53 protein-coding genes (2 of these 53 cut by a window edge) are annotated in these 56,014 nt (G+C 69.3%); 31 read left to right on the top strand and 22 right to left on the bottom strand.

Features of this window, described 5'->3' with window-relative positions; all coding sequences use genetic code 11:
• Positions 1-475, top strand: the 3' portion of a protein-coding gene (locus I8E28_RS18455; RefSeq protein ID WP_200789674.1) for an SDR family oxidoreductase. 323 nt of this gene lie to the left of the window's left edge; the window shows 475 of its 798 coding nt (coding positions 324-798); the start codon falls outside the window, past its left edge; it ends in the stop codon at positions 473-475.
• A 7-nt stretch (positions 476-482) separates the two neighbouring features.
• Here the strand turns inward: I8E28_RS18455 and I8E28_RS18450 are convergent, their stop codons facing one another.
• The gene (locus tag I8E28_RS18450; protein WP_200789673.1) at positions 483-1,181 is read right to left on the bottom strand and encodes an FCD domain-containing protein; all 699 of its coding nucleotides are present in this window, start codon (positions 1,179-1,181) and stop codon (positions 483-485) included.
• A 142-nt stretch (positions 1,182-1,323) separates the two neighbouring features.
• On the opposite strand from I8E28_RS18450, the gene I8E28_RS20795 reads away from it, so the two are divergent.
• From I8E28_RS20795 to I8E28_RS18415, 7 genes are read left to right on the top strand one after another with little or no spacing between them, the layout of a single operon-like run.
• Positions 1,324-2,133: an ABC transporter permease subunit gene (locus I8E28_RS20795; protein WP_200789672.1), complete on the top strand. Its 810-nt coding sequence runs from the start codon at positions 1,324-1,326 to the stop codon at positions 2,131-2,133.
• Positions 2,130-2,945, top strand: coding sequence for an ABC transporter permease (locus I8E28_RS18440; RefSeq protein WP_200789671.1), 816 nt, complete (start codon positions 2,130-2,132; stop codon positions 2,943-2,945). The genes I8E28_RS20795 and I8E28_RS18440 overlap by 4 nt, the downstream gene beginning before the upstream one ends.
• Complete coding sequence (locus I8E28_RS18435) at positions 2,942-3,700, top strand: ABC transporter ATP-binding protein (RefSeq protein ID WP_200789670.1); 759 nt, start codon at positions 2,942-2,944, stop codon at positions 3,698-3,700. Before I8E28_RS18440 ends, I8E28_RS18435 begins: the two co-directional genes overlap by 4 nt.
• The gene (locus I8E28_RS18430; RefSeq protein ID WP_200789669.1) at positions 3,697-4,035 is read left to right on the top strand and encodes a hypothetical protein; all 339 of its coding nucleotides are present in this window, start codon (positions 3,697-3,699) and stop codon (positions 4,033-4,035) included. Before I8E28_RS18435 ends, I8E28_RS18430 begins: the two co-directional genes overlap by 4 nt.
• Before the next feature lie 2 nt (positions 4,036-4,037).
• On the top strand, positions 4,038-5,090 hold the full coding sequence (locus I8E28_RS18425; RefSeq protein ID WP_200789668.1) for an ABC transporter substrate-binding protein: 1,053 nt from the start codon (positions 4,038-4,040) through the stop codon (positions 5,088-5,090).
• 22 nt (positions 5,091-5,112) lie between these two features.
• Entirely contained in the window at positions 5,113-5,766 is a 654-nt protein-coding gene (locus tag I8E28_RS18420; protein ID WP_200789667.1) for an RraA family protein, read from the top strand.
• Positions 5,767-5,773: 7 nt separating this feature from the next.
• Positions 5,774-6,703 carry a sugar kinase gene (locus tag I8E28_RS18415; RefSeq protein WP_200789666.1) on the top strand — a complete coding sequence of 310 codons (930 nt, stop codon included), beginning with the start codon at positions 5,774-5,776 and terminating at the stop codon, positions 6,701-6,703.
• A gap of 22 nt (positions 6,704-6,725) precedes the next feature.
• On the opposite strand, the gene I8E28_RS18410 is transcribed toward I8E28_RS18415, so the two are convergent.
• The gene (locus I8E28_RS18410; RefSeq protein WP_200789665.1) at positions 6,726-7,625 is read right to left on the bottom strand and encodes a DMT family transporter; all 900 of its coding nucleotides are present in this window, start codon (positions 7,623-7,625) and stop codon (positions 6,726-6,728) included.
• A gap of 98 nt (positions 7,626-7,723) precedes the next feature.
• Here I8E28_RS18410 and I8E28_RS18405 point away from each other — a divergent pair, with 98 nt between their 5' ends.
• The 3 genes from I8E28_RS18405 to I8E28_RS18395 all read left to right on the top strand — a co-directional run bounded on the left by I8E28_RS18405 (position 7,724) and on the right by I8E28_RS18395 (position 10,184).
• Positions 7,724-8,707: a quinone oxidoreductase family protein gene (locus I8E28_RS18405; RefSeq protein WP_200789664.1), complete on the top strand. Its 984-nt coding sequence runs from the start codon at positions 7,724-7,726 to the stop codon at positions 8,705-8,707.
• A gap of 155 nt (positions 8,708-8,862) precedes the next feature.
• On the top strand, positions 8,863-9,249 hold the full coding sequence (locus tag I8E28_RS18400; protein ID WP_200789663.1) for a response regulator: 387 nt from the start codon (positions 8,863-8,865) through the stop codon (positions 9,247-9,249).
• A 77-nt stretch (positions 9,250-9,326) separates the two neighbouring features.
• The gene (locus tag I8E28_RS18395) at positions 9,327-10,184 is read left to right on the top strand and encodes an EamA family transporter (RefSeq protein WP_200789662.1); all 858 of its coding nucleotides are present in this window, start codon (positions 9,327-9,329) and stop codon (positions 10,182-10,184) included.
• Between the two features lie 35 nt (positions 10,185-10,219).
• Here I8E28_RS18395 and I8E28_RS18390 read toward each other — a convergent pair whose 3' ends face one another.
• The 4 genes from I8E28_RS18390 to I8E28_RS18375 all read right to left on the bottom strand — a co-directional run bounded on the left by I8E28_RS18390 (position 10,220) and on the right by I8E28_RS18375 (position 16,413).
• Positions 10,220-11,893: a Na/Pi cotransporter family protein gene (locus I8E28_RS18390; RefSeq protein ID WP_200789661.1), complete on the bottom strand. Its 1,674-nt coding sequence runs from the start codon at positions 11,891-11,893 to the stop codon at positions 10,220-10,222.
• Positions 11,894-11,936: 43 nt separating this feature from the next.
• Entirely contained in the window at positions 11,937-12,440 is a 504-nt protein-coding gene (gene lspA, locus I8E28_RS18385) for a signal peptidase II (RefSeq protein ID WP_200789660.1), read from the bottom strand.
• Entirely contained in the window at positions 12,440-15,292 is a 2,853-nt protein-coding gene (gene ileS / locus I8E28_RS18380; RefSeq protein WP_200789659.1) for an isoleucine--tRNA ligase, read from the bottom strand. Before ileS ends, lspA begins: the two co-directional genes overlap by 1 nt.
• Before the next feature lie 122 nt (positions 15,293-15,414).
• On the bottom strand, positions 15,415-16,413 hold the full coding sequence (locus I8E28_RS18375; protein WP_200789658.1) for a bifunctional riboflavin kinase/FAD synthetase: 999 nt from the start codon (positions 16,411-16,413) through the stop codon (positions 15,415-15,417).
• Positions 16,414-16,550: 137 nt separating this feature from the next.
• Between I8E28_RS18375 and I8E28_RS18370 the strand changes: the two genes are divergently transcribed.
• On the top strand, positions 16,551-17,108 hold the full coding sequence (locus I8E28_RS18370) for an HNH endonuclease (RefSeq protein ID WP_200789657.1): 558 nt from the start codon (positions 16,551-16,553) through the stop codon (positions 17,106-17,108).
• A 161-nt stretch (positions 17,109-17,269) separates the two neighbouring features.
• Here I8E28_RS18370 and I8E28_RS18365 read toward each other — a convergent pair whose 3' ends face one another.
• The 4 genes from I8E28_RS18365 to I8E28_RS18350 all read right to left on the bottom strand — a co-directional run bounded on the left by I8E28_RS18365 (position 17,270) and on the right by I8E28_RS18350 (position 21,748).
• The gene (locus tag I8E28_RS18365) at positions 17,270-18,652 is read right to left on the bottom strand and encodes an alpha/beta fold hydrolase (RefSeq protein ID WP_200789656.1); all 1,383 of its coding nucleotides are present in this window, start codon (positions 18,650-18,652) and stop codon (positions 17,270-17,272) included.
• Between the two features lie 76 nt (positions 18,653-18,728).
• Entirely contained in the window at positions 18,729-19,844 is a 1,116-nt protein-coding gene (locus tag I8E28_RS18360) for an acyl-CoA dehydrogenase family protein (protein ID WP_200789655.1), read from the bottom strand.
• Between the two features lie 16 nt (positions 19,845-19,860).
• Complete coding sequence (locus I8E28_RS18355) at positions 19,861-21,042, bottom strand: acyl-CoA dehydrogenase family protein (RefSeq protein WP_200789654.1); 1,182 nt, start codon at positions 21,040-21,042, stop codon at positions 19,861-19,863.
• Between the two features lie 49 nt (positions 21,043-21,091).
• Positions 21,092-21,748: a YceH family protein gene (locus I8E28_RS18350; protein ID WP_200789653.1), complete on the bottom strand. Its 657-nt coding sequence runs from the start codon at positions 21,746-21,748 to the stop codon at positions 21,092-21,094.
• Positions 21,749-21,775: 27 nt separating this feature from the next.
• On the opposite strand from I8E28_RS18350, the gene purN reads away from it, so the two are divergent.
• The 3 genes from purN (at position 21,776) to I8E28_RS18335 (ending at position 24,973) form a co-directional block, all read left to right on the top strand.
• The gene (purN, locus tag I8E28_RS18345) at positions 21,776-22,354 is read left to right on the top strand and encodes a phosphoribosylglycinamide formyltransferase (RefSeq protein WP_200789652.1); all 579 of its coding nucleotides are present in this window, start codon (positions 21,776-21,778) and stop codon (positions 22,352-22,354) included.
• A gap of 2 nt (positions 22,355-22,356) precedes the next feature.
• Complete coding sequence (locus tag I8E28_RS18340) at positions 22,357-23,625, top strand: RsmB/NOP family class I SAM-dependent RNA methyltransferase (RefSeq protein ID WP_200789651.1); 1,269 nt, start codon at positions 22,357-22,359, stop codon at positions 23,623-23,625.
• 133 nt (positions 23,626-23,758) lie between these two features.
• Positions 23,759-24,973, top strand: coding sequence for a DesA family fatty acid desaturase (locus I8E28_RS18335; protein ID WP_200789650.1), 1,215 nt, complete (start codon positions 23,759-23,761; stop codon positions 24,971-24,973).
• 57 nt (positions 24,974-25,030) lie between these two features.
• Here I8E28_RS18335 and I8E28_RS18330 read toward each other — a convergent pair whose 3' ends face one another.
• The 4 genes from I8E28_RS18330 to rpmB form a co-directional block, all read right to left on the bottom strand.
• The gene (locus tag I8E28_RS18330; RefSeq protein WP_200789649.1) at positions 25,031-25,462 is read right to left on the bottom strand and encodes a DUF3597 domain-containing protein; all 432 of its coding nucleotides are present in this window, start codon (positions 25,460-25,462) and stop codon (positions 25,031-25,033) included.
• Between the two features lie 74 nt (positions 25,463-25,536).
• On the bottom strand, positions 25,537-26,022 hold the full coding sequence (locus I8E28_RS18325) for a RidA family protein (protein ID WP_200789648.1): 486 nt from the start codon (positions 26,020-26,022) through the stop codon (positions 25,537-25,539).
• Between the two features lie 101 nt (positions 26,023-26,123).
• Positions 26,124-26,294: a 50S ribosomal protein L33 gene (gene rpmG / locus I8E28_RS18320; RefSeq protein ID WP_055899695.1), complete on the bottom strand. Its 171-nt coding sequence runs from the start codon at positions 26,292-26,294 to the stop codon at positions 26,124-26,126.
• Positions 26,295-26,306: 12 nt separating this feature from the next.
• On the bottom strand, positions 26,307-26,540 hold the full coding sequence (gene rpmB / locus I8E28_RS18315; RefSeq protein WP_200789647.1) for a 50S ribosomal protein L28: 234 nt from the start codon (positions 26,538-26,540) through the stop codon (positions 26,307-26,309).
• A gap of 256 nt (positions 26,541-26,796) precedes the next feature.
• On the opposite strand from rpmB, the gene I8E28_RS18310 reads away from it, so the two are divergent.
• On the top strand, positions 26,797-27,024 hold the full coding sequence (locus I8E28_RS18310; RefSeq protein ID WP_200789646.1) for a sulfurtransferase TusA family protein: 228 nt from the start codon (positions 26,797-26,799) through the stop codon (positions 27,022-27,024).
• Between the two features lie 35 nt (positions 27,025-27,059).
• Here I8E28_RS18310 and galU read toward each other — a convergent pair whose 3' ends face one another.
• Positions 27,060-27,947, bottom strand: coding sequence for a UTP--glucose-1-phosphate uridylyltransferase GalU (gene galU, locus I8E28_RS18305; protein WP_200789645.1), 888 nt, complete (start codon positions 27,945-27,947; stop codon positions 27,060-27,062).
• A gap of 108 nt (positions 27,948-28,055) precedes the next feature.
• Between galU and I8E28_RS18300 the strand changes: the two genes are divergently transcribed.
• Positions 28,056-29,039, top strand: coding sequence for an NAD(P)-dependent oxidoreductase (locus tag I8E28_RS18300; RefSeq protein ID WP_200789644.1), 984 nt, complete (start codon positions 28,056-28,058; stop codon positions 29,037-29,039).
• A 12-nt stretch (positions 29,040-29,051) separates the two neighbouring features.
• Here the strand turns inward: I8E28_RS18300 and I8E28_RS18295 are convergent, their stop codons facing one another.
• The gene (locus I8E28_RS18295) at positions 29,052-30,098 is read right to left on the bottom strand and encodes a CDP-6-deoxy-delta-3,4-glucoseen reductase (RefSeq protein ID WP_200789643.1); all 1,047 of its coding nucleotides are present in this window, start codon (positions 30,096-30,098) and stop codon (positions 29,052-29,054) included.
• A 50-nt stretch (positions 30,099-30,148) separates the two neighbouring features.
• On the opposite strand from I8E28_RS18295, the gene I8E28_RS18290 reads away from it, so the two are divergent.
• From I8E28_RS18290 to pdeM, 6 genes are all read left to right on the top strand, one after another.
• Positions 30,149-31,117, top strand: coding sequence for an NAD-dependent epimerase/dehydratase family protein (locus I8E28_RS18290; RefSeq protein ID WP_200789642.1), 969 nt, complete (start codon positions 30,149-30,151; stop codon positions 31,115-31,117).
• Positions 31,114-32,004: an acetylglutamate kinase gene (gene argB, locus I8E28_RS18285; RefSeq protein ID WP_200789641.1), complete on the top strand. Its 891-nt coding sequence runs from the start codon at positions 31,114-31,116 to the stop codon at positions 32,002-32,004. The genes I8E28_RS18290 and argB overlap by 4 nt, the downstream gene beginning before the upstream one ends.
• A 40-nt stretch (positions 32,005-32,044) precedes the next feature.
• Entirely contained in the window at positions 32,045-32,746 is a 702-nt protein-coding gene (locus I8E28_RS18280) for a response regulator (RefSeq protein WP_200789640.1), read from the top strand.
• 44 nt (positions 32,747-32,790) lie between these two features.
• Positions 32,791-34,155 carry a sensor histidine kinase gene (locus I8E28_RS18275; protein WP_200790449.1) on the top strand — a complete coding sequence of 455 codons (1,365 nt, stop codon included), beginning with the start codon at positions 32,791-32,793 and terminating at the stop codon, positions 34,153-34,155.
• Positions 34,156-34,291: 136 nt separating this feature from the next.
• Entirely contained in the window at positions 34,292-34,933 is a 642-nt protein-coding gene (gene slmA, locus I8E28_RS18270) for a nucleoid occlusion factor SlmA (RefSeq protein WP_200789639.1), read from the top strand.
• 43 nt (positions 34,934-34,976) lie between these two features.
• Positions 34,977-35,642 (top strand): ligase-associated DNA damage response endonuclease PdeM, encoded by a 666-nt coding sequence (gene pdeM / locus I8E28_RS18265; RefSeq protein WP_200789638.1) that lies wholly within the window; start codon positions 34,977-34,979, stop codon positions 35,640-35,642.
• A 247-nt stretch (positions 35,643-35,889) separates the two neighbouring features.
• On the opposite strand, the gene I8E28_RS18260 is transcribed toward pdeM, so the two are convergent.
• From I8E28_RS18260 to I8E28_RS18235, 6 genes are all read right to left on the bottom strand, one after another.
• Positions 35,890-36,945: a malate/lactate/ureidoglycolate dehydrogenase gene (locus tag I8E28_RS18260; protein ID WP_200789637.1), complete on the bottom strand. Its 1,056-nt coding sequence runs from the start codon at positions 36,943-36,945 to the stop codon at positions 35,890-35,892.
• Between the two features lie 19 nt (positions 36,946-36,964).
• Positions 36,965-38,491, bottom strand: coding sequence for a UxaA family hydrolase (locus tag I8E28_RS18255; protein ID WP_200789636.1), 1,527 nt, complete (start codon positions 38,489-38,491; stop codon positions 36,965-36,967).
• The gene (locus I8E28_RS18250; protein WP_200789635.1) at positions 38,492-39,886 is read right to left on the bottom strand and encodes a TRAP transporter large permease; all 1,395 of its coding nucleotides are present in this window, start codon (positions 39,884-39,886) and stop codon (positions 38,492-38,494) included.
• A 16-nt stretch (positions 39,887-39,902) separates the two neighbouring features.
• A complete protein-coding gene (locus I8E28_RS18245) occupies positions 39,903-40,445 on the bottom strand; it encodes a TRAP transporter small permease (RefSeq protein WP_200790448.1) in 543 nt (180 codons plus the stop codon).
• A 62-nt stretch (positions 40,446-40,507) separates the two neighbouring features.
• The gene (locus I8E28_RS18240; protein ID WP_200789634.1) at positions 40,508-41,485 is read right to left on the bottom strand and encodes a sialic acid TRAP transporter substrate-binding protein SiaP; all 978 of its coding nucleotides are present in this window, start codon (positions 41,483-41,485) and stop codon (positions 40,508-40,510) included.
• Positions 41,486-41,513: 28 nt separating this feature from the next.
• Positions 41,514-42,230, bottom strand: a complete 717-nt coding sequence (locus I8E28_RS18235) for a FadR/GntR family transcriptional regulator (RefSeq protein ID WP_200789633.1) — start codon at positions 42,228-42,230, stop codon at positions 41,514-41,516.
• Between the two features lie 151 nt (positions 42,231-42,381).
• Here I8E28_RS18235 and I8E28_RS18230 point away from each other — a divergent pair, with 151 nt between their 5' ends.
• From I8E28_RS18230 to I8E28_RS18195, 8 genes are all read left to right on the top strand, one after another.
• Positions 42,382-43,116 carry an SDR family oxidoreductase gene (locus I8E28_RS18230; protein ID WP_200789632.1) on the top strand — a complete coding sequence of 245 codons (735 nt, stop codon included), beginning with the start codon at positions 42,382-42,384 and terminating at the stop codon, positions 43,114-43,116.
• Positions 43,113-43,859, top strand: coding sequence for an SDR family NAD(P)-dependent oxidoreductase (locus I8E28_RS18225; protein WP_200789631.1), 747 nt, complete (start codon positions 43,113-43,115; stop codon positions 43,857-43,859). Before I8E28_RS18230 ends, I8E28_RS18225 begins: the two co-directional genes overlap by 4 nt.
• 24 nt (positions 43,860-43,883) lie before the next feature.
• Positions 43,884-44,735 carry a fumarylacetoacetate hydrolase family protein gene (locus I8E28_RS18220; protein WP_200789630.1) on the top strand — a complete coding sequence of 284 codons (852 nt, stop codon included), beginning with the start codon at positions 43,884-43,886 and terminating at the stop codon, positions 44,733-44,735.
• Between the two features lie 299 nt (positions 44,736-45,034).
• Positions 45,035-45,412 (top strand): LexA family protein, encoded by a 378-nt coding sequence (locus I8E28_RS18215; RefSeq protein ID WP_200790447.1) that lies wholly within the window; start codon positions 45,035-45,037, stop codon positions 45,410-45,412.
• 16 nt (positions 45,413-45,428) lie between these two features.
• A complete protein-coding gene (locus I8E28_RS18210) occupies positions 45,429-46,733 on the top strand; it encodes a Y-family DNA polymerase (protein WP_200789629.1) in 1,305 nt (434 codons plus the stop codon).
• A gap of 34 nt (positions 46,734-46,767) precedes the next feature.
• Positions 46,768-48,456 (top strand): FAD-dependent oxidoreductase, encoded by a 1,689-nt coding sequence (locus I8E28_RS18205; RefSeq protein WP_200789628.1) that lies wholly within the window; start codon positions 46,768-46,770, stop codon positions 48,454-48,456.
• Between the two features lie 183 nt (positions 48,457-48,639).
• The gene (locus I8E28_RS18200) at positions 48,640-55,791 is read left to right on the top strand and encodes a HAMP domain-containing protein (protein WP_200789627.1); all 7,152 of its coding nucleotides are present in this window, start codon (positions 48,640-48,642) and stop codon (positions 55,789-55,791) included.
• Between the two features lie 10 nt (positions 55,792-55,801).
• A protein-coding gene (locus I8E28_RS18195) for an ATP-binding response regulator (protein ID WP_200789626.1) crosses the window boundary here: on the top strand, positions 55,802-56,014 show its 5' portion. Its footprint extends 1,521 nt past the window's final position; 213 of the gene's 1,734 nt are visible here — the first part of the coding sequence; it begins with the start codon at positions 55,802-55,804; its stop codon lies off the right edge, out of view.

Genomic DNA, 56,014 nt, shown 5'->3' with positions numbered 1-56,014 from the left:
GTGGATCCAGGCGATCGACGCCAACATGCTGGCGCCGATCGAGTTGATCCGCGCGACCGTCGACGGCATGGCGTCGCGCGGCTTCGGCCGCATCGTGAACATCACCTCGGGCGCGGTGAAGGCGCCGATCGGCACGCTGGGCCTGTCCAACGGCGCGCGCACGGGCCTGACGGGATTCATCGCCGGCGTCGCCCGCGAGCAGAAGCTCGCGTCGGCCAACGTCACAATCAACAACCTGCTGCCCGGTGCGTTCGACACCGACCGCCTGCGCGGCAACATGGAGGGTGCGGCGAAGAAGACCGGGCAGACGTTCGAGGCCGTGATGGACGCGCGCCGCAAGACGGTGCCCGCGCAGCGCTACGGGAACGCCGGGGAGTTCGGCGCGATCTGCGCCTTCCTGTGCAGCCAGCAGGCTTCGTACATCGTCGGCCAGAACATCCTGGCCGACGGCGGCGCGTACCCCGGGACGTTCTGAGCGGCGCTCAGGCCGCGCGCCGCCGGGCGTCCGGCGCCGCGGCCGCACCGTCGACGGCGCTGCGGTAGGAATCCAGCGTGTCGCGGATATGCAGCGCCAGCACCTGCTGCGCTTCGTGGGCCGGCGCCTCGCGGATCAGGCGCACGATCGCCGCGTGGTTCTCCTGGCAGTGCCCCACGCGGTCGTTCTCCTCCGGCAGGCGCGCACGCAGGGCCGCGATCTTCGTGGCGACCAACTCGTAGGCCTGCTTCAGGTACGGATTCGCGCAGTGCTCGATCACGATGCGGTGGAAGGCCTGGTCCAGCACCGGGATCGTGCGCCAGTCACCCGCGTCGTGGGCCTGTGCCATCCGGGCGACGTTCGCTTCCAGGTCCGTGACGAGCGCCTGGCGGTCCGCGGCCATCGCGCTGCCGAGAGCCGCCACCTCGACCCACTCGCGGAACAGGCAGATCTCCTCGACCTCGCGCGGCGACAGGGAGAAGACGAAGGTGCCGCGCTGCGGCTGGATGTCGATCAGGCCGTCCCCGCGCAGCCGCAGCAGGGCCTCGCGCACGGGGGTCTTGCTGATGCCCAGTTCGGCGGCGAGCGCCGCCTCCGAGAGTTGCTCGCCCAGCGCATGGCGGCCTTCGACGATGGCGGCGCGGATCCGTTCCTCCGCGAGGTCGGTCAGCGACTTGGGACGTTCCAGCTTCGGGGCGGGGATCACGGCAAGGAAGGGGGTTCGACGCGGATGTTAACCGCGAAAACCCTGTGGCATACGATATCTGGAATCTGATATCTTAGTTGTTGCCCGATCCAGACAGGGCACACGAACACCATGGAGACAACCCTTCCGACCGGGACCCGGCGTGGCTGAACTCGCCGCCGTCTCCCTCCTCCCGCCGAAATTCCCGCGCCTGCGCGCCGCGGCGGCCTTCGCTGCGCCGTTGCTCGCCGCCGTCGTGCTGTGGGAAGCCCTCGTCCGCGCGCTCGACGTGAACCCGCGCGTCTTCCCGAGCGTGGAAGCGGTGCTGCGCGCCGGCTGGGAAACCATCCTCGATGGCACGCTGGTGCACCACATCGCAGCGAGCCTCGGGCGTGTGGCGGTGGGCACCGGGCTCGCGCTGGCGCTGAGCATCCCGCTGGGTGTCGCCATGGGCCTCAGCCGGGGCGTGTCCGCCTTCTTCACGCCGCTGCTGCGCTTCTTCTCGGTGCTGGCGGGCATCGCCTGGATCCCGATCGCCACGCTGTGGTTCGGCTACGGATTCGGGGCGATCACGTTCGTGATCTTCAACGCGGTCTTCTTCGTCGTCGTCTACAACACGCTGCTGGGCGTCAGCAGCATCCCGATCGCGCTTCGACGCGCCGCTGCGTCGCTGGGTGCCGGGCACTGGGCGACCCTGTGGGAGGTCGTGCTGCCCGGCGCGCTGCCCAACATCGTCACCGGCGTGCGCACCGGCCTCGGGTTCGCCTGGCGCGGCCTGATCGCCGCCGAGATGATCGCCACCAACGTCGGCCTGGGCTACATGCTGTTCACCGCGCGCGACTTCTACCGCACCGAGGTGATCGTCTTCGGGATGATCGTCATCGGCCTGCTCTGGCTGCTGCTGGACCGGCTGCTGCTCGCGCCGCTGGAGCGCGCGACGATCGAACGCTGGGGACTGGTGGTGCGCGCATGACGCAGTCGCTGCAGGCCGCCTGGGGCTGGTATGTGCGCACCACGGCGCGCTGGCCCGCCGTCGCCGCGGTCGTTCCCTTCATCCCGGTGGTCGCGCTGTGGGCTGCCGTGGCGGCTTCCGGCATGTTCCCGGCCGCCTTCCTCCCCGGACCCGCGGACGTGGTCCGTTCCTTCGGGGCTCTCGTCTACAAGGGCGTGCTCACCGAATACCTCGCGGACAGCGTCGTGCGGCTGCTCTGGGGTACGACGGTCGGCATGGCGCTCGGCATCCCGCTGGGGCTGCTGGTCGGCCTGAGCGAGCGGGCCCGCCGCGTCACCTGGCCGCTGCTGCTGTTCTTCCAGGCGATCGGCGACATCGCCTGGCTGCCGATCCTGCTGATCTGGTTCGGCTTCAGCCTCACGACGATGACCGTGGTGATCGTCTACACCGTGCTGTTCCCGGTGGTGCTGAACACGGCGCTCGGCGTGCGCTCGGTGCCGGAGGTGCTGTCGCGCGCGGCGCGCAGCCTGGGCGCCTCGACGCCGCGCGTGATCTGGCACGTGATCCTTCCCGGTGCGCTGCCCAACATCATGACCGGCCTGCGCAACGGGCTCGGATTCGGCTGGCGCGCGCTGATCGCCACCGAGATCGTGGTGGGCACCAGCGGCGTCGGCTTCATGATGTTCGACGCCCGCCGTGCCGGCTCGGTCGTCGAGATCCTGGTGGGCATGGTGGTGCTGGGCCTGCTGTGGTGGGTGGTGGACAGCTGGGTGCTGGCACCGATCGAGAAGGCGACCGGCGAACGCTGGGGACTGGTGAGCGCGCAACGATGAAGAGCCTGAACCTCAATCACGTGTCGAAGACCTACTTCGACCCTTACGCCGGCAAGAACGTCAACGCGCTGCGAGACGTCTCGTTCACGCTCGAGCAGGGCGAGTTCGTCGCCATCGTCGGCCCCTCGGGCTGCGGCAAGACGACGCTGCTGAACATGATCGCCGGCTTCCTGCCGCACACGGGTGGCGACATCCTGCTGGATGGCAAGCCCGTGGACGGCCCCGGGCCGGAGCGCGGCGTGGTGTTCCAGTCGTTCGCGCTGTTCCCGTGGAAGACCGTGCTGGACAACGTCGGCTTCGGGCCGAAGATGCGCGGCCTGCCCAAGGCCGAGTGCGACCGCATCGCGCGCGAGTACCTCGAGCTGGCCGGGCTCGGCCACGCCGCCGAGCGCTACCCGAACGAGCTGTCGGGCGGCATGCAGCAGCGCGTGGGCGTCGTGCGCGCTCTCGCGAACAACCCCGAGGTCCTGCTGATGGACGAGCCCTTCGCCAGCGTCGACGCGCAGACGCGCATGACGCTGCAGGAGGAGCTCACGCGCATCTGGCAGGAGCGCCGCCCGACCATCCTGTTCATCACGCACGACGTGGGCGAGGCCGTGTTCCTCGCCGACCGCGTCATCGTGCTGTCCAAGGGCGCCGTGCTGCAGGAGGTCGCGATCGACCTGCCGCGCCCGCGCCACTGGGACACGCTGATCGACGACGACGCGTTCAAGGCGCAGTCGGCGCAGGTGCTGCAACTGGTGCGTTCCGCATGAAGCTGCTGCGCGCGATCTTCCGCACCCCGCGCGGCCGCATCGTGCTGGCGGTGCTGCTGCTGTCGCTGGCCTGGCAGGGGTGGCTCAGTGCCACGGCGCCGGGCAAGGTGGCGCCCGCGGTGCGGGCCGCCGAGGGGCGCAAGGTCAACGTGCTGGTGACGCTGGCGTTCCCGCCCGAGCGGTTCCACGTGCTGTCGTTCCAGAAATTCGGCCGGGTGACCGGCACGCAGGACAACACCGTGGAGCTGCGCGGTGTCAACAAGGCGGACCTGTCTTCCGTCGCCCGGCCGCACTGGGTGACGAAGGTGGAGCCGCTCCCACCCGAAGGAGCTTAGACATGAAGAAGACTTGGATCACAGGGCTGCTGCTCAGCCTGTCCGCCGCCGTCGCGTTCGCGCAGGCGCCCACCAAGGTCAAGGCCGGCTGGGTTGCCGCGGTCGACCAGATCGCCCTGCCGATCGCCCTGGAGCGCGGCTACTTCGAGAAGGAAGGCCTGGACGTCGAGATCGCGCGCCCGTATGCCACCGGCGTCGACGCGCTCAACGCGCTGCAGGCCGGCGAGACCCAGCTGGTGCAGGTCGGCGTGCCGATGATCGGCGCGGTGCTGCGTGGGATGGACCTCGTCGCCGTGGGCAACTACACCGGCAACGCCGCCAAGTTCGGCTCCGACGGCACGCTCGCGATGGTCGCCGGCAAGGACTCCGGCATCACCAAGGACCTGAAGACGCTCAAGGGCAAGAAGATCGCCGCCTCGTTCGGCACGATCAACCACCTGTACACGCTGGCCGTGCTGGAAAAGGCGGGCCTCACCACGCAGGACGTGACGCTGGTGAACACGCCGCCGCCGGACATGACGGTGGCGCTGCTGTCCAAGGGCATCGACGCCTTCGCCTGCTGGGACCCGGTGCCGATCGTGGCCCTGAAGGACGTGCCCGGTGCGGTCGAGGTCTCGCGCGGCGGCGACCTCATCGCCTCCGTCGGCTACAACGTCGGCACGCGCGACTGGGTCGCGAAGAACGGGGCGACGGTGGAGAAGTTCCTGGCCGCCGTCTCGGCCGCCGACCAGTGGATGCGCGCCAACCCGAAGGCGGCCGCGCAGGTGGCGACCCGCTGGATCCCGGGCCTCAAGCCCGAGGTCGCGGAAACCGCGATGCAGTTCAACGTGCAGCAGTCCGACCGCCGCCTGTCCGCCAACAGCTATCGCGCGCTGCACAGCGCGCAGGACCGCCTGCACAAGGGCGGTTTCATCAAGTCGACCTTCGACGTGAACAAGCACCTGGAGCCGAAGTACATCGTGAACGTGATGCAGAAGCGCCCGGAGCTGTTCAAGGACCTGCCGCCGATCCCGGCCAACGCCGCCATCGGTGCCAACTACACGTTCAAGCCCTGACGCGGGCCAAGGAAGTAAGAGCATGACGCAGCAAGAGCTGGTGGAAGGCTTCCGCTCGGTGGCCACCGCCTCGGTCGCCGATGCCGTGGACAAGGTCTGCGGCAAGCGCGGCTACATGGATTCGACGATCAAGCCGCGCATCAACGAGAAGCGCATCGTCGGCCCGGCCGCTACCGTCCTCGAGGCGGCCACCGACGAATTCCTGCCGCCGCAGCACGCGCTGGACCTGATCGACGAGGCCCCCGAAGGCAGCGTCATCGTCATCGCGATCCAGGGCGGCGAGGCGGACGTCGCCGTGTGGGGCGGGCTGATGACGGCGGGCGCGTTCGCCAACGGGCATGCCGGCGCGGTGCTCGATGGCGGCGTGCGCGACCTGGCCGAGATCCGGCGCGACTACGACTTCCCGGTGTTCGCGCGCTCGGTGAGCCCCGGCACCACGCTGGGCCGCTACAAGACGGTGGCCTCGCAGGTGCCGGTGCAGGTGGGCGACGTCATCGTGCATCCCGGCGACCTCATCGTCGCCGACATCGACGGTGTCGTCGTCGTGCCGCAGGCCCAGGCCGCCGAGGTGCTGGCGATGGCGCGGGAGATCGACGAGCGCGAGCTGGAACAGGCCAAGCTGATCGTGGCGGAGAAGTCGCTGCGCAAGGGGCTCGCCAAGTACGGCCGGATCTGAGACGCCGATGACGGGTGCTGCGGACATCCTCGCGCTCGGCGAGGCGATGCTGGAGTTCAACCAGACCGGCGCCGGCGGCGGCCGCCAGTACCTGCAGGGATTCGGCGGCGATACGTCCAACTTCGCCATCGCCGCGGCGCGGCAGGGAGCCCGCGCGGGCTACCTGTCCGCGCTCGGCGACGACGAGCATGGACGCCTGCTGCGCGCGCTGTGGGACCAGGAGGGCGTGGACCACGGCGGCGTCGCCACCGACGCAAGCGCCTACACGGCCGTCTACTTCGTCAACCACGACGAGCGCGGCCACCATTTCAGCTTCATGCGCGCTGGATCCGCCGCCGCGCGCATGCAGCCTTCGAGCCTGCCGCGCGATCGCATCCGGGCCGCGAAGGTGCTGCACCTGTCGGGCATCAGCCTCGCGATCTCGCCGTCAGCTTGCGACACGGCGTATGCGGCCATCGCGACGGCGCGCGAAGCGGGGGTGCAGGTGTCGTTCGACACCAACCTGCGGCTCAAGCTGTGGCCCGTCGACCGCGCACGTGCCGTCATGACCGACGTCATGCGCCTGTGCGACATCCTGCTGCCCAGCCTCGACGACGTGGCGGCGATCACGGGCATCCGCGACCCCGACGCGCTGGTCGACTGGTGCCTGGGCCTCGGTGCGAAGACCGTGGCGCTGAAGCTCGGAGACCAGGGCGCAGTGGTCGCGACGCCGTCGCAGCGCTGGCGCATCGCGCCGCACCCTTGCCGGATGGTCGACGCCACCGGCGCGGGCGACACGTTCGGCGGTGCGTTCATCGCGCGCCTGCTCGCGGGCGACGACCTGCAGCAGGCCGGCCGCTACGCCGCCGTCGCAGCGGCGTTGTCGACGGAGGGCTACGGCGCCGTCGAACCGATCCCGGCGGCAGGGCGCGTCCGCCAGGCGATGGCGGCCGGGTAGCCCGGTGGCAGGGACTGCGCCGTCAGCGGCGCGACGAGACCACGATCCCGCCGACGATCAGCGCGAAGGCCACCGCGTGGTAAGCGTGCGGGAGTTCGCCGAGGAACGCCGCCGACAACAGCGCCGCGAACAGCGGCGTGAGGTTGGAAAAGAAGCCCGCGATGTTCGGGCCCACGCGCTGCACGCCCAGCCCCCAGCTGCGGTAGGCGAGCACCGCCGGGCCGATCGCGATGTAGGCGAGGGCGGCGACCACCGGCCAGCTCCACGCGATGTGCTGCGGGCCCGCGATCCACTCGCCGGCGGCGAACAACCCGGACCAGCCGAGGCCGAACACCATCTGCGCCAGCAGGAACGCGGCCCAGTCGTTGCGCAATTCGGGCGGGTCGCCCGGTCGCACCAGCAGCCAGCTGTAGACCGACCAGGCAGCGGTCGCGAGCAGCACGAAGAAGTCACCCGGGACGAGGCGCACCTGCAGCAGCACGTCCCAGGCGCCGCGGCTCAGGACCACCAGCACGCCGGCGATGGACATCGTGGCGCCGAGCAGTTGCCGCCCCGTGATGCGCTGCCCGAAGAACAGCGCGCCGAGCCCGAGCATCCACGCCGGCATGCTGGCCGCGACCAGCGTCACGTTGAGCGGCGTCGACGTCTTCAGCGCGAGGTACTGCAGCGCGTTGTAGCAACCGACGCCCAGCAGCCCGAGCACCGCATAGCGCTTCCAGTGCGTCCACAGCGGACTGCCGCTGCGCAGGACCCAGCCGGCGAGCGGCAGCAGCAGGACGAGGGCGATCGCCCAGCGCAGGAAGTTGAGCGTGATCGGCGGCACCAGGCCGGACATCACGCGGCCGACGACCGCATTGCCCGCCCACAGCATCGGCGGCAATGTGAGGAGGCCCGCCGTGCGAAGGGTGAGACGTTGCTGCATCCCGCCACTGTACGTGGATGTGCCTGCAGCCCGGCGCGTGCCTGCTCGAATCATGGCAGGATGCGCGCCTTCCCGAAGCATCACAGAAGGAGACCACGATGAGCCGCGCCATCCAGATCGACCAGCATGGCGGTCCCGAGCAACTGAAGATCGTCGACGTGCAGGTCGGCGAGCCGGGACCCGGGCAGATCCGCATCCGCCACAAGGCGGTGGGCCTGAACTTCATCGACGTCTACCACCGCACGGGCCTGTACAAGCTGGACATGCCGGCGCGCATCGGCATGGAAGCGTCCGGCATCGTCGAAGCGGTGGGCGAGGGCGTGACGCACCTCAAGCCCGGCGACCGCGCGGCGTACGCAAGCCAGCCTCCCGGCAGCTACTGCGAAGTGCGCGTCATGCCCGCCACCACGGTGTGCAAGCTGCCCGACGCGATCGACTTCGACACCGGCGCCGCCATGATGCTCAAGGGCCTCACCGCGCAATACCTGCTGCGCCGCACGCAGCCGCAAGGCGGGCTGAAGGAAGGTGACTTCGTGCTGTTCCACGCGGCGGCCGGTGGCGTCGGCCTGATCGCCTGCCAGTTCGCGCGCGCGATGGGCCTGAAGTTGATCGGCACCGCGGGCTCGGACGCCAAGTGCGAACTGGCGAAGGAGAACGGTGCGACGCACGTCATCAACTACGCCAAGGAAGACTTCCTGCCGCGCGTGAAGGAGATCACCGGCGGCAAGGGCGTGAAGGTCGTGTACGACTCGGTCGGCAAGGACACCTGGGACAAGTCGCTGGACTGCCTGTCGCCGTTCGGCCTGATGGCCAGCTTCGGCAATGCCTCGGGCGCGGTGCCGCCGTTCGCTCCCGGCATCCTGGGCGTGAAGGGCTCGATCTACGTCACGCGCCAGACGCTGTTCACGCACATCGCCACGCGCGAGGCCGCGCAGGAGATGGCCGACGACCTGTTCGGCATGGTCACGAGCGGCAAGGTGAAGATCCACATCGACCAGCGCTACCCGCTGGAGCAGGTGCAGCAGGCGCACCGCGACCTCGAGGCGCGCAAGACCACCGGCTGCACGATCCTCACGCTCTGACGCGGCGGGCGGGCACCGGATGGGTGGTGCCCGCGCTTTCCTACAGGCGCTTGGCGGCGTCGCTTGCACTCGCGTCGAAGGCGCACCGGTAGAGTCCATCGGAACGACTCCCGTACCGGACCGACCGGCGCGGCCTTGATGAACCGATTGCGCCCATGTCCCTGCGTGCCTACATCGTCGAAGACAGCCCGACCATCCGCGAGAACCTGATCGAGACCCTGCACGAGCTCGCCGAGGTCGAGGCCGTGGGCCTCGCGGACACCGAGGCGGAAGCTCGCGCGTGGCTGGTCCAGAACCCGGACGCCTGGGATATCGCCGTGGTCGACTTGTTCCTGCGCCAGGGCAGCGGCTTGCGCGTCGTCGAAGCGGCCCGCCAGCGCCGCCGCGGGCAGAAGGTGATCGTGCTGAGCAACCACGCGACGTCCGACATGCGGCGCCGCTGCGCGCAGCTCGGCGCCGACGCGGTGTTCGACAAGTCCACCGAGATCGACGCGCTGCTGGATTACTGCGTCAAGGCGCGCGGCGAACTCGAACTGGCGTAGGCCCGGGCGGCTGGCGAGCCAGCCCAGCCGTCGCCCTATGATCGGGCGACCATGCGCACGCACGCCGGAGCCCCTGCTTGAGCCTCACCTGGGGCATCGTCGGGGCCGTCCTCATCGGCGCACTGCTGCACGCGAGCTGGAACGCGCTGGTCAAGTCCAGCACCGACAAGGCGCTCGACACCGCCCTCATCCACCTGATCGGCTCGCTGCTGGGGCTGCCCCTGGTCCTGGTGGCCGGCCTGCCGCCGGCCGCGGCATGGCCGTACCTGCTGGCCTCGCTGGTGATCCACATCGGCTACTACACGGCGCTCACCGGGGCATACAAGCACGGCGAGCTCGGGCTGACGTATCCGCTGATGCGCGGGCTCGGGCCCGTGCTGGTCGCGGTCGCGTCAGCCAGCGCGATCGGTGAGCCGCTGTCCGCGGTGGCCTGGTGCGGCGTGCTGGCGGTGTCCGCCGGCGTGCTGCTGCTGGGCCTGTCGCGCCACGCGCTGGACAACCGCAAGGCCGTCGCGTTCGCGCTCGCCAATGCCGTCGTGATCGGCGTCTACACCGTGGTCGACGGGCTCGGCGTGCGCGCGGCGCAGCAAGGCGGCGGCAATGCGTTGCAGTACGTGGCCGTGCTGTTCGCGCTGGACGGCTGGCCGTTCGGGCTGCTGGTGCTGCGGCGGCGCGGCTTCGCGACCGCCTGGCCCTATGCGCGGGCGCGTGCGCCGTTGGCGACGCTCGGCGCCGCCGCGTCGCTGGGCTCGTACGGCATCGCGCTGTGGGCGATGACGCGGGCACCCGTCGCCGTGGTGGCCGCGCTGCGTGAGACCTCGGTGCTGTTCGCTGCGTTGCTCGGCACGCTGGTCCTGAAGGAGACCTTCACCTGGCGCCGCGCGGCTGGCACGACGGTGATCGTCGGCGGGGTGATGGCGCTGCGGCTGGCCTAGCGTTCGTGCGCGGCGCGCCAGCGCCGCGCACGAAGTCAGTCCGAAGCGTCGGAGTCGACGGTCGCCAGCACGTCGCTGCGCAGGCGGCTGGGCGCCAGCGCGCCGGCCGATTCGAGGATCGGGTAGGCGATCGAGCAGATGTGCGAGTTGATGCGCTTGAGCTCGCTGATCAGGTCGATGTGCAACGAACTGGTCTCGATGCTCTGCACCGTGTTGCCGGACAGCCGCTCCAGGTGCGTGGCGGCATACGCGTGCTCCAGGTCGCGGAAGCGCGCCTTCTCCTCCAGCAGCCGCTGCGCGTCGCGCACCGAGCCGTTGAGGAACACGCTCATGCCCAGGCGCAGGTTGTCGATCAGGCGTGCGTGCAGCTCGGCGATCTCGGCCATGCCGGCGTCCGAGAAGCTGCGGCCCTTGCGGATCTTCTTGTCCTCGATGTCGATCAGGATGCGCTCGATCGTGTCGCCGATCTGCTCCATGTTGATCGTGAAGCTGATGATGTCGGTCCAGCGCCGGCTCTCTTCCTCGCCCAGCGCCTCGCGCGAGATCTTGGTGAGGTAGTACTTGATGGCCGAGTAGAGCTCGTCGACGGTGTCGTCCAGCTTGCGCAACTCCTCGGCGAGCCGCAGGTCGTTGGTGCGGATCACGGTGAGGATGCCCTGCAGCATGGTCTCGACGATGTCGGCCTGGTGCAGCGCCTCGCGCGCGGCGCACGAGATGGCCAGCGAAGGCGTGGCCAGGGCCGAAGGATCGAGGTGGCGCGGGCGGCTGCCGACCGGGTTGCGCGCCGGCCGCGGCAGCACGGCCAGCACCAGCCGCGCGACCGGGCGCAGGAAGCCGAGGAACAGCAGGGCCATCGCGATGTTGAAGGCCAGGTGGAACAGCACCACGCCGCCGGCGTCGTTGACCAGGTGCGGGCGCGCGTACTGCAGCCACAACGGGATGAACGGCACCGCCGCCGCCACCCCGAGCAGCTTGAACACCAGGTTGCCCAGTGGCACGTGCCGCACTTCGACGCTGGCACGGGCGGTGGTCAGCACGCTCAGCAGGCCGCTGCCCAGGTTGGCGCCCAGCACCAGGCCCAGGGCCATGTCGGGCGCGACGACGCCGGTGGCGGTGAGCGCCGCGACCAGCAGCACGATGGCCAGGCTGGAGTACGAGAGCAGCGCGAGGCCCGCGCCGACCAGGATCTCGAGCGGCCGCTCGCTGTTGATGGAGGCGAGCAGGGCCTGGACGACCGGCGAGCGCACCATGATCTGGGTCGACTCGGAAATCAGGCGCAGCGCCAGCAGCATCAGCCCAAGGCCGATCAGCACGCGGCCGAAGCGGCCGATGTTGGTGGCGGGGCGCGAGATGAACAGCACGACGCCCAGGAAGATCAGCAGCGGCGACAGCCAGGACAGGTCGAACGAGAACACGACCGCCATCAGGCTGGTGCCGACGTCGGCGCCCAGCATCACGGCCAGCGCGAGCGGCAGGGTGATCAGGCCCTGGCCGACGAACGACGAGACGATGAGGGCCGTGGCCGTGCTGGATTGCAGCAGGGCGGTGACGCCGATGCCGGACAGGGCCGCGGTGAACCGGTTGCCGAGGCTCCGGGCCAGGACGTGGCGCAGGTTGGCGCCGAAGACGCGGAGGATGCCGGCCCGGACGAGGTGGGTGCCCCAGACCAGCAACGCGACGGCCGCCAGCAGGTTGAGCAGGTGCTTCATGCTTGAGGCACCCGATGATAGTCCTGCTGAGCCCCCGTGCGTGTCAGCGTGCGCGCCGCACGCGCAGGAGCTCGTCGAGGATCAGGCCGGCGGCCCCGATCGTGATGGCGGCGTCGGCGACGTTGAAGGCCGGGAAGTACCAGCCGCCATAGTGGACCTGCAGGAAGTCCACCACGTAGCCGTGCAGCAGCCGGTCGACCAGGTTGCCGATGGCGCCGCCCAGGATGCAGGCCAGCGAGAAGCAGAACAGCCGCTGCCCCGCGTGGCTGCGCAGCAGCCACAGGATGAAGATGACCGCGGCGACCGCGATGCCGGTGAACAGCCAGCGTTGCCAGCCCGACGCCGCCGCCAGGAACGAGAACGCGGCGCCGGTGTTGTGGGCGCGCACGATGTTGAAGAAGCTGGTGACGTAGGTCGAGTCGCCCAGGTGGTAGTAGCCCAGGATCAGGACCTTGGTGAACTGGTCGGCGATGACCAGGATGAGGGCGATGCCCAGCCAGGGCAGCAGCCCGGTGGACATCGCGTTGCCGCCGAGAGCGCGGGCCATCAGGCGTGCACCCGGAGCTCGCCCGCGCCGAACAGGTTGCTGACGCAGCGGCCGCAGATCTCCGGATGCGCGGGATCGCTGCCGACGTCGGCGCGCCAGTGCCAGCAGCGGTCGCACTTGGCGTCCTGCGAGGGCACGGCCTGCACCTTCAGGTCCTCGCCCGCGCGCAGGTCGACGGCGGACGCGATGAAGACGAACTTGAGATCGTCGCCCAGGCTGGCGAGCAGCGCGTGGTCGTCGGCGGGCGCCGTGATCACCAGGTTGGCCTGCAGCGAGGAGCCGAGCTTGCCGTCGGCGCGCACGGCCTCGATCTCCTTGTTGGCCAGGTCGCGGATCTCGCGGATGCGGTTCCACCGGGACAGCAGCGCGGTATCGGGGCCACCGATCTCGGCGTATTCCTCCAGGAAGATCGACTCGGAGGTGCCGAACACCTTCCACGCCTCTTCCGCCGTGAACGACAGGAACGGCGCCATCCAGCGCAGCATTGCGTGCGTGATCTGGTACAGCGCGGTCTGCGCGCTGCGGCGCGCCAGCGACTTCGGCGCCGTCGTGTACAGGCGGTCCTTGAGGATGTCCAGGTAGAACGCGCCCAGGTCCTCCGAGCAGTAAACCTGCAGCTTGGCGACCACCGGGTGGAACTCGAACACCTCGTAATGCGCCAGCACCTCCTGCTGGAACTGCGCCGCGCGGCTCATCGCGTAGCGGTCGATCTCCAGCATTTCCGCCGGTGCGACCGACTCCTTGGCGGGATCGAAGTCGCTGACGTTGGCCAGCAGGAAGCGCAGCGTGTTGCGGATGCGGCGGTAGCCGTCGACCACCCGCGCCAGGATCCTGTCGTCGCCTGCGATGTCGCCCGAGTAGTCGGACGAAGCCACCCAGAGCCGGATGATCTCGGCGCCCAGCTTGTCCCAGGTCTGCTGCGGCTCGATGCCGTTGCCCAGCGACTTGCTCATCTTGCGGCCCTGGCTGTCGACCGTGAAGCCGTGCGTGAGCAGCGCGCGGTAGGGCGCGCGGCCGTACATCGCGCAGGCGGTCAGCAGCGAGGAGTGGAACCAGCCGCGGTGCTGGTCGTGGCCCTCAAGGTACAAGTCGGCCTCGGGCCCGTTCTCGTGCGCGGCGCCCGCGTGCGAGCCCTTGAGGACGGTGGTGTGCGTGGTGCCGGAGTCGAACCACACCTCCAGGATGTCGGTGCTCTTGGCGTACTGCGGCGCGTCGGCGGCGGCGCCCACGCGCGCGAGGATCTCCTCGGGGCCGGCCTTGCTCCACGCCTCGATGCCGCCGGCCTGGACCATGTCGGCGGCGATGTCGAGGATCTCCATCGTCTTCGGGTGCAGCTCGTGCGAGTCCTTGTGCAGCAGGAAGGGCAGGGGCACGCCCCAGCTGCGCTGGCGCGAGATGCACCAGTCGGGCCTGCCGGCGATCATGTCGTGCAGTCGCGCCTTGCCGTTGGCCGGGAAGAAGTTGGTCTGCTCGATGGCGGCCAGCGCCATCTGCCGCAGCGTCGCGGGCGCCTTGTCCTTGGTGAACACGCCTTCGCCTTCGTCCATGCGGATGAACCACTGCGCGGCGGCGCGGTAGATCACCGGCGTCTTGTGGCGCCAGCAGTGCGGGTAGCTGTGCTCGATGCCCTGCGTGGCGAACAGGCGCCCGGCCTTCTCCAGCGTCTCGATGATCGGCGTGACCGCCTTCCAGATGTTCTGCCCGCCGAACAGCGCGAAGTCCGGCGCATAGCTGCCGTTGCCCTGCACGGGGTTGAGGATCTCGTCGTACTGCATGCCATGGGCGACGCAGCTGTTGAAGTCGTCCAGGCCGTACGCAGGCGACGAGTGCACGATGCCGGTGCCGTCCTCGGCCGTCGCGTATTCGGCCAGGTAGACCGGCGACAGGCGCTTGAACGCCTCGTGCACGTCGTACAGCGGATGGCGGAACTGCAGGCCATCCAGCTGCTCGCCCTTCACGGTGGCCAGCACGCGCCCGCCGTGCAGGTGGTAGCGCTCCAGGCACTTCTCGACGAGCGACGCGGCGAGCAGAAGCACGCCGCGGTCGGTGTCGACCAGCGAGTACTCCAGCTCGGGGTTCAGGTTCAGCGCCTGGTTGGCCGGGATGGTCCACGCCGTCGTGGTCCAGATGACGACGAAGGCGTCCTTGCCCGCGGGCAGCTGCTGCAGGCCGAAGGCCTTGGCGAGCGCCTGCGGGTCGTCGGCCCGGAAGCCGACGTCCAGCGTCTGCGACTTCTTGTCGGCGTACTCGATCTCGAACTCGGCCAGCGAGGAGCCGCAGTCGAAGCACCAGTACACGGGCTTGAGGCCGCGGTAGACGAAACCGCGCTCGATGACGCGCTTGAACGCGCGGATCTCGTTCGCCTCGGTGGCGAACTCCATCGTCTTGTAGGGATGGTCCCAGTCGCCCAGCACGCCCAGGCGCTTGAAGCCGGCCATCTGGATGGCGATCTGCTCGGAGGCGTAGGCGCGGCTCCTGGCCTGCATCTCGTCGCGCGACAGGTTGCGGCCGAACTTCTTCTCGATCGCGTTCTCGATCGGCAGGCCGTGGCAGTCCCAGCCCGGGATGTACGCGGCGTCCAGGCCCTTGAGCTGGCGCGCCTTGACGATCATGTCCTTGAGGACCTTGTTGACCGCGTGCCCCAGGTGGATGGCTGCGTTGGCATACGGCGGGCCGTCGTGCAGGATGAACTTCTCGCGGCCGCGGCGCGCGACGCGCAGGCGCTTGTACAGGCCCTCGTCTTCCCACTCCTTGACCCACTTGGGCTCGCGCTTGGGCAGGTCCCCGCGCATCGGGAACGGCGTGTCGGGCAGGTTGAGGGTCGCGCGGTAGTCGGTCTTGGAATCAGGCATCGCAAAGCTCGCAGGGCTTGACAGGCTCAGCCCGGACGGAGCGCGCTCCAGGGGGCGATCAGCGGCAGCGGGATCCGTTCGCCCTGAGCTTGTCGAGGGGCAGCGAGCGGAAGCTCCCGCTTCTAAATTCGGTCGCGCGTGGTCTGGCGGCGGGTGGACGCGAAGTACGCGCGGCCGGCGTCGCCGTCGCGCGCGATGCCGGCACGCAGCGCTTCCAGGCTGTCGTACTTCAGCTCGTCGTGCAGTTTGTGCAGCAGGTCCACCTGGATGATTTTACCGTAGCCCCCCTGCTGGCCCAGCGTTGCGGGCCAGTCCAGGCAATGCGTCTCCAGCAGCACGCGCCCGCCGTTGACGTCGTCGGGGTCCAGCGAGGGGCGGATCCCCAGGTTGGCCACGCCGGGGAGCGGCTCGTCCGACAGGCCATGGACCTGCACGACGAAGATGCCGCTGGCCGCCGGCTTCCAGTGCGAGAAGCGCAGGTTCAGCGTCGGGAAGCCCAGGTCGCGGCCGAGCTTGCGGCCATGGACCACGTGACCACTGATCGCATAGTGCCGGCCCAGCAGTGCGTCGACGGTCTCCAGGTCGCCGCGGCCCAGCGCTTCGCGCACCGCCGAACTGGACACGCGCAGGTTGCGCACCTCGTAGCTGTTCATGCGCGCGACGTCGAAGCCCTTGGCCTGGCCGGCCGCATCGAGCATCGCGTAGTCGCCGGCGCGGCGCGCGCCGAAGCGGAAGTCGTCGCCCACCAGCACGTACCTGGCGCCGAGCCCGCGCACCAGCACCTCGTCGATGAAGGCGTCGGGTCCCTGGCTGGACAGGCGTCCATCGAACGGGAGCACGACGCACTGGTCCACGCCGCAGGTGGCCAGTTCCGACAGCTTGTCGCGCAGCGTCGCGATGCGCGCCGGCGCCAATTCGGGCTTGCGCGCCACGCGGGCGAAATAGTCGCGCGGATGGGGCTCGAAGGTCAGCACGCAGCTGGGGACGCCCCGGTGGCGCGCCTCGCTGTTCAGCAGCGCCAGCATGGCCTGGTGGCCGCGGTGCACGCCGTCGAAGTTGCCGATCGTCAGCGCACAGGCCTTGGCGATGCCTGGGTGGTGGAAGCCGCGGAAGATCTGCATGCGGGCGCGTTGGTATTGTTTTGATAGCGGGCCGGCGCGCCGCAACGTGCGCCGCGCGGCCAACCGCCACCCAATCAGGGTATATTGTGCTTGCTGTTCCGTTCCCCGTTGGTCGCGTGTCGATGAAGGAGCGTTCGTTGAAGGTCTTGAAGCTGTCCGCCCAGGGATTGCCGCAATCGTGGATCTCTCTCGAGCAGGCCGTGCTGCACTACGCCGCCGATGAGGTGCGCTGGGAGGCCGGGGCGGAGATCGCCGTGTTCCGCGGCGGGCACAACGCGGTCACGGGGCGCCAGTCCTGCATCACGGTCAGCAGCATCATCGGCACCAAGGGCGTGCCGAACATCAACCCGTTCGACCTCAAGCCCGGCCTCACCAACGGCAAGCTCTTCGCGCGCGACCGCAACGTCTGCGCGTACTGCGGCGACCACTTCGCCGAGCACGAGCTCACGCGCGAGCACATCATCCCGTTCGCGCAGAACGGCAAGGACCACTGGATGAACGTGGTCACGGCGTGCCGGGCCTGCAACCACCGCAAGAGCAACCGCACGCCCGAGCAGGCGCACATGCCGCTCGTGTACGCGCCGTACGTGCCCAGCCTGTGGGAAGACTTCATCCTGAGGAACCGCCGGATCCTGGCGGACCAGATGGAATTCCTCATGGCTCATTTGCCGAAGACGTCTCGGCTTCACTCGTGAAGCCGAGACTCCTTCCGCTCATGTAGCAACACTCTCCTCACGAACCCCCTCGCCCCAGCCCTCTCCCCCGAGGGGGAGAGGGAGCGGATCATTGCTCATGGGTCTTGCGCCAGCTGCGGCGGCCGTGCAGGCCGTCGAGGGGGCCGCGCCGCTGCACGCGATCAGTAGTGCAGTTCCAGCACGCTCACGTGGCCTTCGGCCAGCGGCCAGGTCCGGCCGACGACGCGCTCGCCGTTGAACTCGGCGACGATGGGGCGCGGCAGGCCGGTGGGCTTCAGGCGCGAGGACGCGACGCCCGCACCGGGCACCGCGCCGGGGGGCGGCGACTGGCCATCGAACGCCATCTTGTCGCGGCCCGGGTCGAGGTAGCCGCGCGGGCGGCTCATGATGGCGAGCGCCGGCGCGTTCCTGTCCGCCTCGGGCACGCGCTCGGGGCGCATGTTGACGATGGTGCTGGAGCGCGGGAACGGGCTGCGGTAGATGTGCGTCGTCGCGTAGCCCGGCGCGCTGAGCACGAACTCGTAGCGCGATTGCGGATCCGCGTTGAAAGGGCCCCACTGGCCGTCCGCGCCCACGACCTGTGTGTGCACGGCGGCGCCGCGGCGCTCGCCCTGCACCGGGTCGATGGCGAACACTTCCAGCTTCGCGCCGGGCAAGGGCAGGTTGTTGGCGTAGTTGCCGCTGGCCGGGTTGGTCGACGACAGGCCGAGCCCGCTTACCTTGCCCGAGAGCACGACCCTGTGCTCCGGCACGATGGCCGTCGTCGCAGGTGCCTTTCCCGTGATGAAGCGGTGCATGGCCTCGAACGCGGCCGGCGAGAACGCGGTCTCGCGGTGGTCGATGCGCGGGATCACCACGTTCTCGGCGCCCTTGAGCGCGGGCCCTTCGTGGGTGACGTTCGTGGGTTGGCCACGGCGGCCGATCCACTGGCCGTCGGGCTGCGCGAACTTGTCGTTCTTGTCCGAGCGGATCGTCATCCACTTCACCGGACCCGTGACCTCGTTCCCGGCCGCGTCCTTGGGCGCGTTCAGCGCGGTGAGGAACGGACCTGCCCCGTTGAACTCGCTGCGGGGCGAGAACGCCGGATCGGCCCACACGCCGTGGTTGGGCGTACCGCCGAGGATGGCGTGGCTCACGAACGGCGCGCCGCCCCCGTTCTGGATGTAGTTGCGCACCGCGGCGCCGCCGCGCGAGTTGGCGACCAGGACGACCTGCTTCGCGCCGGTGCGCGCGAGGACCTTGTCGACTTCCGCCTTGAGGTAGGCCATGTGTTCCGCGCTCGACGTGCGGCCGGGTTGCGCGACGGTGTCGTCGTCGCGCGCGAGCGGGTAGGGCACGTCGATGGCATGCAGGCGGTCGCGCGGCCAGCCGTTCGACTCGAAGCGCCACAGCGTCGTCGTCCAGATCGACGCGCTGTCGCCGTTGCCGTGCACGAACACGATCGGCGGCAGGTCGGCGCGCGTGGCGGTCGATGGGTTGGAAGCGCAGGCGGCGAGCGCGGCGGCGGCCGTGATCGCCAGCAGGGCGTGGCGGCGGGTGGTCATCGATGTCTCCTTGTCGTTCTTCGGGGCAAAAAAATGCCCGCGGGGTGCGCGGGCATTGTGCAGGAGCGGCTCGCCTTCAGGCGAACACGCCCGCGGTGTCCTGCATGCGGGCCGACACCTCGCCCAGGTGGTGCAGCGTGTCGCCGAAGGTCAGTTCCAGCTGCGTCAGCTTCTTGAAGTAGTGGCTGCCCACGTATTCGTCGGTCACGCCGATGCCGCCGTGCAGCTGCACCGAGTTCTGGCCGACGAAGCGCATCGCCACGCCCAGCTGGTACTTGGCTCGCGCCAATGCACGACGGCGTTCGTCCGCCGGCGCATTGAGCTTCAGGCTCGCGTAGTAGCTCATGGAGCGGGCCAGCTCCTGCTGCATCTTCATGTCCGCCATGCGGTGGCGCAGCGCCTGGAAGCTGGCGATCGGCACGCCGAATTGCTTGCGCGTGTTCATGTACTCCGCGGTCAGCGCCATCGTCTTGTCGATCGCGCCGACGCCCTCGGCGCACACCGCGGCGATGCCGACGTCGACCGCATGTTCCAGCGCCGTCAGGCCGTCGTTGGTCACCAGCGTCGCCGGCGCGCCGTCGAACTTCACTTCCGCCGCGCGGCTGCCGTCCAGGCAGACGTAGCCGTTGGCCGTCACGCCCTTGCCGGCACGCTCGACGAGGAACAACGCGATCTTGCCGTTCGCCTTCGCGGGCACGAGGAAGGCATCCGCCTGGTCACCCGCCGGCACGAGGCTCTTGGTGCCCGTGACGGACCACGAGCCGCCTTGTTGCGTGGCCTGCGCTTCGCAGGCGTCGAGGCGGTAGCGGCCCTTGCGCTCCACGTGCGCGAGCACCACCAGCGCTTCGCCGCTGCCGATCTTCGCCAGCCAGGCCGACTTCACGTCGTCGCCGCCGTAGCCACTGACCACGGCACCGGCGATGAGCGCCTGCGCGACCGGCTCCAGCACGATGCCCCGGCCGAGTTCCTCCATCACCACCATGCCTTCGACCGGGCCCATGCCCATGCCGCCGTGGTCCTCGGGGATGTACAGGCCGGTCAGGCCCAGCTCGGCGAGCTCGCCGTAGGTCTTGCGGTCGAAGCCGCCGGCGCGCACGGCCGCACGGCGGCGCTCGAAGTCGTAGCTGCGGTCCACCCACTTGCGCACCGCATCGCGCAGCTGTTCCTGGTCGTCGGAGAAATCGAAATCCATGTCTTTGCTCCCGAGGTCAGCCGAGGACGGTCTGCGCGATGATGTTGCGCTGGACCTCGTTGGACCCGCCGTAGATCGTGGTCTTGCGCATGTTGAGGTAGGTGGCCGCCAGCGGCGCCAGGCCGAGCGCGCCGCCGGGGAAGTCGCCCTGCCAGCCGGCTTCCATCGCTTCGCGGATGAAGGGCACGCTGAACGGGCCGCCCGCCAGCATCATCAGCTCGGTGTAGCGCTGCTGGATCTCGCTGCCCTTGATCTTCAGCAGGCCCGCGATGTCGAGCGCGTTCTTGCCCGACTTCTCGGCCGACAGCACGCGCAGCACCAGCATCTCGAGGGCGACGACGTCGACTTCCAGCCGCGCGATCTCGTCGCGGAAGCGCATGTCGTCGTACACGCCCTCGGCCTTCGCGATGCGCTTGAGCCGCTCGAGCTCGCGCTTGGCGCGGTTGACGTCGGCGATGTTGGTGCGCTCGTGCGACAGCAGGTGCTTGGCGTAGGTCCAGCCCTTGTTCTCCTCGCCGATCAGGTTTTCCGCGGGCACTTCGACGTTGTCGAAGAACACCTCGTTCACCTCGTGGCCGCCGTCCATCATGATGATCGGTCGCACCGTGACACCCGGCGTCTTCATGTCCAGGAGCAGGAAGGAGATGCCGGTCTGCGGCTTGCCCTCGGTGCTGGTGCGCACCAGGTTGAACATCCAGTCGCCGTACTGGCCGAGCGTGGTCCAGGTCTTCTGGCCATTGACGATGTACTTGTCGCCCTTGCGCTCGGCGCGGGTCTTCAGCGACGCGAGGTCCGAGCCCGAGCCCGGCTCGCTGTAGCCCTGGCTCCACCAGACTTCGCCGCTGGCGATGCCGGGCAGGAAGCGCTTCTGCTGCTCGGGGCTGCCGAAGGCCATGATCACCGGCGCCACCATCACCGGGCCGAACGGCACGATGCGTGGCGCGCCCGCCAGCGCGGTCTCTTCCTCGAACAGGTGCTTCTGCACCGCGTTCCAGCCGGGGCCGCCGAACTGCTTGGGCCAGCCGTAGCCCAGCCAGCCCTTCTTGCCCAGGATCTTCGCCCAGCGCTGCATGTCGTCGCGCGTGAGGTGCAGGCTGTTGTGCACCTTGTGCGCGATGTCCTGCGGCAGGTTCTCGCGCACCCAGGCGCGGATCTCTTCCCGGAACTTCTGTTCCTCGGGCGTGAAGGCCAAATCCATGGTGGATGTCTCCGTGTTCGGTGCAGCCGGCAGTTTTAGCACGCGCGTGCTAGCCGTCCTGTCCAGGCCGTGACAAGCCGAGGTGGTCGCGCAGTGCCTGCAGTTCTTCACGCAGCTGCGCGGCCTCGGCTTCCAGCAGCGCGACGCGTGCTTCCAGTCCGTCCGACGGCGCTGCCGCGGCCGGCGCCGGCGCCGCGGCGAACTCGACCGGGCCGGCGAGCAGGTGGGCCCAGCGCTGTTCGCGCGCTCCCGGCGCCCGGGGCAGGCGGACAACCAGCGGGCCGCCCTTGGCCTCCGCCCGCTCTTCCAGCTCGACCAGGAAGGCCTCGACGGAGGAGATGTCCGCGAAGCGGTGCCAGCGCTCGGTGTTGATGCGCAGTTCGCCGGCCGTCTGCGGCCCGCGCAGCAGCAACAGGCCGATGAGCGCGGCGGACTGGTCGGGGATGCCCAGCACCCGCGGCACGTTGTGCTCGTAGCGCGTCACGCGGCTGCCGCTGCTTTCCATCACCAGCGACAGGTGCCGCAGCGCGTCGAGCGCCTCCTGCGCCTGCGGCTCGGCCACGTTCATCACGGGCTCGCGGCTGCTTTTCTGGTTGCAGCCGGAGACCACGGCGTTGAGCGACAGCGGATAGCTGTCCGGCACCGTCCTGGCCTTTTCCATGAGGGTGCCCAGCACGCGGGCTTCGATGTCGGTCAGGGGACGCATGGGCGGGATGGGACAATCGGTCCTGGCATGAAGAACATCGTGATTCTGATCTCCGGCGGCGGCTCCAACATGGCCGCGATCGTGCGCGCGTCGCGGCGCGGCGATTGGCTGCAGCGCTTCGGCGCACGCGTGTCCGCCGTTGTCAGCAACCGGGCAGACGCCGGCGGCCTGGCGTTCGCACGCGAGCAGGGCATCGCGACGGCGGTCGTCGACCACAAGGCCTATGCGTCGCGCGAAGCCTTCGATGCTGCGCTCGCCGCCGAGATCGACCGCCATGAGCCCGTGCTCGTGGCGCTGGCCGGCTTCATGCGCATCCTCACGCCGCAGTTCGTCGAGCGCTACGCCGGCCGGCTGCTGAACATCCATCCCTCGCTGCTGCCCGCATTTCCGGGCCTGCACACGCACCGCCGCGCCATCGAGGCGGGTTGCAAGGTCGCCGGTGCCACCGTGCACCAGGTGACCGCCGAACTCGATCACGGACCGATCCTCGAGCAGGCCGTCGTACCCGTTCTCGAAGGCGACACCGAGGCGACGCTGGCCGCGCGCGTGCTGACGCAGGAACACCAGATCTACCCGCGCGCGATCGAACGCGTCCTGCGCGCCTGACCATGCACCCCAAAGCCTTGCTGGACGCGTGCGCCGACCTGCTGGAGCAGGTGCTGCGCCTGGACCATCCCGCCGACGCCGTCGTGTCGCGCTTCTTCCGCGAGCACCGCTCGCTGGGGCCGCGCGAGCGCGCGACGCTGGCCGAGACCACGTACGAGGCACTGCGCCGCAAGCTGTACTACGACCACCTGGCGCCATCGGGGCGGGGGCCGAAGGCGCGCCGCATCGCGATCCTGGCGTTCCAGGGGCCGCGCGACTTCCTGAAGTCGGCGCTCGACGAGCAGGAGCGGCGCTGGGTCGACGAATGCGACGCGATCGACCCGAAGGACCTGCTCGAACGCCATCGCCACAACCTGCCGGAATGGCTGGTCGACCCGCTCAAGGCGCAACTGGGTGACGAGTTCTGGGCGCTGTCGGACGCGATGCTGCAACCCGCACCGCTGGACCTGCGAGTGAATGCGCTGACCGACAAGCGCGAGGACGTAGTGCACGAATTGAAGCTGGCCGGCATCAAGGGCAACCCCACGCCGTACTCGCCCTGGGGCATCCGGCTCGCGGACAAGCCTGCGCTGACGAAGCTGGACGCGTTCGCGCGCGGCGCGATCGAGGTGCAGGACGAGGGCTCGCAACTGCTCGCGCTGCTGCTCGAGGCGCGGCGCGGCGAGATGGTGGTGGACTTCTGCGCCGGCGCCGGCGGCAAGACGCTGGCCATCGGCGCGGCGATGCGCAACACGGGGCGGCTGTATGCCTTCGACGTGTCCGCGCACCGCCTGGACGCGCTCAAGCCGCGCCTGGCCCGCAGCAAGCTGAGCAACGTGCACCCGGCGGCGATCGCGCACGAGCGCGACGATCGCGTCAAGCGGCTGGCCGGCAAGATCGATCGCGTGATCGTCGACGCGCCGTGCTCGGGGCTCGGGACGCTGCGGCGCAACCCGGACCTGAAGTGGCGCCAGTCGCCCGAGGCCGTGACGGAGATGACCGCCAAGCAGGACGCGATCCTTGGCAGCGCCGCGCGCCTGGTCAAGCCGGGCGGCCGGCTGGTCTACGCCACCTGCAGCCTGCTGCCGCCGGAGAACGAGACCATCGCGCAAGCGTTCAGTTCGGCGCACCCGGACTTCGAGCAGTTGCCAGTCGCCGACATCCTCGACGGCCTCAAGCTCGGCAGTTCGGGCTTGACCACCGGTGGGGAAGATGGCCGCAGTTACCTGCGGTTGTGGCCCCACAGGCACCACACGGACGGCTTTTTCGCCGCCGTTTGGCGCAAGCGTTGAGCCAGGTCAAGGCACCGATCGCCCCGATAGCACGAAAGTTACCCCTCTCGGGAACCCCGGGCTTTAAAATCTATCCGATGGGTTGCGGTGCCGCTCCGGGGCCGCGCCCGAACGAGAGAGAACCCCCTTTTCCATGATGCTTCCCGACTGGCCCGTGCTGAACGCGGCGATCGACTGGCTGGCCCACGGCCTGTGGGACCTGTCCTGGTGGCAGGTCGTGCTGTACACGCTGGCCACCACCCACGTCACCATCGCGGCGGTCACCATCTTCCTGCACCGCACCCAGGCGCACCGCGCCATGGACCTCGGCCCGATTCCTTCGCACTTCTTCCGCTTCTGGCTGTGGCTGGGCACCGGCATGGTGACCAAGGAGTGGGTCGCCATCCACCGCAAGCACCACGCCAAGTGCGAGACCGTGGACGACCCGCACAGCCCGCAGACGCGCGGCATCGACACGGTGCTTTGGCGCGGCGCCGAGCTGTACCGCACCGAAGCGAAGAACCAGGAGACCATCTCCAAGTTCGGCCACGGCACGCCCAATGACTGGATCGAGCGCAACCTGTACACGCGCTACTCCTGGCAGGGCGTTGGCCTGATGCTGATCCTGAACCTGGCGCTGTTCGGCGGCCTGGGCGCCACCGTGTGGGCCGTGCAGATGCTGTGGATCCCGATCACCGCGGCCGGCATCATCAACGGCATCGGCCACTACTGGGGCTACCGCAACTTCGAGGCGCCCGACGCCAGCACCAACATCTCGCCCTGGGGCGTGATCATCGGCGGCGAGGAACTGCACAACAACCACCACACGTACCCCACCTCGGCCAAGTTCTCGGTCAAGAAGTACGAGTTCGACATCGGCTGGGTCTACATCCGCGCCATGGAGGCCATCGGCTGGGCCAAGGTCAAGAAGGTTCCGCCGAAGCTGCGCCTGGGCGCTGTCCGGCCGGTCGCCGACGAGAAGACACTGGAGGCGGTCATCGCCCACCGCTACGAGGTGATGGCGGGTTACGCGCGCGAGATGCGCCGCGTCGCCAGGTCCGAGATGGCGCAGCTCAAGGCCAAGGGCGCCGACTTCTCGCCGCTGCAGGGCGCCAAGCGCTGGCTGCACCGCGACGACGACAAGCTGCCGGCGGCGGCCCGTGCCAAGGTGCAGCAGGCGCGCGACGCGCACCCGGTGCTGGACCAGATGCTCACCATGCGCGAGGAACTGCGCCAGATGTGGCTGAACACCTCGCACTCGCGCGAGCAGCTCGCCAGCGACCTGCAGGCCTGGTGCCTGCGCGCCGAGCAGAGCGGCATCGAGGCGCTGCAGCGCTTCTCCATGAAGCTGCGCGCCGCGCACGCCTGATCGCCAGGCGCCGCAACGACAAAGGGCCCCATCGGGGCCCTTTTCTCTTGGTGCCGCTCAATCCTTCAGGTCGGCGGGCACCTTGCCACCGTTGGCGGCCAGCTTCTGCATCACCTGCTTGTGCAGCCAGATGTTCATGCTGGCCGAGTCGTTCTTGTCGCCGGTGTAGTGCAGTTCGTCCGCCAGCTGCTTGCGCGCCTGCAGGCTGCTGTCCAGGTCCAGCAGCTTCATCAGGTCGACGATCGAGGTGCGCCAGTTCAGCTTCTGCGGGTTGTCCTTCGCCATGCCGTTCAGCACCGCCTCGACGTCGACCTGCGACATGGCGGGGGCGGGGGCAGGTGCGGTGGGTGGCACGGCGCCGGTGACGGACGCCGGCCCGGCCTGGGCGGTGACGTCCCGGGGCGGCGGATTGGTCGCCGTCGGTGCTGCGGCCGGCGCATCACCGCCGCGGTGAAGGATCTTGTTGAAGATGGACGTGAGGATGCTCATGGCGTGCTCCAGGATTGCAGGTGCCCTGCATCCTCGGCAGTGCGCCGCGCTCACGCTGTCGGAGAAGCGCGCGTTCAGCCAGCGGCTGGGCGCGTACGCACGACCAGTTCGACTTCGACCGCGGCGTTCTTGGGTAGCTGGTACACGCCCACCGACGTGCGCGTGTGGGCACCGTCGTCGCCCAGCACGGACTTGAGCAGCGCCGACGCCGCGTCGGCCACTTCGCTTTGCTGCGTGAAGGCTGCCGCGGATTGCACGTAGACGCCCACGCGCAGCACGCGCGCGATGCGGTCCAGCGAGCCGAGCTGCGCCTCCAGGAGGAGCAGGGCGCGGATCGCGCAGATGCAGGCGGCCTTCTGCGCATCGGCCAGCGACGTCGCTTCGCCGACGCGGCCCGTGACCACCACCTCCTTGCCCACGCGCGGCACCTGGCCGCTCACGTACGCGACGTCGCCGTCGTGGACGACGGGCACGTAGTCACCGCCCGCGAGGATCGGCCCGTCGAACGAGTGGCCGGTGGCGGCGATGGCTTGCTGGAGGAGGGCGGTGCGGGTGGTCATGGCAAGAGCATGCCAAAAGCGAAAGGCCCGCTAGTGCGGGCCTTCATGGATCCCGGCCTTCGCCGGGATGAAATGACGTGGCGCGCGACTGCGCGCCGATGTCATTTCAGCTTCGTTTCCTTGTACTCGACGTGCTTGCGAGCCTTCGGGTCGAACTTCATGATCGACATCTTCTCGGGCATCGTCTTCTTGTTCTTGCTCGTCGTGTAGAAGTGGCCGGTGCCCGCGGTGGACTCCAGCTTGATCTTCTCGCGGCCGCCTTTGCTTGCCATGGTCGGTGCTCCTTAAGCCTGGCCGCGGGCCCGGAGGTCCGCCAGCACGCTGTCGATGCCCTTCTTGTCGATTAGGCGCAGGCCGGCATTGGAAATGCGCAGGCGCACCCAGCGGTTCTCGCTCTCGACCCAGAAACGGCGGTATTGCAGGTTCACTTCGAACCGGCGCTTGGTCTTGTTGTTGGCGTGGGACACGTTGTTCCCCACCATCGGGCCCTTGCCCGTCACTTCGCACACGCGTGACATGGAGCTCTCCAGTCGTCATTCACGGCGGTCACTGGCGGCACCTCCTGGGTGCCTCGCGATCCGCCTCACCTCGCCAAGTCGGGTGGCGGTAGCCCTGGGCACCAGGCGGCGCCCCTTCGGAACTGCCGCGATCGACCTTCCCAGGCCAGTCGCAGCAAAGCCCGAGATTCTACCGCACCGGGCAGGGCCGGGTCACCCCGCCCAGACGGGGCCCTGGAGTGGCGCGCCTAGAATCGGGCCGCTCCCACGGAACGCCATGCAGATCGACAAGGAAATCGACACCCGCGGACTGAATTGCCCGCTGCCCATCCTGCGCGCCAAGAAGGCGCTCACGGACATGGCCAGCGGCCAGCTGCTCAAGGTGGTGGCGACGGACCCGGGCTCGCTGCGCGACTTCCAGGCCTTCGCCCGCCAGACGGGCAACGAGCTGGTCGACCAGCAGCAGGCCGGGGACGAGATCATCCACGTGCTGCGCCGCCGCTGAGCCGCGGGAAAGGGGCGCCGGCCGGCGCCCCGGCCTCAGATCTTCAGAGCCTTCAGGTACTCGCGGAACGCGGGGCCGACCTGCTGGTGCTTCAGCGCGAAGTCGACGGTGGCTTCGAGGAAGCCTTCCTTGCTGCCGCAGTCGTAGCGGCGGCCTTCGTACTCGTAGGCGTGCACGCCCTCGGTGTCCATCAGCCGGGCGATGCCATCGGTGAGCTGGATCTCGCCGCCGGCGCCGCGCGGGTTGCCGCGGATCATGTCGAAGACAGCCGGCGTGAGGATGTAGCGGCCGGCGACGCCCATGCGCGACGGCGCGCTCTCGGGGTTCGGCTTCTCGACCATGGCCGTGACCTTGGTCAGGCGCTCGCCGACCCGTTCGCCGGCGATGATGCCGTAGCGCTTGACGTGCTCGCGCGGCACCTCCTGCACGGCCAGGATGGAGGTCGGCGTCTTCTCGAACTGCTGGACCATCTGGCCCAGCACGGAGGCCTTGCCGTCCGGGCCGCACATCAGGTCGTCGGCCAGCAGCACGGCGAACGGGTCGCCGTTCACCAGCGGCGCGGCGCACAGCACGGCGTGGCCCAGGCCCAGCGCGCGCGGCTGGCGGACGAAGGAGCAGAACATGTCGTCCGGCGCGACGGAGCGCGCCAGGTCCAGCAGCTCCTTCTTGCCCTGGGTTTCCAGCTCGTGCTCGAGCTCGAAATTGGTGTCGAAGTGGTCCTCGATCGCGCGCTTGTTCCGCCCCGTGACGAAGATCATGTGGCGGATGCCCGCCCCGTATGCCTCCTCGACCGCGTACTGGATCAGCGGCTTGTCGACCACCGGCAGCATTTCCTTGGGCGACGCCTTGGTCGCCGGCAGGAAGCGCGTGCCCATCCCGGCGACGGGGAACACGGCTTTGTTGATCTTGGTGACAGTTCTCATCGACTGGAGAGGAGGTTGTGGTTAAAGTGCGGGCAGTTTTTCACGCCGTGCTGTCTCATCCTGGGCCCGCCGGCTGAACTTCTTGTCGGACAACGGCGCAATCAAGTCTTGGACATCTTACTGGTCGAGCAGCTGGTCCCCGAAGCCCGGGCGTGGCTGGAGGAGAGGCACACCGTGCAGGTGCGGCCCGACCTCGCGGCCGACCCGAGCGCGCTGCGCAAGGCCATCTACAACACGCAAGCCGTCCTGCTGCCGCGCAAGGCGGTCGTCACGCAGGAATTCCTCGACTTCGCCCCGCGGCTGAAGGCCGTGGCCCGCATCCACGTCGGCACGGACAACACGGACCTGGAAGCCTGCCGCGAGCGCGGCGTGCGCGTCATCCACGCCAGCACCGCCAACGTGCGCTCCAACGCCGAGTACCTGCTGGCCAGCATGCTGCTGCTGTTCCGCCGCGGCATCGGCGCGGCCATGGCCGGTGACCGCCATGCAGAAGTGAGGCTGGGCCGCGAACTGCACGGCAGCATCATCGGCATCCTCGGCCTGGCCCCCACGGCGCATGCCCTGGCGGTGATGCTGCATTCGCTGGGCGCGCGACTGGTCGGCTACGACCCGGCCGTGCACCACACGGCCCCGATCTGGAGCCGGCTGAACATCCAGCCGGTCACGGCGCAGGAGCTGGTCTCCACCGCCGAGGCGGTGTCGGTCCAGGTGATCTACGGCTCGCGCTACCAGGGCTTCATCAACGACAAGCTGCTCGCGCACTGCAAGCCGGGCCAGGTGTGGGTTGGCATCAGCCGCTCGCACCTGTTCGACATCGGTGCGTTCGCCCGTGCGCTGAGCGACGGCCGCATCGAGGCGGCGGTGCTCGACGGCGCGGAATCGGGCTTTGCCTCCAAGGGCTCGCCGCTGCACGAGTGCGGCAACCTGTTCCTCACGCCGCGCCTGGGTTCGTACACGCGTGAATCGCGGCTGCGCGCCAGCTGGTACGTCGCGCACCGCATCCACGAAACGCTGAGCGCGCCGACGCACGGGGCTTTCGAACCGGTGCCCACCGGCATGATGGACCTCGAAGGCGGCCGCCGCGCCGCCTGACGCCGCCCGGGTTCAGGTGCCCGGGTCCTTGTGTTTATCCGCTTCCGTCGTGAAGGCGTCCGCGTAGAACTCCTCCGGCGGCAGCCTGGCGACGGCGCTGTACTCGTCGCGCGCGGAATCCACCACGATCGGCGCGCCGCAGGCATAGACCTGGTGTCCCGACAGGTCGGGTAAATCTTCCAGCACCGCCTTGTGCACGAAGCCCGTGCGGCCGGTCCAGTTGTCCTCGGGCAGCGCATTGCTGATGACGGGCACGTACGTCAGCCAGCCCAGCTCCGCGCAGCGTTCCCGGACCCAGTCGTCGAGGTACAGGTCCTCCGGCCGGCGGCCGCCCCAGTACAGCGTCGCCGGGCGCGAGATGCCCTTGAACTGCAGGTGCTCGATGAGCGCCTTGATCGGCGCGAAGCCGGTGCCCGACGCCAGCAGCACCATCGGCTTGTCCGAGTCCTCGCGCAGGAAGAAGCTGCCGTACGGGCCTTCCACGCGCAGGATCTCCTTTTCCTTCATCGCGCCGAACACGTGGTCGGTGAACTTGCCGCCCGGCATGTGGCGGATGTGCAGCTCGACGCCCGGGCCCTGGTGCGGCGCGTTGGCCATCGAGTAGCTGCGGCGCGAGCCGTCGCGCAGGATGAACTCGACGTACTGGCCCGCGTGGTAGCGCAACTGGTCGTTGGCCGGCAGCTGCAGCTTGACGATCATCACGTCGCGCGACTTCTTCTCCAGCGACAGCACGCGCGCCGGCATCTTGCGGATGGGGAACGCGCTCTCGTCGGTGACCTGGCGCGACTCGAGCACCACGTCCGTCAGCGCCGTCGCGCTGCACGTGAGCACGTAGCCGTCGGCCTCTTCCTCGGCCGACAGCGCCTTGCTCTGGTGGGCCCGGTGCACGACCTCGCCTTCGAGCTTCCGGCACTTGCACGAGCCGCACGCGCCGTCCTTGCAGCCATAGGGCAGGCCGATCCCCTGGCGGATCGCCGCGGCGAGCAGCGCCTCGTCCGCGTTCGCGGAGAAGGTGCGGCCGCTGGGCTGCACGGTGACCTGGAAGGGGCCTGCACTCATGGTTTGGATATCCTCGGCGGCTGTCGTCGACCGTTGCGAAAGAGGGGATTTTGCCTTCAAACCAGTCGCCACTCGGCGCGCGGCCGGCCCGCTTCCGGCGCGAGCGCGTGCTCATCGTCGGCTGCGGTGACGTCGGCCTGCGCGTCGCGCGCCAGGCGGGCGCGAACGTGCGCGTGCTGGCGTTGACATCGTCGCGCGAGCGCGTGCCGTCGCTGCGCGCCGCGGGCCTCGTGCCGCTGGTGGGGAATCTGGACCAGCCCGCGACGCTCGCTCGTCTGGCGGGCATCGCGACGCGCGTCGTGCATCTCGCGCCACCTCCCGGGGGCGAGCCGCCCGCGACCTGGTGGCGCGATCCGCGCACGGGCGCGCTGCTGCGCGCGCTGCGCCTGCGCACGCCGCCCGCTTCGCTCGTGTATGCGTCCACCACCGGTGTCTACGGCGATTGCGCAGGCGAGCGCGTCGCCGAGACGCGGCCCATCGCGCCGGCAACGCCACGCGCGCAGCGCCGGGCCGATGCCGAAGCCGCGGTGCGCCACTTCGGCCGCGCGGCGCACGTGCGCACCAGCATCCTGCGCATCCCCGGCATCTACGCGGCCGACCGGGAAGGCGGCACGCCGCGCGAGCGCCTGCTGCGCGGAACGCCGGTGCTGCGCGCCGAGGACGACGTCTACACGAACCACGTGCACGCCGACGACCTCGCGCGGGCCGTCGTCCTGGCGCTCTGGCGCGGCAAGCCGCAGCGCGTGTTCAACGCCAGCGACGACAGCGAACTGAAGATGGGCGACTACTTCGACCTCGCGGCGGATCTCTATGGATTGCCGCGGCCAGCGCGCGTGGCGCGTGACGTCGCCCGCGACCAGTTGCCGCTGGTGCTCCTGAGCTTCATGGGCGAATCGCGCCGCCTGGACAACACGCGCCTGAAGCGCGAGCTGCGGCTGCGGCTGGGGTATCCGACGGTGCACCAGGGCCTGCGCGCGGGGGTCGGGGATAATTCGCCCTCCAGCCCCGCCCCTCCATGACCGACACCTCCCAGATCGCGCCGCGCGAGAAGGCCGAGATCCTCGCCCAGGCGCTCCCGTACATCCGCAAGTTCCACGGCAAGACGATCGTCGTCAAGTACGGCGGCAACGCCATGACCGACCCCGAGCTGCAGGCCGACTTCGCCGAGGACGTCGTGCTGCTCAAGCTGGTCGGCATGAACCCGGTCGTGGTGCACGGCGGCGGCCCGCAGATCGAGCAGGCCCTCAACCGCCTGGGCAAGAAGGGCGAGTTCATCCAGGGCATGCGCGTCACCGACGCCGAGACGATGGAAGTCGTCGAATGGGTGCTCGCGGGCGAGGTGCAGCAGGACATCGTCGGCTTCATCCACAAGGCCGGCGGCCAGGCCGTGGGCCTCACCGGGCGCGACGGCGGCCTGATCCGCGCGCGCAAGCTGCGGATGGTCGACAACAAGGACCCGAACAAGGAGCACGACGTCGGCCAGGTGGGCGACATCGTCGAGATCCATCCCGGCGTCGTGCGCGCGCTGCTGGAGGACAACTTCATCCCGGTCGTCAGCCCGATCGGCTTCGGCGAGGAGAACGAGAGCTACAACATCAACGCCGACGTCGTCGCGAGCAAGCTGGCGACCACGCTGAAGGCCGAGAAGCTGGTGCTGCTGACCAACACGCCGGGCGTGCTGGACAAGACCGGCAAGCTGCTGACGGACCTGACCGCGCGCGAGATCGACGCGCTGTTCGCGGACGGCACCATCTCCGGCGGCATGCTGCCCAAGATCAGCGGCGCGCTCGACGCGGCGCGCAGCGGCGTCAATTCGGTCCACATCATCGACGGGCGCGTGCCGCATTCGATGCTGCTCGAGATCCTCACCGAGCAGGCCTACGGCACGATGATCCGGTCGTCCTGAAGCGCGCGGCCACTGCCGCGCCGAGAGCTGTCCCTTTTCCATGCGCCTCCTCCTGGTCGAAGACGACGTGATGCTGGCCAGCGGCATCAAGCTGGGCCTCACCGGCGCCGGCCACGCCGTCGACTGGGTCGGCAGCGGCGAGCGCGCCGAGGAAGTGCTGCGCACCGAGAGCTTCGACGCCGCGATCATCGACATCGGCCTGCCGCACATGGACGGCCTGGAGCTCACGCGCCGCCTGCGCCGGCCCGACATGGCCAGCAGCAACATGCCGGTGCTGATCCTCACCGCGCGCGACGCGTTGCAGGACCGCGTGCAGGGGCTGGACCTCGGCGCCGACGACTACATGGTCAAGCCGTTCGAGCTGCCGGAACTGCTCGCGCGGCTGCGCGCGCTGCTGCGCCGGTCGCAGGCGGCCACCAGCGCGGTGCTGTCGTTCGGGCCCATCGAGCTCGACACGGCCAACCGCCAGGCCAGCGCCGTCAAGGACGGCCAGCGCATCCCGATCGATCTCGGCCCGCGCGAGTGGACGGTGATGGAATACCTGCTGATGCACGCGCCCAAGCCGGCCAGCAAGGAGAAGCTGCTGCAGGCGCTGACCGGCTGGGACAAGGAGATCACGCCGAACGCGGTGGAGGTCTACGTGTCGCGGCTGCGCGGCAAGATCGAGGCGCACGGGGTCGCGCTGCGCTCCATCCGCGGTTTCGGCTACCGGCTGGAACTGCAGGACGCGCCCGCGCCATGATGCATTTCGTGCCGGCGCGCCGGCGCGCCCCCGCAGCCGGCCGCATGCTCTCCGGGCTGCGCCGCCGGCTGCTGGTCATGCTGCTGCTGCCGCTGCTGTCACTGGCGCTGCTCAACGCCTGGTTCGACTACCAATCGGCCGGCGACGTCGCGCAGCAGCAGGAGCGCCACCTGGTCGCCCTGATGCCGCTGTTCGCCGATTCGGTGATCGGCGAGGCGGGCGATGGCACGCCCATGCTGCTGCTCGCGCCGCCCGTGGCCGAGTTCCTGAAGGACCGGCCGATCAGCACCGCCTTCGCGCTCACCGACCCGGACGGCCGGCTGCTGTACGGCGATGACTGGCTGGCGGGCACGGTGCCGCCGGGGCCGGAGCCGGAATTCCACGCCGAGGAGCATGGCGGCAGCACCTGGCGCATCGTCCGCCAGCGGCAGCAGACCGTGCTGGGCGAGCTCGTGGTGTCGGCGGCCGATGCCGGCGACCCGCGCCAGCAATGGCTGCGGTCGATCCTGCTCAAGGTGCTGCTGCCCAACCTGGTGCTGATCGTGGCGGCGGCGTTCGCGGTCGGCTGGGCGGTCGAGCGTGCGCTCAAGCCCTTGCTGGCTCTGAAGGACGCGGTCGAGCGCCGCTCGCCGCGCGACCTGAGCACCTTCGACGAAGGGGCGTCCCCGGAAGAAGTGCGGCCGCTGGTGCAGTCGCTGAACCGCCTGTTCGAGCTGGTGAACGCGCAGGCCGAAAGCCAGCGGCGCTTCGTCGCCGATGCCGCGCACCAGCTGCGCACGCCGCTGGCCGGCCTGCAGTCGCAGGTCGAGGCCTGGGCGCAGGCCGCCAATGCGGAAGGGGGGCCAGGCACCCTGGTGCTGGACGCCGAGGAAGTGAACAAGCTGCGCAATGCCGCCCGCCGCACGTCGCAGCTGGCGAACCAGCTGCTTGCCTTGTCGCGCGCGGACGCCCGGACGGTGCAGGCGCACTCACGGCGGCCGGTCGAGCTGAAGGCGCTGTGCGAGGACATGCTGTCCACGCACCTGGACGCCGCGGCGGCGCGCCGCATCGACCTCGGCCTCGACGCCGAGCCGGCCCTGGTGCTGGGCCATGATTGGCTCCTGCGCGAATTGCTGTCCAACCTGGTCGACAACGCCGTGCGCTACACGCCCGAAGGCGGCACGGTCACGATCCGCTGCCGGTCGCTGGCCGACCGCGCGCTGCTGGAGGTCGAAGACGACGGTCCCGGCGTGCCGGAAGAGCAGCGCACGCTGGTCCTCGAACGCTTCTACCGCGTGCCGGGCACCCATGGCGAAGGCAACGGCCTCGGCCTGGCCATCGCGCGCGAGATCGCCCGCGTGCACCACGGCGACCTGGTCCTCGGTCCGGGCACCGGCGGGCGCGGATTGCGCGCTTCCGTGTCGCTCTGAAGCCACCGAAGCGTCGCGGCCGCGCCACGTTGTAAGTGCGCACTTGACCGCTGGCCCGCATGTCACCGTGGGCGCCTGCGGAAGGGCTCATCCGGCCATGTGCGAGAATGGCCGCAACCCATCCATTGCCTAGCCCATGTCCGACGCCGAGCTGAGCCCCGTTGCCACGACCGCCGAAGCCGCCGCCACGCCGGTGCGCAAACGGCCCAAGCCCGGCGAGCGCCGGGTGCAGATCCTGCAGGCGCTGGCGATGATGCTGGAGCAGCCGGGCGCCGAGCGCATCACCACCGCCGCGCTGGCCGCCCGCCTGGACGTCAGCGAAGCGGCGCTGTACCGCCACTTCGCCAGCAAGGCCCAGATGTTCGAAGGCCTGATCGAGTTCATCGAGCAGAGCGTCTTCACCCTGGTCAACCAGATCCTCGAGCGCGAGGACGCTGCCGACGGCGCCGGCCAGCGGCAGGCCGCCCGCATCGCGGCGATGCTGGTGCAGTTCGCCGAGAAGAACCCGGGCATGACCCGCGTGATGGTCGGCGACGCGCTGGTCTACGAGAACGAGCGCCTGCAGCAGCGCATGAACCAGTTCTTCGACAAGATCGAATCGACGCTCAAGCAGTGCCTGCGCGCCGCCGACGCATCCGCGACGCCGACCGCCGATGCGCAGGTGCGGGCGTCGATGCTCACCTCCTTCCTGGTCGGCCGCCTGCAGCGCTTCGCGCGCTCGGGCTTCCGCCGCAGCCCCTCCGAGCACCTGGACGCCAGCCTGGCCTGCATGCTCTGAAGCGGCGCGGCCGCACGGCCGCCCTCCGGGGTCCCCTGACGTGATGCGCATCTCCCTCGCGGGTGACGAAGCACTGCTGCTGGGCAGCGGCGCCATGTACCTGCCTGGGCACCGCACGCTGCTGGTGGCCGACGCGCACTTCGGCAAGGCCGTCAGCTTCCGCCGCCTGGGCGTGCCCGTCCCGGAAGCGACGACGGGCGCCACGCTCGCCGGCCTCGACGCCGGCCTGCGCGACACCGGCGCCCAGCGCATCGTGTTCCTCGGCGACTTCCTGCATTCGGCCCGCGCCCGGGCCCGCGCCACGATGGACTCGCTGCATGCCTGGCGCGAGGCGCATCCCGGCGTCGCGATGACGCTGGTGCGCGGCAACCACGACGAACGCGCCGGCGACCCGCCTGCTTCGTTGCGGATCGACGTCGTCGACGAACCGCTGCAACTGGGCCCGTTCGCGCTGCGCCACCACCCGCTGGCCGTGTCGAACGCCTACGTCCTCGCCGGCCACTGGCACCCCTGCGTGCACCTGCGCGGCCGTGCGTTCTCGAGGCTGCGGTTGCCGTGCTTCTGGTTCGGTGGCGAGCGCGGAGCCCGCCCGGTAGGCGTGCTGCCCGCATTCGGCAGCTTCACCGGCATGCATCCCATCGATGCGGGCGAGGGCGACCGGATCTACCCCGTGGCCGACGGGCACGTGCGCGCGCTGCCTGCTGCCTGAAGATGCGCGGCTGACGCCGCTGGCAGCACCTCCGAACGCAGAGGACGCAGAGCAAGCGCAGAGGACACAGAGGATTCGAGATGGTTCGGTGGCCGCTCAGGCGCCGCGCCAGTCCAGGGCACTTTGGCCGCGGCGCCTCCCCAACCTTTCATTTCTCTGCGTTCTCTGCGTTCTCTGCGCTTGCTCTGCGTCCTCTGCGTTAGGGAGTCCGCCAGCGGCGCGACGGCGCCGCGCATCGATCTGATGGTCAGGCCGCGACGCCCACCTTCCGCCCCGCCGCGGTGATCTCGGCCCAGGTGGTGTCGTCGACGACGATGCCGGACTTGGCGCGTTCGGCACGGGCTTGCCGCTCGGGTTCGCCGGCGAGGCGGACGCCGTCGGTGCCGGGAGCCGGCTTGCCTTCGCGCAGCCAGTCGACGAAGGCGAGCGCCTCCTGGGCGAAAGCGTCGGCGGTGCCGAGCTTGCGCGGGTCGATGACGATCGCGAGCATGCCGTTGTAGACCGAGCGCTTGTGGTCGGGCGCGCGATGCCAGGTGCCGCCACCGGTCAGCGCGCCGCCCAGCAGCTCGCAGGCGATCGCGAGGCCGGATCCCTTGTGCTCACCGAACGCGCGCAGCGCGCCGTAGCCGCCCTTGGATTGCGCGACGACGACCACGCCCGGGTCGTTGGTCGGGCGGCCGTCCTCGTCGATCAGCGTGCCGGGCTCGGCCTGCTTGCCCTCGTTGTGCGCGACGCGCATTTTCCCTTGCGCCACCCGGCTGGTCGCGAAGTCGAGCACGAAGGGCTCGCGGCCTTCCAGCGGCACGCCGATGCAGCAAGGGTTGGTGCCGAAGCGGCCGTCGCCGCCGTGCCATGCGGCCACGACCGGACGCGAGAGCACGTTGACGAAGTGGATGGACACCAGGCCCTGCGCGACGGCCATCTCGGCGAAGTGGCCGATGCGGCCCAGGTGGTGCGAGCGTGACAGCGACAGCACGCAGCTGCCCAAATCCTTGGCCTTGCCGATCGCGCGCTCCATCGCCTGGGCGCCGACGACCTGGCCATAGCCGCGGTTGCCGTCCATGGCGAGCAGCGAGCCGGCGTCGAGCGAGACGCTGGCGGCGGTGTTGGGAACGAGCCCGCCTTCGAGCACCGCGTCGATGTAGCGCGGCACCATGCCCACGCCGTGTGAATCGTGGCCGGAGAGGTTGGCCAGGACGAGGTTCGACGCCACCGCTTCGGCTTCGGCGGGGGAGCTGCCGGCTGCGTGCAGGATGGTGGCGACGCGGGACTGGAGGTCTTGGGGAGAGAGTGTGGTTGGCATATCGGCCAAATCGCCGGGATTACATGACGGCCCCGATCTGCCACGGCACGAACTCGTTCTGTCCGTAGCCGTGCTTCTCGCTCTTGCTCGGTTCGCCCGACGCGGTGGCGAGCACGAGGCGGAAGATGCGCTCGCCCATCTCCTGCACGGACGCCCGGCCGTCGATGATCTCGCCGCAGTTGATGTCCATGTCCTCTTCCTGCCGCTGCCACAGCGCCGTGTTGGTCGCGAGCTTGAGCGAAGGCGAGGGCGCGCAGCCGTAGGCCGAGCCGCGGCCGGTGGTGAAGCAGATCATGTTGGCGCCGCCGGCCACCTGGCCGGTCGCGCTCACCGGGTCGTAGCCGGGCGTGTCCATGTAGACGAAGCCGTGCGCGGTCACCGGCTCGGCGTATTCGTACACGGCCTGCAGGTTGGTGGTGCCGCCCTTGGCGACGGCGCCCAGCGACTTCTCGAGGATGGTGGTCAGCCCGCCGGCCTTGTTGCCGGGCGAGGGGTTGTTGTTCATCTCGCCGTCGTTCGCCTTGGTGTACTGCTCCCACCAGTGGATGCGGGACACCAGCTTCTCGCCGATGTCGCGCCGCACGGCGCGCCGCGTGAGCAGGTGCTCGGCGCCGTAGATCTCCGGCGTCTCGGAAAGGATGGCGGTGCCGCCGTGCGCGACCAGCAGGTCGACCGCGGCGCCCAGCGCCGGGTTGGCGCTGATGCCCGAATAGCCGTCGGACCCGCCGCATTGCAGGCCGATGGTGATGTGCTCGGCACCGCAGGGTTCGCGCTTCACGCAGTTGGCCTGCGGCAGCATCTCCTGCACCAGCGCGATGCCGCGTTCCACCGTCTTGCGGGTGCCGCCCGTGTCCTGGATGTTGAACACGCGCAGCGTCTCGCCCTCGCGCAGGCTCGAGTGCGCGAGCCAGGCGTTGATCTGGTTGGCCTCGCAGCCGAGGCCGACGACCAGCACGCCCCAGAAGTTGGCGTGCGTGGCGTAGCCGGCCAGCGTGCGCTCGAGGATGCGCATGCCCAGGCCTTCGGTGTCCATGCCGCAGCCCGTGCCGTGCGTGAGCGCGACGACGCCGTCGACATGGGGAAAGTCCGCGAGCGCCGACGGATTGGTCAGGCGCGAGAAGTGGTCGGCGATGGCGCGCGCGGCGGTGGCCGAGCAGTTCACGCTGGACAGGATGCCGATGTAGTTGCGCGTCGCCACGCGGCCGTCCGCGCGCTGGATGCCCATGAACGTGGCATCGCGCCGCGGTGCCTCGGCCTTCACGTCCGCGCCGAACGCGTAGTCGCGCTCGAACGCGCCACCCTCCGGTCCCATCCAGAGGTTGTGCGTGTGCACGTGCTCGCCGGGTTCGATCGGCTTGCTGGCGAAGCCGATGATCTGGTTGTAGCGGCGCACGGGCTGGCCCGGCGCGATGGCGCGCACGGCTACCTTGTGGCCGGCCGGCACGAGGCCGCGCACGGCCACGCCATCAACGGTCGCACCGCCGACCAGCTGCGAGCGCGCGATCAGGACGTCGTCCTGCGGATGGAGTCGGATGAAGGGGGTCATTCAGAAGAACTGCTTGGGCAGCCACAGCACGAGCTGGGGGAAGTAGGTGATGACGCCGAGCGACAGCAGCAGCGGCACCAGCCACGGCAGGATGGCGATCGTCGTGCGTTCCACCGACAGCTTCGCGACCCGCGCCAGCACGAACAGCACCATGCCCATCGGCGGGTGCAGCAGGCCGATCATCAGGTTCAGCACCATCACGAGGCCGAAGTGGACCAGGTCGATGCCCAGCTTCTGGCAGATCGGCACCAGGATGGGCACGAGGATGGTGATGGCCGCGGTCGGCTCGAGGAAGCAGCCGACGAACAGCATCAGCATGTTGGCGAGCAACAGGAACACCCACGGGTTCTGGGTGAAGGCCAGCACCCATTCGGAGATGGCGGCCGTCACGCCGGTGGCGGTGAGCATCCAGCCGAAGATGCTGGCGGCCGCCACGATGAACAGCACCGTGGCCGTGGTCTCGACGGTGTCGAGGCACACCTTGACGAACAGCGTCCAGCTCATGGTGCGGTACCAGGCCAGGCCCAGCACCATCGCCCACAGGCAGGCGGCGATGGCGCCTTCGGTGGGCGTGAACAGGCCCGTGGTCATGCCGCCGATCAGCAGCACGGGCGTCATGATGGGCAGCACCGCCTGGAAGCGGAACATCTTGTCCGCGGCGAACAGCAGCACCAGGCCGGTCAGGACCGTGGGCTGCGCGGGCAGCCCGGCCTTGTCCACCAGCAGCCACAGCGCGGTCGGCCAGCCGATCACCACCGCCAGCTCGCCCAGCGCCTTGAGCACGCGGGCCCACTCGAACTTGATGTCGGCGCCCCAGTGGTTCTTGTGGGCGTAGTAAGCGACGGTCAGCATCATCAGGATCGCCATCAGCGCGCCCGGCAGGATGCCGGCGAGGAACAGCGCGCCCACGCTCACGTTGGCCATCATCCCGTAGATCACGAAAGGCAGCGATGGCGGGATGATCGGCCCGAGCGTCGCCGACGCGGCGGTGACGCCGACCGCGAATTCGGTCGCGTAGCCATGGTCCTTCATGGCCTTGATCTCGATCGTGCCCAGCCCGGCGGCGTCGGCGATCGCCGCGCCGCTCATGCCGGCGAACACCACGGAGCCCAGCACGTTCACGTGCCCCAGCCCGCCCTTGAGCCATCCCACCAGCGCCAGCGCGAAGTTGTAGATGCGGTTGGTGATGCCGGCGTTGTTCATCAGGTTGCCGGCCAGGATGAAGAACGGGACGGCCAGCAGCGGGAAGCTGTCGATGCCGCTGACCATCCGGTGGATGACCACGAACGGCGGCGTCGTCTGCATCCACAGCAGGTAGATGAGCGACGACCCCGCCATGGCGATGGCGACCGGCAGCCCGCCGGCCATGAGGAACAGGAAGATGACTTTGAGCAAGGGGGTCACACCGGGCTCAGGCCCGGTCCTCCATCGTGGTCTCGGGGCGCTCCAGCACGGTGAAGCCGCGCTGCAGGTGCAGGCGCATCACCCAGACCGACCGCGCGAGCATCGCTGCGAAGCCGAACAGGCAGACTCCGTACACGATGTTCATCGGCAGGTCGATGATGGTCATGCGCGTGTTGCTGCCCAGGCGCAGCATCATCTGGGCCGTGAGGAACACCGCGGCGGCGAAGAACGCGATGCGCAGGACGTCCACCAGGCGCGCCAGCCAGCGGCCCAGCCCGGCCGGCATGTGCTTGTAGAAGAAGTCGACCTGGATGTGGTTGTTCTTCGCCACGCCGACTGCGGCGCCGATGAAGACGGTCGCGATCAGCAGGTACCGTGCGATCTCCTCGGTCCACGAGGCGGAGTCGTTCATCACGTAGCGGGTGAAGAACTGGTAGAAGACCGTCAACCCCAGGATCCAGAAGAATCCCAGCGCGAGCCAGGCCTCCCACGTCGTGCCGGAGAGGTCCACCGCCTCGTCCTGGGCGTGGAACTCCCCGTCGTCCCCCATCACCTTGGGCCCCGCGAACGGGTCGCCGGCGATGTCGGCGCTGGTCGTGGTGCCGGGCGTGCTCACTTGATGTTCACGATCTTGTCGTAGTCGGCCTGACGGTAGCCCTGGTCCGTGGGCTTGGTGGTCTTGAGCACCGCCTCGCGGAACGCGTTCTTGTCGACGGTGATGATGTTGATGCCCTTCTTCTTGAACTCCTCGGTCAGCCGCACCTCGGACGCCGCGATCTCCTTGCTCGCCTTCTCGGCGGCCTCGACCATCACGTCGGTGAAGGTCTTCTTGTCGGCGTCGGACAGCTTGCCCCAGGTGGAGCCCGACACCACGGTCAGCAGCGAGTCGACGATGTGGCCCGTCAGCGAGATGTTCTTCTGCACTTCATAGAACTTCTTGGCCTCGATGGTGGGCAGCGGGTTCTCCTGCGCTTCCACGGTGCCGTTCTGCAGCGCCAGGTAGACCTCGGCGAAGGCGATCGGCGTCGGGTTGGCACCCAGCGATTTCGGGAACGCGAGGTAGGCCGGCGCGTCGGGCACTCGGATCTTCAGGCCCTTCATGTCCTCGGGCTTCGCGATCGGCCGGTTCGACGTCACGTGGCGGGCGCCGTAGTACGTCATCGCGGTGATGTGGTTGCCGCTGGCCTTGTCGTAGCCGCCTGCGAGGTCCTTGAACACGTCGCTCTTGGCGTACTTGAACTGGTGCTCGGCGTCGCGGAAGATGAACGGGAAGTACGAGATGGCCAGCGGCTGGTAGCTGCGGGCGGCGAAGCTGGCGCCGGTGAGGACGATGTCCACCGTCCCCAGTTGCAGGCCCTGGTTGATGTCCGCTTCCTTGCCCAGCGTCGAGGCCGGGAACACCTTCACCTCGTAGCGGCCGTTGGTGCGCTTCTTGATCTCGTCGCCGGCCCACACCGACCACTTGTGGTACGGCTCGGACGTCTCGTACACGTGGGCCCACTTCAGCTGGGTCTGGGCCATCGCGGGCGCGGCCGCCGCGGCCGCCAGCGCGCAGGCGGCGATCAGTTTCAGGGTCAGGCGCTTGGTCATCGTTGTCTCCTAGGGTGGTCTTCTGGCGTCAGGAACTGTGGGCGCGGCGCCAGCTCGCGCTGTATCGGTTGTAGGCCCGCTGCAGGTGGTGGTGCATCGCGGTGCGCGCGGCGGTGCCGTCGCGGTCGCGGATGGCGTCCAGCACCGCGTCGTGTTCTTGCAGGGCGGCGTTCCACGACGCGGGACTCTCGAAGTAGTCGCCCAGCCGCGTGGACAGCGGCCCGCTGCGCGCATGCCAGTAGCCACGCACCGTGTCGCTCAGCACCTCGTTGCCGCAGGCGAGGGCGATGGCGTTGTGGAACGCCTCGTCGCCTTCACGCGGCACGACGCCGGCTTGCGCCTCCTCGCGCATGCGGTCGAGCGCGGACGCCATCGCGGCGACCTGCGCCTTGCGCGCATGGCGCGCCGCCAGGGCGGCAACTTCGCCTTCGACCAGTTCGCGCGCACGCATCAGTTCCAGCGGCCCCCAGTCGTTGGCGGCGGCGCGGGCTCGCGCCGGCCTCGTTGCGCCATCCCGCGTGCGCACGTAGATGCCGGACCCGAGCCGCACTTCGACCAGGCCCTCGACCTCCAGCGCGATCAGCGCCTCGCGCACCGACGGCCGGCTCACGCCGAGGTGGCGTGCTAGGTCCCGTTCCGCGGGCAACCGTGAGCCCGCCGCGAACTCGCCACCCGCGATGAGCGCGCGCACCTGTTCGGCGATCTGCCGGTACAGGCGCTGCGAGCCGACGGTCTGCAAGGACATGGGTCTTTGGGGGTAGGGGCTTGTGCGGATGGGACAACTGGTCAGGCCAATTACTATCTGCCGCAGTCGTGCAGCCGGCATCGGGCAAAACCCGCCCGCCGCGCTCATCCGCATCTCCCGGGCCGCTTGGCCCACGCGAAGGAACACCCACGTGCGACTGCAGAACAAGACCGCCCTGGTCACCGCCGCCGGCCAGGGCATCGGCCGCGCCAGCGCGCTGGCGCTCGCCGCCGAAGGCGCGCAGGTGTGGGCCACCGACGTCGACGAGCGCCTGCTCGCCGGCTACGAAGGCGTCGCCAACGTGCGCGCCGTGCGCCTCGATGTGCTGGACAAGCCGTCGATCCAGCGCGTCATCGGCGACATGCCGGCGCTGGACGTGCTGTTCAACTGCGCCGGCTACGTGCATTCGGGCACCGTGCTGCAGGCCACCGACGACGAATGGGCCTTCGCGCTGGACCTGAACGTGCGCGCGCAGTTCTGGGCCATCCAGGCCGCGCTGCCGAAGATGCTCGCGCGCGGCGGCGGCAGCATCATCAACATGGCCAGCGTGTGCAGCAGCATCAAGGGCCTGCCGAACCGTTTCATCTACGGCACCACCAAGGCGGCGGTGATCGGCCTGACCAAGAGCGTGGCGGCGGACTACGTCGGCGACGGCATCCGCTGCAATGCGATCTGCCCCGGCACGGTCGATACGCCGTCGCTGCAGGGGCGCATCAACGCGAATGCCGACCCGGTCGCCGCGCGGCAGGCGTTCGTCGCGCGCCAGCCCATGGGCCGGCTCGCGAAGGCGGAAGAGATCGCGCCGCTGGTGGTGTTCCTCGCCAGCGACGAATCGGCATTCGTCACGGGGCAGGCGTACGCGGTCGACGGAGGCATCACGGTATGAACCAACTCGATTTCCAGGGCCGCCATGCGGTGATCACCGGCGGCGCCACGGGCCTCGGCTATGCGATCGCCGAACGGCTGGTGCATTCCGGCGGCAGCGTGACGCTGTGGGACCTCGACGAGGCCGGTGCGCAGCAGGCGGCGATGAAGCTCGGCCCGCGCGCCGCGGCGGTCGCGGTCGACGTGGCCGACTACGCGTCGGTGCTGCAGGCGGTCAAGCGCACCACCGCGCAGTCGCCACGCATCGACGCGCTCGTCAACAGCGCCGGCATCACGGGACCGAACACGAAGTTGTGCGACTACCCGCCCGAGGCCTGGCGCCAGGTGTACGACGTCAACGTGCACGGCACCTTCCACTGCTGCCGCGAGATCGGCGCGCTGATGCGCCAGCAGGGCTACGGCCGCATCGTCAACATCGCGTCCGTCGCCGGCAAGGACGGCAACCCGAACGCCAGCGCGTACAGCTCCAGCAAGGCGGCGGTCATCGGCTTGACCAAGTCGCTGGGCAAGGAGTTGGCCGACGTCGACGTGCGCGTCAACTGCGTGACGCCGGCGGCGGTGAAGACGGCGATCTTCGACCAGATGACGCCCGAGCACATCCAGTTCATGCTGAGCAAGATCCCGATGAACCGCTTCGGCAGGCCCGAGGAAGTCGCCGCGCTGGTCGGCTGGCTGTGCACCGAGGAATGCTCGTTCTCCACCGGCGCGGTGTTCGACCTGTCGGGCGGACGCGCGACCTACTGATTCCACGAACAACGAAAGGACCCCATGAAACTCGTTCGCTATGGCAACCCGGGCAAGGAGAAGCCGGGCGTGATCGGCGAGGACGGCAAGCTGCGTGACCTGTCGGGCGTGGTGCCCGACATCGGCCCGGCGCAACTCGCGCCGGCCGTGCTCGCGAAGATCCGCAAGGCCGTCGCCAAGGCGCCGGTCGTGCGCGGCACGCCGCGCATGGGCTGCCCGGTCGCCAACGTGGGCAAGTTCGTCGCCATCGGCCTGAACTACACCGACCACGCCGCCGAAGCCGGCATGCCGATCCCGAAGGAGCCGATCGTCTTCATGAAGGCGACCTCGTGCATCCAGGGCCCGGACGACGACGTGATGCTGCCCAAGGGCTCGGTGAAGGGCGACTGGGAAGTGGAGCTGGGCATCGTCATCGGCCAGACCGCACGCTATGTCTCGCGCAAGGACGCGCTGTCGTACGTCGCCGGCTACTGCGTCGTCAACGACGTCAGCGAGCGCGAGTACCAGCTCGAGCGCGGCTCGCAGTGGGACAAGGGCAAGGGCTGCGACACCTTCGGCCCGGTCGGCCCCTGGCTCGTGACGACCGACGAGATCCCGAACCCGCAGCGCTTGGCGATGTGGCTGGACCTGAACGGCGAGCGCATGCAGACCGGCAACACCAAGACCATGATCTTCGGCGCCGCCGAGATCGTGAGCTACTGCAGCAAGTTCATGACGCTGCTGCCCGGCGACATCATCACCACCGGCACGCCCCCGGGCGTCGGCCTCGGCATGAAGCCGCAACGCTTCCTGAAGCGCGGCGACGTCATGACGCTGGGCATCGAGGGCCTGGGCGAGCAGCGGCAGAAGGTGGTCGCGTACAAGGCGGTTCGCTAGCGCGAGCGGTTCGTTACCGCGAGCGGTTCGCTACCGCTCACCTGGTCTTCAACGCAGAGGACGCAGAAGGCAGACAGAAGCCACGGAAGATCCATCAAAGGGTGTTGTCCCTTCGGTCTTCCTTCTGGCTGCTTTCTGCGTCTCTGCGTTGAGGCCTCCCGGAGTGCGCAAGCACGATGGGTGGCAGGCGTCAAGCCGTTGCCCCAAGCGGCTCGCGAGGCTACACTGGATGCGTGAACAGTAGTATCGCTCACGCCGGCGGCTGGCCGTTCGTGCCGGGGCCGCCACTGCCGCTGCCGATGGCGCAGGGGACGGTGCGGGCCGGGTTTCCGTCGCCTGCCGATGACTTTGCCGCCAAGCGGCAGGACCTCAACGACCTCCTCATCACGCACCCCACCGCCACGTTCTTCTGGCGCGTGCGCGGCACGTCGATGCAGGGCGCGGGCATCGCGGACGGCGACATCCTGGTGGTCAACCGCGCGCTCGCGCCGAGGCACGGGGACGTGGTCGTCGCGGAGGTCGACAACGACTTCACGGTCAAGTACCTCTTCCAGCGCAACGGCCGCGTGAAGCTGCAGGCGGCGGACCCGACCTTTCCCGACATCGTCTTCGAGCGGGACGGCCAGCGGCTGGCCATCGTCGGCGTGGTCACCTGCACCATCAAGCGGTTCCGCTGAAGCGCAGCGGGGTGGCATGTACGCGCTGGTCGACGGCAACAACTTCTACGTCAGCTGCGAGCGGGTGTTCCGCCCCAGCCTGCGCGGGCGGCCGGTCGTCGTGCTGTCCAACAACGACGGCTGCGCCATCGCGCGCAGCAACGAGGCGAAGGCGCTGGGCATCGCGATGGCCGAGCCCTGGCACCTGATCCGCGCGCGCCTGCCCGACGCCGGCGTGCTCGCGCTGTCGGCGAACTTCACGCTGTACGGCGACATGAGCGACCGCATGATGGCGATCGCCGCGCGCTACGGGCCGGCGCAGGAGGTCTATTCGATCGACGAGTGCTTCGTCGACGTACGCGGCATCCCGGGCGACCTCGTCGCGGCGGGACATCGCCTGCGCGAGCGCATGGAGCGCTGGATCGGCATCCCGTGCGGCATCGGCATCGGCGGCACCAAGACGCTGGCCAAGCTGGCCAACCACGTGGCGAAGGAAGCGGACCGCCGCCCCGGCGCGCCGTACCCGGCATCGTTCGGGCGCGTGTTCCATCTCGAGGCGTTGCCGCCATCGGACCGCGACGCCGTGCTCGCGGCGACGCCGGTCGGCGAGGTGTGGGGCATCGGCCGGCGCCTGTCGGCGCACCTCGAAGCCGACGGCGTGCGCACCGTGCTCGACCTGGCGCGGATGGACGCGGCGGTGGCGCGCCGGCGCTGGAGCGTCGTCGTCGAGCGCACCGTGCGCGAACTCCAGGGCGTGCCGTGCATCGCGCTGGACGACGTGCCGTCCGCGCGCAAGGAGGTCTCGTGCACGCGCGCGTTCGGCGATCCGGTGTCGACGCTGCCGCCGCTGGTCGAGGCCGTGAGCGAGTACGCCAGCCGCGCGGCCTTCAAGCTGCGCGAGGACGGCAGCCATGCCGCGCAGGTGCTCACGTTCGTGCACACGAACCCGTTCCGCAAGTGGGAGCGCCAGTACTCGCGCTCGGCAACTGTGCCCCTGCGGCGGCCGACGGCGGACACGGCGCCGATCGTGCAGGCGGCGCTGCGGGGCTTGCGGCAGGTCTTCCGCGAGGGATTCAAGTTCCACAAGGCGGGCGTCATCCTGCTGGACCTGCAACCGGCGACGCGCGTGCAGGGCGAGCTCGCGCTCGACGAGGAGCCGGCGCCGAAGCAGGGCCGGCTCGCGGCCGCGATGGACCGCATCAACGACCGCTACGGCCGCGGCACCTTGCACACCGCCAGCGCGGGCACGGGCGGCGATGCGCGGGCGTGGACCATGAAGCAGGAGTGGCTCACGCCGCAGTACACGACCAACTGGGCACACCTGCCGACGGCGCGCGCTTGAGCGGCGTATCCTGCGCGCACCAGCCGGAGCCGCCATGCCCAGCGCGCCGAACGACGCCCCCCCTTCGCCGGTCGAGACCAGCCGGCATGAGCAGGCGTTCCCGCTGCTCGCCACGGCCGAGATCGCGCGCATCCAGCGTTTCGGCCTGCCGATGGGATTCCGCAAGGGCGACCGCCTGTACGTCGCCGGCGAACCGAGCCCGGGCATGTTCGTCATCCTCAAGGGCCGAGTCGCGGCCGTCCAACGCGACGGTGTCGGCGTGCACGGCGCCATCACGCAGCACGGACCGGGGCAATTCACCGGCGAGGTCGGCCAGCTGTCGGGCGGGCCGGCGCTCGTCGACGGCGTCGCCGAGGAGGACGTCGAGGCGCTGCTGGTCCCGCCCGAGCAGTTGCGCGCGCTGCTGGTCGCGGAAGCGGACCTGGGCGAGCGCATCGTCCGCGCGCTGATCCTGCGGCGCGTGGCGCTGCTGCAGCGCGGCGCCAGCGGCGTGGTCCTGATCGGCAACCCGCGCGCACCGGCGGTGCTGCGGCTCGAGTCCTTCCTGAATCGCAACGGCTTCCCGCACCACGTGCTGGACATCGGGCAGGACCGCCATGCGGCCGAACTGCACCTGCAGGCCGGCGCCGCGCCCGACGAGGTGCTGGCGGTCTGCGCCGACGGCACCGTGCTGCGCGATCCGGCCGAAGCGGAACTGGCGCGCTGCATCGGCATGGTGGATGCCGCGCCGCACGACGAGCTGTTCGACGTCGTCATCGTCGGTGCCGGGCCGGCGGGCCTGGCGACCGCGGTGTATGCCGCGTCCGAAGGGCTGAAGGTGATCGTGGTCGATTCGCGGGCCTTCGGCGGCCAGGCCGGCGCCAGCGCGCGCATCGAGAACTACCTGGGCTTTCCCACCGGCATCTCCGGCCAGGCGTTGACCGCGCGGGCCTATGTGCAGGCGCAGAAGTTCGGCGCGCACTTCCTGATCCCGGCGCATGCCGAGGCGCTGGACTGCGCGTCGCAAGCGGAGACGGGCGAGCTCGCCGTGCGGCTCGGGGATGGCCGTCGCTTGCGGGCGCGCGCGGTGGTCGTCGCATCGGGGGCGCGCTACAAGCGGCCGGGCGTGCCGCGGCTGGAGGAATTCGAAGGCCGCGGCGTCTGGTACTGGGCCTCGGCGCTGGAGGCGCAGACCTGCGCGGGCGCCGAGATCGCGCTGGTCGGCGGCGGCAACTCCGCCGGCCAGGCCGCCGTCATGCTCTCGGGCCACGCCAGCCGGGTGCACATGCTCGTGCGCGGCCCGGGCCTGGCGGCGAGCATGTCGCGCTACCTGATCGACCGCATCGCCTCGCAGCCGAACGTCTCGGTGCTGACCAACACCCAGCTCACCGCGTTGCATGGCGACGCGCTGCAGGGACTGACCGGCGTGCGCTGGCGGCGGGACGGCCGCGAGGAAGAGATGGCCTTGCGCAGCCTGTTCCTGTTCATCGGGGCCGAGCCGGCGACCGAATGGCTGCGCGGCTGCGTCGACCTGGACGCGCTGGGCTTCGTGCGGACCGGCGACGCGGCGGGTCCGTCGCCAGGCCGCACGCGCGGGTCGCTGGAAGCCAGCGTGCCCGGCGTGTTCGCCGTCGGCGATGCGCGCAGCGGGTCCGTCAAGCGTGTCGGCGGGGCGATCGGCGAAGGCGCCGCCGCGGTCGCCATGCTGCACCAGTTTCTGGCGAACGACCCCACTCGCACCTGACCCGTGGCGCGGATGCTGCGGCGGGGCGGCCATTAGCACCGTTTGCGCGTCCCTGTGCCGCCTGCAACGCATGTGTCGGCGCCGTCCTACGCACAAGATGGGTGCGCCTCGACACACTGGCGCGCCTGCTGAGCCAACGTAACGGCTGGTTCTCGGGCCCACAAGAACGACGCCAGGACGCCCATGGACCCCCTCGTGACGCCGCGCAGCCGCGGCAAGACTCGCACTGCCTCCTCAAGCGGCGTTCCGCCGGCCGAGGTCCCCGCCATCCGGACGCGACAGAAGCAGGCGGACCTGCAGTCCCGGCAGGTCCTGGCCGCACTCCATGCGTTCAGCCGCGGGGACTTCTCCACCCGGCTGCCCGCGACCTGGGAAGGCGTCGAAGGCCAGATCGCGGAAGCGTTCAACCAGTGCATCGCGCAGGCGGAGCAGGTGACCAGCGAAGCGGCGCGCCTGTCCCGCACGGTGGGCAAGGAAGGGCGCCTGTCGCAGCGCATCGGCATTCCTGCGGCGCAGGGCGGCTGGGCGGCGCAGGTGACCTCGTTCAACACGCTGATCGACGACCTCGTGCGGCCGACCACCGACATCGCGCGCACCATCGGCGCGGTCGCCAAGGGGGATCTGGGCCAGTCGATGGACCTGCAGGTCGATGGCCGTCCGCTGAAGGGCGAATTCCTGCGCTCGGCCAAGCTCGTGAACACCATGATCGAGCAGCTGTCGGTGTTCACTTCCGAGGTGACGCGGGTGGCGCGCGAAGTGGGAACGGAGGGCAAGCTCGGGGGCCAGGCCCAGGTCAAGGGCGTGTCGGGGGTGTGGAAGGACCTGACCGACTCGGTGAACCAGATGGCCGGCAACCTGACGGCCCAGGTGCGCAACATCGCCGAAGTGACGATCGCGGTGGCCAACGGCGACCTGTCCAAGAAGATCACGGTGGACGTGCGCGGAGAAATTCTCCAGCTGAAGGAAGCCACCAACACCATGGTGGACCAGCTGCGTTCGTTCGCGTCCGAAGTGACGCGCGTCGCGCGCGAGGTCGGCACCGACGGTCGCCTGGGCGGCCAGGCCGTGGTGCCGGGCGTGGCGGGCACGTGGAAGGACCTGACGGACTCGGTCAACTCCATGGCCAACAACCTCACCTCGCAGGTGCGCAACATCGCGACGGTGACGACGGCCGTGGCACGCGGCGACCTGTCGCGCAAGATCACGGTGGAAGTGAAGGGCGAGATCCTGGAGCTCAAGGAAACCATCAACACGATGGTCGACCAGCTCAACGCCTTCGCCTCGGAAGTGACGCGCGTCGCGCGCGAGGTCGGCACGGAAGGCAAGCTGGGTGGCCAGGCCCAGGTGTCGGGCATCGCCGGGACGTGGAAGGACCTGACCGACTCCGTCAACTCGATGGCGTCCAACCTCACGGGCCAGGTGCGCAACATCGCCGACGTGGCGACCGCCATCGCCAGAGGCGACCTCTCGCGCAAGATCACGGTGGAAGTGAAGGGCGAGATCCTGCAGCTGAAGCAGACCATCAACACCATGGTCGACCAGCTGAACGGCTTTGCCGGCGAGGTGTCGCGCGTGGCCCGCGAAGTGGGCACCGAAGGCAAGCTGGGTGGCCAGGCCGTCGTGGAAGGCGTGGCGGGCACCTGGAAGGACCTGACGGACAACGTGAACTTCATGGCGAACAACCTCACCGGCCAGGTGCGGAACATCGCCGAAGTGACGACCGCCGTGGCCAACGGCGACCTGTCCAAGAAGATCACGGTGGACGTGCGCGGCGAGGTGCTGGAGCTGAAGAACACCATCAACACGATGGTCGACCAGCTGAACGGCTTCGCCTCGGAAGTGACGCGCGTGGCGCGTGAGGTCGGCACCGAAGGCAAGCTCGGTGGCCAGGCGCAGGTGCCCGGCGTGGCCGGCACCTGGAAGGACCTGACCGACTCGGTGAACTTCATGGCCGGCAACCTGACGGCCCAGGTGCGCAACATCGCCGAGGTGACCACCGCCGTGGCGCGTGGCGACCTGTCCAAGAAGATCACCGTGGACGTCCGCGGCGAAATTCTCGAGCTGAAGAACACCATCAACACGATGGTCGACCAGCTGAACGGCTTCGCGGGCGAGGTGTCCCGCGTCGCGCGCGAGGTGGGGTCGGAAGGCAAGCTGGGTGGCCAGGCGCAGGTGCCGGGCGTCGCCGGGACCTGGAAGGACCTGACCGACAACGTCAACTCGATGGCGTCCAACCTCACGGCGCAGGTGCGCAACATCGCGGACGTCGCGACCGCGGTGGCCAGCGGCGACCTGTCCAAGAAGATCACGGTGGACGTGAAGGGCGAGATCCTGGAGCTGAAGAACACCCTCAACACGATGGTGGACCAGCTCAACTCCTTCGCTTCGGAAGTGACGCGCGTGGCGCGCGAGGTGGGCACCGACGGCAAGCTGGGCGGCCAGGCCGTCGTGCGCGGTGTCGCCGGCACGTGGAAGGACCTCACGGACAACGTGAACTCCATGGCCAACAACCTCACGGGCCAGGTCCGCAACATCGCGGAAGTGACGACCGCCGTGGCGCGCGGCGACCTGTCGCGCAAGATCACGGTGGAAGTGAAGGGCGAGATCCTGGAGCTGAAGAACACCATCAACACGATGGTCGACCAGCTGAACGGCTTCGCCTCGGAAGTGACGCGCGTGGCGCGCGAGGTGGGCACCGAGGGCAAGCTCGGTGGCCAGGCCCAGGTGCCCGGCGTGGCCGGCACGTGGAAGGACCTGACGGACAACGTGAACTTCATGGCGTCCAACCTCACGGGCCAGGTGCGGAACATCGCCGACGTGGCGACGGCCATCGCGCGCGGCGACCTGTCGCGCAAGATCACGGTGGAAGTGAAGGGCGAGATCCTCCAGCTGAAGGAAACCATGAACACCATGGTGGACCAGCTGAACGGCTTCGCCTCCGAAGTGACGCGGGTGGCGCGCGAGGTCGGTACCGAAGGGCGCCTGGGCGGCCAGGCGCAGGTGCCCGGCGTGGCCGGCACCTGGAAGGACCTGACCGACAACGTCAACTCGATGGCGTCCAACCTGACCAACCAGGTGCGCAACATCGCGGACGTGACCATCGCCGTGGCCAACGGCGACCTGTCCAAGAAGATCACCGTGGACGTCCGCGGCGAGATCCTGGAACTGAAGGAAACCATCAACACGATGGTCGACCAGCTGCGTTCGTTCGCCGCCGAGGTGTCGCGAGTCGCGCGCGAGGTGGGCACCGAGGGCAAGCTGGGGGGCCAGGCTGTGGTGCCCGGTGTCGCCGGCACGTGGAAGGACCTCACGGACAACGTGAACTCCATGGCCAACAACCTGACGGCCCAGGTGCGCAACATCGCCGACGTGGCGACCGCCATCGCCCGCGGAGACCTGTCGCGCAAGATCACGGTGGACGTGAAGGGCGAGATCCTGCAGCTGAAAGAGACCATCAACACGATGGTCGACCAGCTGTCGGCATTCGCCTCGGAAGTGACGCGCGTGGCGCGCGAGGTGGGCTCCGAAGGCAAGCTGGGTGGCCAGGCCCAGGTGTCCGGCGTGGCCGGCACCTGGAAGGACCTGACGGACAACGTCAACTCGATGGCGTCCAACCTGACGAACCAGGTGCGCAACATCGCCGAGGTGACGGTGGCGGTGGCCAACGGCGACCTGTCCAAGAAGATCACCGTGGACGTCCGCGGCGAAATTCTCCAGCTGAAGGAAACCATCAACACGATGGTCGAGCAGCTGCGCTCGTTCGCGTCGGAAGTCACGCGCGTGGCGCGCGAGGTGGGCACCGAAGGCCGGCTGGGCGTGCAGGCCGTGGTGCCCGGCGTGGCCGGCACCTGGAAGGACCTGACCGACTCGGTCAACACGATGGGCGCCAACCTCACTTCGCAGGTGCGCAACATCGCGGAAGTGACGACGGCCGTGGCGCGTGGCGACCTGAACCGCAAGATCACGGTGGACGTGAAGGGCGAGATCCTCGACCTGAAGAACACGATCAACACGATGGTCGACCAGCTGAACGGCTTCGCGTCCGAAGTGACGCGCGTCGCGCGCGAGGTCGGCACGGAAGGCAAGCTGGGTGGCCAGGCGCAGGTGCCCGGCGTGGCCGGCACGTGGAAGGACCTCACGGACAACGTGAACTTCATGGCCTCGAACCTCACCGAGCAGGTGCGCGGCATCGTGAAGGTCGTGACCGCGGTGGCCGACGGCAACCTCACGCAGCGGCTGGCGGTGCAGGCCAAGGGCGAGGTGGCGGCCCTGGCCGAGACCATCAACAACATGACCGACACGCTGGCCACGTTCGCCGACCAGGTGACCAACGTGGCGCGCGAGGTGGGCGTGGAAGGCCGGCTGGGTGGCCAGGCCCACGTGCCCGGCGCGGCCGGCACGTGGAAGGACCTGACCGGCAACGTGAACCTGCTGGCGGCGAACCTGACGACGCAGGTGCGAGCGATCGCGGAAGTGGCGACGGCGGTGACGAAGGGCGACCTGACGCGGTCGATCCAGGTGGAAGCGCGTGGCGAGGTGTCCGAGCTGAAGGACAACATCAACACGATGATCTCGAACCTGCGCGAGACCACCGAGCGCAACCGCGAGCAGGACTGGCTGAAGACCAACCTGGCGCGCTTCACGTCGATGATGCAGGGCCAGCGCGACCTGTCCACCGTGGGCAAGATGCTGCTGTCGGAGCTGGCGCCGCTGGTGAACGCGCACCAGGGCTCGATCTACCACGGCCGCCCGAACGAGGACGGCGACAACGAACTGGTGCTGCTGTCCGCGTTCGCGCAGTCCGGCGCCATCCGCCTGCCGGAGAAGCTGGCGCTCGGCGAAGGCCTGGTCGGCCAGTGCGCCATCGAGAACCGCCGCCTGCTGCTGACCGACGTCCCCGCGAACTACGTCACCGTGAGTTCCAGCCTGGGCCAGGCGCGCACGGTGAGCGTGGTGGTGCTGCCGGTGCTGTTCGAGAACCAGACCAAGGCCGTCATCGAGCTCGCGTCGCTGCATCCGTTCAGCGCGGTGAACCTGAACTTCCTCGACCAGCTGTCGCTGGGCATCGGCGCCGTGTTCAACACCATCGAGGCGACGATGCGGACCGAAGGCCTGCTGACGCAGTCGCAGCAGCTGACGGTAGAACTGCAGGCGCGCCAGATCGAGCTGCAGCAGACCAACGAGGAGCTGGGCACCAAGGCCCGCCTGCTGGCGCAGCAGAACGAGGAGGTGGAGCGCAAGAACGCGGAAGTGGAACAGGCCCGGCGCGCGCTGGAGGAAAAGGCGTCCGAACTGGCGCTGACGTCCAAGTACAAGTCCGAGTTCCTGGCCAACATGTCGCACGAGCTGCGCACGCCGCTGAATTCGATCCTGATCCTGTCCCAGCAGCTGGCCGAGAACGCCGCCGGCAACCTGAACCCCAAGCAGATCGAGTTCTCGCGCAACATCAACTCGTCCGGGTCGGACCTGCTGAACCTGATCAACGACATCCTGGACCTGTCCAAGATCGAGTCGGGGACGGTGACGGTCGACGTCGAGGAAATCTCGTTCAACTGGCTGCGCGAGTCGATCGACCGCAACTTCCGCCACGTGGCCGAGGCCAAGAACCTGCCGCTGCGCGTGTACTTCGCGGACGACCTGCCGCGCACGATGGACAGCGACCCCAAGCGCCTGCAGCAGATCCTGAAGAACCTGCTGTCCAACGCGGTGAAGTTCACCTCGAGCGGCCACGTGGAGGTCCGCGTCGGGCTGGTCACCGCCGGCTGGTCGCCCGACCACCCGATCCTGCGCCACGCCAACCACGTCCTCGCGTTCGCGGTCGAGGACACCGGCATCGGCGTGCCCGCGGACAAGCAGCGCCTGATCTTCGAGGCGTTCCAGCAGGCCGACGCCGGCACCTCGCGCAAGTACGGCGGTACCGGCCTGGGGCTGGCGATCTCGCGCGAGCTGGCCATCCTGCTGGGCGGGGAAATCCGCCTGAGCAGCGTGCACGGCAAGGGCAGCACGTTCACGCTGTACCTGCCGCTTCACTACGGCGGCCCGGACTCGGCCACCGTCCTGCGCAACGTGCCCGCGCCGTCGCCGACCAGCATCCCGATGCTCGCGCTGCCGGTGGCACGCGAGGAGCAGGTGGCCGACGACCGCGAGAACCTCGAGCCGGGCGACACCTGCCTGCTGATCGTCGAAGACGATCCGCACTACGCGCGCGTGCTGCTCGGGCTGGCGCGGGACAAGGGCTTCAAGGGCCTGGTGGCCAACAAGGGCTCGGTCGCGCTGGCGCTGGCGCGCCAGTTCCGGCCGTCCGCCATCTCGCTGGACATCTTCCTGCCCGACATGCTCGGCTGGACGGTGCTGAACCAGCTCAAGCTCGACCCCGCGCTGCGGCACATCCCGGTGCAGATCACCTCGGTCGAGCGCGAGCGGCAGCATGGCCTGGCGCACGGCGCCTTCGCCTATGTCCTGAAGGAGCCGACGACCGAGAACCTGGAAGCGTCGATGGAGCGCCTGAAGGCGTTCACGATGCCGCGCACCAAGCGGCTGCTGGTGGTCGAGGACAACGAGATCGAGCGCAATGCCGTCATCGAACTGCTTGGACATGGCGACATCGAGATCGCGACCGCGGGCCGGGGCGACGAGGCGCTCGCGCTGCTGGGCGCGGAGCACTTCGACTGCGTGGTGCTCGACCTGCGCCTGCCGGACATGACCGGCTTCGAGTTGCTCGAGCACCTGCACGCGGATCCCCGGTTGGCCGAGGTGCCGGTCGTCGTCTTCACGGGCAAGGACCTGAACCAGAAGGAAGAGGACCGCCTCAACCTCCTGGCCAAGAGCATCGTGCTCAAGGACGTGCGGTCACCCGAGCGGCTGCTGGATGAAACGGCGTTGTTCCTGCACCGCGTGGTCACCGAGTTGCCGCCGGAAAAGCAGGCCATGCTGGACCGCCTGCACAACTCGTCCGAAGTGCTGCGCGGGCGCAAGGTGCTGGTGGTCGACGACGATGCCCGGAACATCTTCGCGCTGACCTCGGTGCTGGAGAACCACGACGTGGACGTGCTGAGCGCCACCAACGGCCGCCAGGCCATCGAGATCATCAAGAGCACCCCCGACCTCGACATGGTGCTGATGGACATCATGATGCCGGAGATGGACGGCTACGAGACAATGCGCGAGATCCGCAGGGAGCCGGAGTACCGGACGCTGCCCATCCTGGCGCTCACGGCCAAGGCGATGCGCGGCGATCGCGAGAAGTGCCTCGAGGCGGGCGCCAGCGATTACATTGCCAAGCCGGTGAACACCAACCAGTTGCTGTCGCTGATGCGCGTGTGGCTGTACCGCTGAGGAATTGGCGATGGAGAACAAATCCCGGGAACTGCGCGGCGTCGACCCGACCGACGTGCCGGTCAACATCCTGATCGTCGACGACGAGCCGAAGAACCTGATGGTGCTCGAGTCGATCCTCGACGATCCGGGGTACCGCCTCGTGCGGGCGACCTCCGGCGAGGACGCGCTGCTCGCGCTCATGGGCGACGAGTTCGCGCTGCTGATCTTCGACGTCCGGATG

It is taken from the genome of Ramlibacter algicola, assembly GCF_016641735.1.
In the GTDB taxonomy this organism is placed as follows: Bacteria; Pseudomonadota; Gammaproteobacteria; order Burkholderiales; family Burkholderiaceae_C; genus Ramlibacter; species Ramlibacter algicola.
This window is presented reverse-complemented; position numbering and strand designations above follow the sequence as displayed.

Coding starts and splice junctions, on each gene's coding strand:
- I8E28_RS18440 (WP_200789671.1), top strand. CDS start 2,130: ATGACGCAGTCGCTGCAGGCCGCCTGGGGCTGGTATGTGCGCACCACG.
- I8E28_RS18435 (WP_200789670.1), top strand. CDS start 2,942: ATGAAGAGCCTGAACCTCAATCACGTGTCGAAGACCTACTTCGACCCT.
- I8E28_RS18430 (WP_200789669.1), top strand. CDS start 3,697: ATGAAGCTGCTGCGCGCGATCTTCCGCACCCCGCGCGGCCGCATCGTG.
- I8E28_RS18425 (WP_200789668.1), top strand. CDS start 4,038: ATGAAGAAGACTTGGATCACAGGGCTGCTGCTCAGCCTGTCCGCCGCC.
- I8E28_RS18420 (WP_200789667.1), top strand. CDS start 5,113: ATGACGCAGCAAGAGCTGGTGGAAGGCTTCCGCTCGGTGGCCACCGCC.
- I8E28_RS18415 (WP_200789666.1), top strand. CDS start 5,774: ATGACGGGTGCTGCGGACATCCTCGCGCTCGGCGAGGCGATGCTGGAG.
- I8E28_RS18410 (WP_200789665.1), bottom strand. CDS start 7,625: ATGCAGCAACGTCTCACCCTTCGCACGGCGGGCCTCCTCACATTGCCG.
- I8E28_RS18405 (WP_200789664.1), top strand. CDS start 7,724: ATGAGCCGCGCCATCCAGATCGACCAGCATGGCGGTCCCGAGCAACTG.
- I8E28_RS18400 (WP_200789663.1), top strand. CDS start 8,863: ATGTCCCTGCGTGCCTACATCGTCGAAGACAGCCCGACCATCCGCGAG.
- I8E28_RS18390 (WP_200789661.1), bottom strand. CDS start 11,893: ATGAAGCACCTGCTCAACCTGCTGGCGGCCGTCGCGTTGCTGGTCTGG.
- lspA (WP_200789660.1), bottom strand. CDS start 12,440: ATGGCCCGCGCTCTCGGCGGCAACGCGATGTCCACCGGGCTGCTGCCC.
- ileS (WP_200789659.1), bottom strand. CDS start 15,292: ATGCCTGATTCCAAGACCGACTACCGCGCGACCCTCAACCTGCCCGAC.
- I8E28_RS18375 (WP_200789658.1), bottom strand. CDS start 16,413: ATGCAGATCTTCCGCGGCTTCCACCACCCAGGCATCGCCAAGGCCTGT.
- I8E28_RS18365 (WP_200789656.1), bottom strand. CDS start 18,652: ATGACCACCCGCCGCCACGCCCTGCTGGCGATCACGGCCGCCGCCGCG.
- I8E28_RS18360 (WP_200789655.1), bottom strand. CDS start 19,844: ATGGATTTCGATTTCTCCGACGACCAGGAACAGCTGCGCGATGCGGTG.
- I8E28_RS18355 (WP_200789654.1), bottom strand. CDS start 21,042: ATGGATTTGGCCTTCACGCCCGAGGAACAGAAGTTCCGGGAAGAGATC.
- I8E28_RS18350 (WP_200789653.1), bottom strand. CDS start 21,748: ATGCGTCCCCTGACCGACATCGAAGCCCGCGTGCTGGGCACCCTCATG.
- purN (WP_200789652.1), top strand. CDS start 21,776: ATGAAGAACATCGTGATTCTGATCTCCGGCGGCGGCTCCAACATGGCC.
- I8E28_RS18340 (WP_200789651.1), top strand. CDS start 22,357: ATGCACCCCAAAGCCTTGCTGGACGCGTGCGCCGACCTGCTGGAGCAG.
- I8E28_RS18335 (WP_200789650.1), top strand. CDS start 23,759: ATGATGCTTCCCGACTGGCCCGTGCTGAACGCGGCGATCGACTGGCTG.
- I8E28_RS18330 (WP_200789649.1), bottom strand. CDS start 25,462: ATGAGCATCCTCACGTCCATCTTCAACAAGATCCTTCACCGCGGCGGT.
- I8E28_RS18325 (WP_200789648.1), bottom strand. CDS start 26,022: ATGACCACCCGCACCGCCCTCCTCCAGCAAGCCATCGCCGCCACCGGC.
- rpmG (WP_055899695.1), bottom strand. CDS start 26,294: ATGGCAAGCAAAGGCGGCCGCGAGAAGATCAAGCTGGAGTCCACCGCG.
- rpmB (WP_200789647.1), bottom strand. CDS start 26,540: ATGTCACGCGTGTGCGAAGTGACGGGCAAGGGCCCGATGGTGGGGAAC.
- I8E28_RS18310 (WP_200789646.1), top strand. CDS start 26,797: ATGCAGATCGACAAGGAAATCGACACCCGCGGACTGAATTGCCCGCTG.
- galU (WP_200789645.1), bottom strand. CDS start 27,947: ATGAGAACTGTCACCAAGATCAACAAAGCCGTGTTCCCCGTCGCCGGG.
- I8E28_RS18295 (WP_200789643.1), bottom strand. CDS start 30,098: ATGAGTGCAGGCCCCTTCCAGGTCACCGTGCAGCCCAGCGGCCGCACC.
- argB (WP_200789641.1), top strand. CDS start 31,114: ATGACCGACACCTCCCAGATCGCGCCGCGCGAGAAGGCCGAGATCCTC.
- I8E28_RS18280 (WP_200789640.1), top strand. CDS start 32,045: ATGCGCCTCCTCCTGGTCGAAGACGACGTGATGCTGGCCAGCGGCATC.
- I8E28_RS18275 (WP_200790449.1), top strand. CDS start 32,791: ATGCTCTCCGGGCTGCGCCGCCGGCTGCTGGTCATGCTGCTGCTGCCG.
- slmA (WP_200789639.1), top strand. CDS start 34,292: ATGTCCGACGCCGAGCTGAGCCCCGTTGCCACGACCGCCGAAGCCGCC.
- pdeM (WP_200789638.1), top strand. CDS start 34,977: ATGCGCATCTCCCTCGCGGGTGACGAAGCACTGCTGCTGGGCAGCGGC.
- I8E28_RS18260 (WP_200789637.1), bottom strand. CDS start 36,945: ATGCCAACCACACTCTCTCCCCAAGACCTCCAGTCCCGCGTCGCCACC.
- I8E28_RS18255 (WP_200789636.1), bottom strand. CDS start 38,491: ATGACCCCCTTCATCCGACTCCATCCGCAGGACGACGTCCTGATCGCG.
- I8E28_RS18245 (WP_200790448.1), bottom strand. CDS start 40,445: ATGGGGGACGACGGGGAGTTCCACGCCCAGGACGAGGCGGTGGACCTC.
- I8E28_RS18240 (WP_200789634.1), bottom strand. CDS start 41,485: ATGACCAAGCGCCTGACCCTGAAACTGATCGCCGCCTGCGCGCTGGCG.
- I8E28_RS18235 (WP_200789633.1), bottom strand. CDS start 42,230: ATGTCCTTGCAGACCGTCGGCTCGCAGCGCCTGTACCGGCAGATCGCC.
- I8E28_RS18225 (WP_200789631.1), top strand. CDS start 43,113: ATGAACCAACTCGATTTCCAGGGCCGCCATGCGGTGATCACCGGCGGC.
- I8E28_RS18220 (WP_200789630.1), top strand. CDS start 43,884: ATGAAACTCGTTCGCTATGGCAACCCGGGCAAGGAGAAGCCGGGCGTG.
- I8E28_RS18215 (WP_200790447.1), top strand. CDS start 45,035: ATGGCGCAGGGGACGGTGCGGGCCGGGTTTCCGTCGCCTGCCGATGAC.
- I8E28_RS18210 (WP_200789629.1), top strand. CDS start 45,429: ATGTACGCGCTGGTCGACGGCAACAACTTCTACGTCAGCTGCGAGCGG.
- I8E28_RS18205 (WP_200789628.1), top strand. CDS start 46,768: ATGCCCAGCGCGCCGAACGACGCCCCCCCTTCGCCGGTCGAGACCAGC.
- I8E28_RS18200 (WP_200789627.1), top strand. CDS start 48,640: ATGGACCCCCTCGTGACGCCGCGCAGCCGCGGCAAGACTCGCACTGCC.